Genomic DNA, 54,652 nt, shown 5'->3' with positions numbered 1-54,652 from the left:
CGCCTCGACCTGGCCCGCCCAGCGGGTCGGGTGCTTGGTCTCGATGGCCAGCTCGACCCGGCGGCCCGCGTCGGCGACGAGTTCGAGGAGCCGCTCCAGGGTGAGGACGGAGGTGGCGTCGGTGTCGGGCTCCTCCTCGTCGGTGGCCTTGCCCTTCCAGGAGCCGAAGTCGAGGGCCGCGAGGTCGGCCAGTTCGAGGGAGGAGACGGCACCGCGTCCGTTGGAGGTGCGGTTGACGCGGCGGTCGTGGACGCAGACCAGGTGGCCGTCGGCCGTGAGCCGTACGTCGCACTCCAGCGCGTCGGCGCCGTCCTCGATCGCTTTGCGGTAGGCGGACAGCGTGTGTTCCGGAGCATCCTCGGAGGCTCCGCGGTGGGCGACGACGGCGAGCGGGTGGCGCTCGGGGCGAAGGTCCCGGGCCGGGTGCGCATAGGTCACCGCGTTATGGTGCCACCGCCTGGCACAATCGCGCATGCGCGCTCTTCGTCCGGTCTGCCCTGAAATAAAGGGCGATCGGTGTGCGCACAGGCTCCGCTTACGGTGGTCTGACGTGCCATGGGAAAAGCTGGTATCAGGCACGCTTCATGGCACGGGCGCGTTGCGCGGCACCGGTATGCGGGCGTAGCCCTGGCCATGACCCCGCGTCGCGCATGACACTGATGTGCACCTGACGATGCACGTGATGAGGAGAGAGCTGTGAGCACCGAGAACGAGGGCGCCGCCGTTCCGCCTGCGCCCGGCCCGGGTATGGCGTCGCAGGCGCCGGCAGCAGAGCCGGAGCGCCCCGTTCCAGCCGTACCGAGCGCTCCGCCCGCGCAGGGCGAGGTGTCGGACGCGGCTCCCGCCGCTCCGGCGTCGGCCCCCGCTCCGGCTCCGGCTCCGGTCGAGGCACCGGCCGCCGCTCCCGCCGAGACGGCGCAGTTTCCGTCCGTCGGCGCGGGGGAGGCGCCCGCGGCCGCTCCCGGGACCCCCGCGGCTCCCGCCGTCCCCGAAGCGCCCGCCGCGCCTCCGCAGCAGGCCGCCGCGTACGCGCAGGCCGGTATGCCGGGTGCCGCGCCGGGGCAGCCGGGGGCGCAGGGCGGCTGGTACGGCGCCGGGCCCGGTCCGCAGCCGTACGGTGGCGGGCCGATGGGGCCCGTCGGTCCGACCGGCGTGGGCGGCTCATGGGGGGCGCCCACGCCGTACCCCCCGGCCCGCAAGCGCGCGGGGGGGCTCGTCGCGGCCGTCGTGGCCGCGGCGCTCGTCGCGGGTGGCATCGGCGGCGGCATCGGCTACTGGGCGGCCGACAGCAACAGCGACGGGTCGACGACCGTCTCCTCCACCGGTGACCCGAAGGTGGAGAGCCGCACGCCCGGTTCCGTGGCGGACATCGCGAGCAAGGCGCTGCCGAGCGTCGTCACCATCGAGGCGCAGAGCGGTGGCGGCGAGGGCGGTACGGGCACCGGCTTCGTCTACGACAAGCAGGGCCACATCCTGACCAACAACCACGTCGTCGCGTCGGCGGCCCAGGGCGGCGGCAAGCTCACGGCCACGTTCTCCAACGGCAAGCAGTACGACGCCGAGGTGGTCGGCCGCGCGCAGGGTTACGACGTGGCCGTCATCAAGCTGAAGGACCCGTCGGGCGCCACCCTCAACCCCATCCCGCTGGGCGACTCCGACAAGACGGCCGTCGGTGACGCGACCATCGCGATCGGCGCGCCCTTCGGCCTGTCCGGCACGGTCACCACGGGCATCGTGAGCGCCAAGAAGCGTCCGGTGGCCTCCAGCGACGGCGGCGGCAGCGGCAACGCCTCGTACATGAGCGCCCTGCAGACCGACGCTTCGATCAACCCGGGCAACTCCGGCGGCCCGCTGCTCAACGCGCAGGGCGCGGTCATCGGCATCAACTCCGCCATCCAGTCCGCCAACAACGGCGGTGGCTTCGGCGGCCAGGGCGGCCAGGCGGGCAGCATCGGCCTCGGCTTCGCGATCCCCATCAAGCAGGCCAAGAACGTCGCCGACCAGCTGATCAAGACCGGCAAGCCGATCTACCCCGTCATCTCCGCCACGCTGAACACACGGGAGAGCGGCAACGGCGCCAAGATCGCCTCCAGCGGCGACAGCAGCACGCCCGCCGTCGCCCCCGGAGGCCCGGCCGACAAGGCCGGGCTGAAGGCCGGCGACGTCATCACCAAGCTGGACGACACCGCGATCGACAGCGGCGCCACCCTGATCAGCGAGATCTGGACGCACCGTCCCGGCGACAAGGTCACGGTCACCTACACCCGCGACGGCAAGCAGGCGACCACGGAGATCACCCTGGGCCAGCGCGAGGGCGACCGCAGCTGAAACCCGGCTCCCCATATGGCAAATGGGCAGACGGCAGGCTGTCCCTGCATCGCTCCGGGTGGGCGGTGCAGGGACAGCCTGCCGAGCGGCCTAGGGGACGGTCTTGAACCGTAGTGGCGGCAACGTCACCGTGGGGTCGAATCCCACAGTCTCCGCCAGTGCTGCGTTGATGCAGGTCAAAAGGGGTGTCCCGGGATGGGGCACCCCTTTCGCGTGGGGGCGCGCCTCACCTCGTACCGCCTGCTTCCCAGGTCTGACCGGCGCGTGCGGACCAAGGTTCCGGGTGGTCGTGTGTCCGCTCGCAGCCTCTAGCACACCGTTCTCGGCTCACCAGGTACTGCCGAGGGCGGGTCCATGATCTACCTACGCTGGCGGTTCTTGAGTTTCCTGGTCGGACTGGCCCAACCCCTGGCCGCTGTCCTCGCCTTCGGCTTTCTCGTCGGCAGCAGCGGCGACGTCAGTGGCCTGCTCCTCACGTCCCTTCAGCAGCCCCTTGAGCTTGTCCAACACGCTCATTGCGGTCTCCTTGTAGCGATCGGGTGAACTTCGCCCCTCCCCAGAAAAGCGGTCCGGCACGCGACTTTCCTGCCCAGATACCCCAAACGGGGGACGTCTCCCGAAGGCTTCCAAGGCTATTCCGGCCGTGGCATGTTCGCATCGGGCCCGATGCGAATGCGCGAGAACAGACTCTGCCCGACGGCTCGGGCGACTGACCTGTACGTGGACGCGTCAACAACACCGGCCACCTGTCCCGGAGGAATGGGGGGCGGCTCGTCGTACCAGCAACGCAAAAGCTCCCCTCTGGCCGTATCGGGACGGTCGGAGAGGAGCTGTGCGAGTCGGTGTTCAGGAGGCGGCGTTGAGGGCCTGGTCGATGAGTTCGTTGGCTTTCTGCTGGATGCCTCGGATGATCTTTGCGTAGAAGCGGTACAGGACGGCGATGCTGTGGCCCGCTCGTCGGGCCACTTCGGCTGGTTCGACTCCGGCTTTGAGCCAGAGGGAGATTCCGGCGTGGCGGAGGGCGTACGGCACGTCGGCCAGGGGGGTCTTCAACTCCTCTGGGGTGAGGACCTTTTCGCGGGCGGTCTGCCACAGTTCGCAGTATTCGGTGGAGCGGACCCAACCGCCGCGTGCGGCGCGGAAGATTCGGCCGTCGGGGGCGACGCCGTACGTCTTGATGTGCGTGCGGACCATCATTGGGCCCTCGGGAACTCCCGGTGGGCGAGCAGGCTGTTCAGAGTTTCTGTACTTGTTCAAGGCGGTCCGCTGGCGCGGCCCGCGCGCTGGCGGCCCGTGGCCGCCGCCCGCTCCTGTCTCCGCCCCGCTCAGCGGCGCCCCCCGGCCGCTCAGCGCGCCACCTTCCGACGCGACGAACCGCCCAGCGAGCCCCACCGTCAGGACCACGCCCCCAACCGTCCGGTGCTGCCGGAGCCCCGCGGTGGCGCGACCTTGTTGGCGGAGGTTCGAACATCCATAGCGTGGTACCTGTCCGCGACGGCTGAGGGAGGCACACGTGGCGGGTGATCGTCAGAGCGCGGGCGCGTCGTGGCTGGCTGGTGGGGGTGACCGTCTCTTGGGGTGGCCGGCCAGGGGCGCCGTCGGGGAAGAGGGCGCTTACCAGCCAGGGCACCGCCTCTGTACCGTTCAGCGTACGAGCATGACGCGGACCGGACGGAGTCACGATGCCTTGCCTTCGAACCCAAAAGAACCGTCGGCACGTGCCCGCAGCGGCGGAGCAGGGGGTGCGCTGATGCTGGAGGAAGCCGAGGAAATCGGCCGCCGTGTACGCCGTGCCCGCCTTCGTCTGGGTATGCCGCAAGCCGACCTCGCCGCCGCCCTGGGCAAGTCGCAGGGGTGGGTTTCGAAGATGGAGCGGGGCCAGATTGAGCTTGACCGCGTGGGACTGCTGAACCAGGTCGCATCCGAACTGCACTTGCACCCGAACGACCTGATAAGGCGCCCGTACACGAGCTCACCGTCCGAGAACCAGTGGCAGGTCGCGGCGTCGTCGATCCTGCGGGAGCTCCGCCGGTACGACCTGGCGCCGGTGTTCGAGGGAACCCCGCGTTCCTCGGGTGAGCTGTGGCAGGACATGAAGCGGCTGCACCGGTTGCGGGACGCGGCGGCAAACGTCGCCATCCTGCGGTGCCTGCCGGATCTGTTGCGCGAGGCTCGTGCGCTCGCCGAGGTCTCCACCGGCCACGAGCGGGAGGAAGCGTTCGCCGTCTACGCCGTGTGCTGCAAGTTCGCCCACACGGCCGCTCACGCCATGGGGCACCCGGAACTCGTCGCTATGGCGTGCGAACGCGCTTCGTGGTCAGCCCAGTTGTCCGGAGACCCGCTCATGCCCGCCGTCGCGGACTGGATGCGGGTGTGGGACATGTGGGCGACCGCGGACTGGGACGACGCCTTGGCTCTGTCGGACAAGGCGCTACGCAGCGTCCAGAGCGAGTACGACCGAGGCGACGCCTTGGCTCTCCGGGTGTGGGGCTCGCTGCAATTGCGGGCTGCCGTGTCGGCTTCCAGGGCGCAGAAGGTGCAGGAGACCGAGGACCGCATCCAGCATGCCCGCGCAGCCGGCGACCGTGTGGCCGAGCGCCGGAGCATGCCCGTCTACGACCGGCACTCGCTGACGTTCTCCGCCGGGAACGTGGAGATCCATTCCATCAGCGTCGCACTTGAGCTGGGCGACCAGACGAAGGCCCTGACCATAAACCGGCGTGCCGACGTCGTCGCCCTGGCAGCCTTGCCCAACTCCCGCAAGGGCCACCACCACATGGACGTCGCACGCGCGTGGCTGTGGGACGGCAACCGCGACAAGGCGCTGGCCGAGCTGGAGAAGGCCGAGCGCATCGCACCCCAGCTCATCCGCAACCACCCGATTGCCCGCGCCACACTCCGGAAGATCGTCTATGCCGAGCGGGCCGGCACTCGCGAGCGGCTGCGAAGGATGTCCGACCGCTTCCACCTGGACGGATAGAGGTCGTATTCCTCCGGCTCATATTCGGACCCCGGGGAGTCCCTACCTTCCCGGGGCATGAGCGGACGACGCACCGAGCAAGACACGGCCAGGCGTCGCGCGTTACATGACGCGACCCCCGGCTGGAAGCCTCAACTCGGCGATCTTGCCTATGACATCAAGCGCTGGAAGCGCGGTGTTGTCGTGGGCATCCCTGACGGAATCGCCTGCCTGACGTACCACCTGCGGCCCCCGGAGGGCGGCGACGAATGGTCGGCCGCCGCCGACGGTTCCACTCTCCGCCCTGTCTGCACGATCACCCACGTCACCCCAGCGGGCGAGGTCTCGTACGACGCCCGAGCGAGGCAGGGCGCTGTTCCGATCCTCCTGCACCACGAGGACGGCACCACCGAGGAATCGACCTTCGTCGTCACGCTGGATGAACTTGCCACCCATGTGGCCCAGTTGGCGCGGCTGGTGCGGGACCGAGAGGGGGCGAGCACCCCGTGAGACACCGGAAACTCCCCGCGGTCATGGACCCCCTGGGCGCGGCCCTGGCCTGGATCTGGGCACTCGGCACCGTCGGCACGCTCGCCGTCCTCGGCTTGGAAGTGGCGAACGACCAGGGCCACCACGCCGTGACGTCCATCGAGGCACCGGACCAGGCACCGACCTTCTGAGCCTCACCTCAGCCGGCCTCCGGACGTCGAAGGCCCGGAGGTCGGCGCGTCGAACACACATCACCAGTGAAACGGAGACTTCCGTGGAACACAGCACGCCCAACCCCTTGTCCGAGTTCAGCGACAAGACCGTTGCCGTCACGGGCGGCGGCGGGCTGATCGGCAGCCGCATCGCGGTGCAACTGCGCGAGGCCGGAGCCCGCGTGATCGTCGTCGGAAAACTCGACGCCTACCCGCCCGAGGTCTACTCGGACCTGTTCGGCATCGACACTCGCCACCCCGACACCGTGGTCGGCGACGTATCCGACCGGGCTCTGATGCGGCACGTCATCGGCCAGTCGGATTACGTCATCCACGCCGCCGCGATGGCGGACGTCGCCGCCTGCACCCGAGACCCCCGCGCGGCCCTCAAAGCAAACGTCCATGGCACACAGGTGGTGCTGGAGGAAGCCGCACGCGCGGACCGGATCAAGCGATTGTGCTTCACCTCGTCCGCGAGCGTCTACGGCAACGGCCGGATGTTGCAGCAAGGGGAGCCCGTCCAGTTCAACGAGGACGACGCCCCGGCGCCGCTGTCGGTCTATGGCAACACGAAGCTGTGGGGTGAGCACCAGGTGAAGATCACGCTCGGGCCCCTGGAAGTGCCGTACGTGGTCGTCCGGTACTTCAGCGTCTACGGCGAGCCGCAGACCGTGAAGGAGAACTCCCACTCGTGGGTGGTCGCATGGCTCGCCATGCGCGCCAGCCTCGGTCTGCCGCTGGAACTCAACGGCGGGGGCGCCAGGTCCGCGACTTCGTCCACGTCGAGGACATCGCCGAAGGCACGATCCGGGCCCTGATCGCCCCGGATGCCGCCGGACAGGTGCTGAACATCGGCACCGGGCGGCCGACGAGCATCCGCAGCATCGCCGACCGCGTCCTGACGCACTACCCCGACGCCACGGTGATCGAGCGTCCCTTGCCCGCGGGCGACCCCATGGGCGGCTACGCGGACGGGTACCGCATGCGGCGTGCCCTCTGCTGGAAGCCGGGCATCACGGTCGAGGAGGGCGTGGACCGCTACGTGAAGTGGATCAACGAGACGCCGGAAGCCACGCCGGGGTGGATGCGGAAGCTTGCCGCCGCATCCAGTCTCCGGGCGGTCTGAGCCCGGCTAGATGATCGGCGGGCGGCCCAGCCTGGTCATGCGCCACACCGTGGCCCACTTGATCGGCTGGCGCCGCCCGCACGGCGTTCGGAGCCCTTCCGCGAAGCCGCCCGCCCACGCCCTGAGTCCACCCAGGGAACGGCTCCGGGCGAGCGTGAGCAGGGCCCACACCCCGAGGTAGACCGGGGCGAGGACGGCGGGCAGATGGCGCCTGGCGAGCCACACACGGTTGCGCGCGACCATCCGGTGGTAGACCGCGTGGCGGGTCGGCAGGGTGCGCGGGTGCTGGAGCACGAGCGCCGGTTCGTAGAGCACCTTCCATCCGGCGTCCAGGGCCCGCCAGGCGAGGTCCGTCTCCTCGTGGGCGTAGAAGAACTCCTCCGGCCACCCGCCGATCTCCTCCAGCATCGGCACCGACAGGGCGTGCCCACCGCCGAGGAACGTGGTTACCAGCCCGCCCCGCAACGGGTCCGAGGCCCGAAGCCGCGGGACGTGCCGACGCTGGGTGTGTCCTGTCTCGTCGGCGATCCGGAAGCTGACGATGCCGAGACGACTGTCCTGCTCGTAGAGCGCTTGGAGGTGGCCGAAGACGTCGGGGCTGATCAGTAGGCCGTCGTCGTCCAGGTCCACGACCAGGTCCACGTCCCCGGCGTCTTGCAGGACCCGCAGGGCCACGTTCCGCCCGCCGGAGACGCCCAGGTTTTCCGGCAGCTCCACCCCGGTCACGCCGTCCGGCAGTGGGGGCAGCGGAGAGCCGTTGCCGATGACCACGACCTGGGTGGGCGCGGCGTCCTGCTTGGCAACCGAGTCCAGGAGCGCGCGCAGCTCTTCGGGCCGGTTCCCCATCGTCAAGATGGCGACCCCTACGCGTGGGTGACGCACGGCTGAACGCTCCCTCCTCCGCCCGGTGGTTCCGCGATGCTAGCGGCTTCCAGAACCACAGCCGGGCGGGGGACACGTTGATCAGCCAGGAGCCGAAGGGCACAGCAGCCGTCATCACCAACGGGAGGGGTGACTACCTGCTGCACCTGCGGGACAACATCCCCGGGATCTGTGATCCGGGTGCCTGGTCCCTCTTGGGCGGCGGCCGTGACAGCGACGAGGAGAGCCCGGCGGACGCCGTCGCTCGGGAGCTGGAGGAAGAAGCCGGTCTCGTCGTGCCGGACCTCCGCCCGTATGCCGTGGTCCCCGTGCGTGAGCCGGACGGTGTCGACGGGCGGATCACGGTGTTCGTCGGGCACTGGGATGGTGACGCGGGAGAGCTCGCCCTCACGGAAGGCGTGATGCTGCATTGGTTCCCCGCCGCGATGCTGTCCCGGCTGGTCATGGCGCCGTGGGCCCGAGCCGTGATCGAACAGCACGTGCGGGAGACAGCGGGGGCGTAACGCGGCTGCACGGCCCGCTTTCCGGAGTCCGCGGACCAGGCGCGGACCAGACCTCCGTTCGAGAGCGGCAGACGGTAGGCTGTAGCCCGCTCCGCCGCAGGTAGGGCGGGGCAGGGGAGAGTTGCCCGAGCGGCCTAAGGGAACGGTCTTGAAAACCGTAGTGGCGGCAACGTCACCGTGGGTTCGAATCCCACAGTCTCCGCCAGTGCTGCGTTAGTGCAGGTCAGAAGAGGTGTCCCGGGATGGGGCACCTCTTTCGCGTTGGGGGCGTGTCTCACCTCGTACCGCCTGTTTCCCAGGTCGAACCGGCGCGTGCGGACCAGGCGCGGACCAAGGTCCGGGCGGTCATGTGCCCTGAGCCGTCACATCTGACGGTGGCCGAACTGCCCACGTGACCGGGCCGCCCACCCTCAGCCGAACACCACGCTCTCCTGATAGGGCTGAGCCCAGCAAAGGTGCTCCTGGTTCGCATGGCTGGATGTGGCCCTACGCGACCGCCCCTGACACACCATACGGTTATCGCTCGTACGCCGACCGTATTCGCTGCATGTGGGAGGGGTTCTTCGTGGCCACCAGCATTCGTTACGGCGCGCTCGATATCGCCGTCACCTCGCATTTCGGCACACTGTGGACGGACGCAGGAAGCGGGGCAAAGGAGAACTTCTCCGCGCACGCCCCCCAGATGGAGTACGCCGACTGGATGGGTGGCTGGACGGTTCTGGCACACGTCGCGCGGCCTGATCACAGCAGCCTGACCGGCAAGTTTGCCGTCGTCGTCGCTCGCGGTGTCAACCCCGCCGACGAGCTGCTGAAGCCCCCCGTCCGTTTCGAGCGGATCTGGACGGACCGGGGCAGCGGCGCCAAGGCGAACGGGGCCGTGTGGCGTCCGATCCCGCCGGACGGCTATGTGGCCCTGGGCGATGTGTGGACCGGGTACTGGGACGCGCCCAAGCTCGGCAGCTTCGTGTGCGTGCGCAAGGGTGCCGTGGGCGGACGCAGCTACGTCCGGGAGGGCGAGATCGGTGCGCGGATCTGGCACGACAGGGGCAGCGGCGCCAAGGACGGCAACTGCGGCGTGTGGTCGGTCGTTCCCCCCGCCTACCCGCTGGACAGCACCGAGCGCCTGCTGCTGGACGTCGGTGGCTTCGTCGCGCGGGGCGACTCCTGGGACAGGCCCAACCGCACCGTGTACGTCCTCGACCTGCCGGCGGTGGTACTCAAGCAGAACCCCGCTCCCGCCCCTCGGCAGACCTCCCACGCCTTCCCCGACCCCAGGGAAACCCCGAAGGTCATGGACCGGCAGGTGACAGTGCCGTGCACGGTGGTGTCCGACCCGGGCAAGACACCCGGCTGGCAGACGGCGAACTCGCCCTTCTACACCATGGAACGGCGCACCAGCTACTTCGCGCAGATGCACAACGACAACTCCAACGGCGGTCAACCTCAGGAACCGACCCAGTCGGTGACCACCGGCGTCACCGAGTCCAAGAGCAAGGAGTTCTCGTCCAAGACCGGCGTCACCGTCACCGCGAAGGTCGGCATCGAGGTCAAGGGGCTCTCGGCCGGTGTGGAGACGAGCGTGACCCGGGAACTCGGTTACAGCACACGCACCGAGGTGAGCGTCATGCAGCAGCAGAACTTCACCTGGACCCTGCGCACGGCCCCGAGGACCTCGGCCGTGGCCTGGTCGCCCCGGCACGAGATCCGGGCCGTGCGCCGCGACGGAGACGTCGTCGGTCAAGCCGCACTGGTCTTTGACGTCGAATCGCGCACCTACACCCAGTACCCACCGGTCGCCGCTGCCGAAAAGGGCGCGGTCAGCGACACCACCGCAACGGATGTCGAACCCTTCGGCACGGTCGAATCGAACCTCCCCGAGGACCTGACCTCGATCATCCTTCCCTGACCGCCACCGACAAGCGGCCGACACCGGTCCGGGAACCGGTCCACGCCTCCTGGGTCTTCAGCCCGACAGGCATCCGATCGCATGAACCCCGACCAGGCCCTGCCCTGCCGCAACCACCGCCCCCGGCCCTCCGCTACTTACGAGGCCGGGGGCCGTGCATGCCCCGGCTCTTCTGGCGACTTGGGTTTCATCAGCGCCGCGTTCTGGTGAAGCGCTCGCTGAAGTCTTGAGCGAGCCACTGAAGCGCCGAGCCGGAACCGACACTTGCCGTTCTGTCACCCGATCGAAGGACGGCCTGGAACGCCCGGAGCAACGAGGCAGGGGGACGGCTTGTCGTACCAGCAACGCAAGAGCTCCCCTCTGACCGTGTCGGGACGGTCGGAGAGGAGCTGCGAGTCGGTGTTCAGGAAGCGTCGTTGAGAGCTTGGTCGATGAGTTCGTTGGCTTTCTGCTGGATGCCTCGGATGATCTTTGCGTAGAAGCGGTACAGGACAGCGATGCTGTGGCCCGCCCGTCGTGCCACCTCGGCCGGTTCGACTCGGGCTTTGAGCCAGAGAGAGATTCCGGCGTGGCGGAGGGCGTACGGCACCTCTGCCAGGGGGGTCTTCAACTCCTCTGGGGTGAGGGTCATTTCGCGGGCGGTCTGCCACAGTTCGCAGTATTCGGTGGAGCGGACCCGGCCGCCGCGTGTGGCGCGGAAGATTCGGCCGTCGGGGGCGACGCCGTATGTCCTGATGTGCGTGCGGACCATCCTTACGAATACCGGTGGGATGGGCACTGATCGGGTGGCCCGCCGGGCGCGGCGCTTCAGGCCGCGTTTCTCGTAGGACTTGCCGTCGTCCGTCCAGCCTGAGCCGACCTCGGGGCGGCTCTCGTCAAGAAGGAGTTCTCCCCAGGCTTTTTCGTCGTCCTCGGGCGGCAGGATGAAGTCCGACTCTTTGACCGCCACTGCCTCGCCGGGGCGCGTGGCGGCGTAGTACAGGCAGCCGAAGAAGGTTTCGAGGTGTTCGCCGCGCGGCCCTTGATCCTTCACCGCCTGTATCAGCGATCTCGCGAGCCGCGGGTCCGGGACGTACCGGAAATCGATCTCGTCGTCTGTCGGCGGCGGAGACCAGCTGATGCGCTTCATCGGGTGGACCATGAAGATCTCGCGTTCGACGGCGTAGCCGAGAACACTGCTCAGGACCATGCGCTTGCGCTTCTCGGTGTTCTCGGCGGCCCTTTCGCCGTTGAGCTTCAGGGCCAGCGCCCGGAGAGCCGCACGCAGATGATCAGGCTTGGCTGCCTCAGTGATCACCAGCGAGTGCTTGGATAGCCAGCTCAGAGCCGCTACGACGTCGGCGGGCGGTTCCTCGACCTCCAGGCGGCTCACCCACTTGCCTTGGTCGTCCTTGCACAGCCTGAACGTCCAGGCGTAGAGGGCCTGTCGCATGACTTTGGGGCCGGGGGCGCCACGGGTGGTGTCGACCAGGACGGGCGTCACGATGGCCAGGGCCTCGGCGATGCTGGCCCGGTGTTTGGCTGAGGTGTCCGGCCACTTCATGAGGACGTACGCCTTGGCGTGCTCGAACCAGGTCGGGGTGTTGCGTGCGAGCAGTTCCCCGGCGGGGAGACCGGTCTCTGTATCGAACTGCTCGCGTTTGCGGAGGGCCGACAGCAGTTCCGATCGTCGGCCGTCCGCCTGTTCCCAGAGCCGGAAGCTCTTGGAGTGCTCCCGGCCGCCGACCACCCACCGGACCATGTGCGGTTTGGGGCGGCCTTTTCTGGTCCGGATGTCCCAGAACTTCACGTCGTAGGTCAGCACGCCATCGACTCCTCGCAGGCGGCGAACCAGGTGTCGAGGTCGGCCCGGCGGACGCGGAGCTGTCCGTTGGGGAGCTTGAGGATCTTGGGTGCCTTGCCGCGTGCGCGCATGCGGTAGAAGGCGGCGCGGCTCATGCGGATCTCTTCGAGGACCTCGGGGAGGGTCAGGGCGGGGGTTCGGGTGGTGCTCACTGCCAGGGCTCCCCTTCGGTGGTGGCGCGTCGTTCTTGATCGATGTGGTGGCGGACTTGGGCAGCGAGGAGGTGTTCGCCGGAGCTGTAACCGGAGCCGAGATAGCGCCAGTCGGAAACGACGAGAATCGTTTCTTCGCTCCCAGTGGGAGCGTCGTGCTCGGTGGGTCGGTGCCAGGTGCGGCGGACGTCGCGGAGGGCGCCGAGGGTGGTGGAGTAGCGGCGGGATTTGGTGGAGAAGTGGCCGCGGAAGCCGAGCATGTGGGCCCACTTGCGGAGGCGGAGTTCGGCGAGCTCCGCCAGGCCGCCGAGGTCCCAGCACGTTTCGATCATGCGGCGGGCGTGACGGCTGACCTTGAGGGTGTCGAGGGGTTCGGCCTGTCCGGTGCCGTGGCACTTGCCGCAGGGGCGACAGGCGCCCTTCTCGGTGACGGTGGTCCCGGTGCCCGCGCAGGGGTAGCAGTGCAGCGGCCGGTCAACGGTCCCGGCGGACTCGGCGCCCTTGGTGGCGTACTTGGCGACGTAGCCGGCCACGGCCTCATCGCTCAACGGGGCGTCGCCGGAGGCTTCGGCGATCTCGCGGACGTCGATCTGTTCGCCCCATCGCAGCAGCTTCGGCCCGGTCGTCGTGGAGTCCACGGAGAGCGTGACGTGCCCGGCGGCAGAGGTGATTGCGTCGGTGAGTACCTCGATCGTGGCGGCGGCGGGCGGGGGCTGGGTGCTGCCGTCGGGGCCGTCGAAGCGTATGACTGCGTGGAAGTGGACGAGGCCGCGGCGCTGGTACTCGGCGACCTTGGCGTAGGAGAGCCGCAGGTGGTCCTTCAACTCCTTGAGCGGCAGGCCGAGGGCGCGGGCGACGTAGCGGCGGAGGTAGGTGGTGAAGCGGGCCCACAGTTCGCCTGCGTGGGCGTTCCACAGGACGGCGCCCGCGTAGTCGTACCGGTCGGGGTCCAGCGGTGTGCCGAGGACGGGGGCGCCGTCGGGGTGGGTCCGGCCGCAGCGGCAGCCCAGGGTTTTGCCGGTCTTGGTGGTGCGGTTGCTGTGGACCGGGCCGAAGCTGGGTGCGGTGAGGGTGGCGAAGACGCGGGGGTGGGCGCGAACAGTCTCGGGGATGTTCTTGCCGCCGGTCAGCCCGGCTTTGATCAGCTGGTAGGTGTCTCCGGCGTAGGTGCGGGAGCAGGAAGGGCAGCGGGAGACGCGGCGGTTGCCGCAGGTCGTCAGCAGGCGCCCGGTCGGCTCGTCGGCGGTCGAGTAGGACCGCAGGATCTCCTGCGTGGTGGCGTCGACGGTGGCGGTCGAGCCCATGAGCTGTACGGGTCGGGTGCACCCGCGGACCTGCCGGACCTGTTCCTGCACGCGGTCGAAGTCGGGGAGGTTGACCAGCTCGATCAGGTCGCGGACGGCGGGGCTGGCGACGTGGCGGAGGTCGAGGAGGCGGGTCATGCCGTCGGGCCTTTCTTGCTGGTGCTGAGGCCGCCGCCCCGGCAGCAACCGCACGGCAGGGCGGCCGGGTTGCTGCCGGAGGGCATGGCGGATCGAGGCGGGACGGACAGGGGTCGCCGGAGTCGGCGGGAAAGGTCAGGCAGTGAGCTGGGCGTGCGCCGCAGTGGCCAGCGGGAGGCCGACGCCGAGCCGGGCCTTCAGCTGGGGCACGGTGATGGGCGCCCCGTGCTCTGCACGGTGGGACTCCGCGATGGTGCGGGCCGCCATCAGTAGTGGCTCAGGTACCGCAAGGGCGGGTCCGGCCGCGGGGGTCAGGGGCGCCGGCCGGGGTGGCGGGACCGGGGCGGGCGCCTGTACCGGAGTCGGGGAAGGCTCAGGCTCCGCGACGGGCGCCGGGGTGTCGAGGACCGGTTCGGTCACCGCGGCTTCAGCCGCGGGGGCGGCCTCGACGGCGGGTTCGGGGTCGGGTGTGGTGACGGTGTGGAAGTGGCGCAGGAGTTGCGGGCCGACCTGGCCCCAGCCGAGGAGGAGGAGCGGGGCGACGGCGTCGACGGCGGCGCGGCCGTAGTGCCCGGCGGCGATGGGTTCGGCGATGTTGAGTGCCAGGGTCAGCAGGCCGGACAGGTGCATCAGGCGGGTTGCCGCCTTCAGCTCTGCCGCCGGGACGCCGCGCAGGGACAGGTAGCGCAGGCCCACCAGGAGGCCGACCACGGACAGGTCGACCATGGGAGCGATCAGTGGGGCCACCGGGGCCGGGACACCGAGGCGCAGGGCCAGGGCCCAGACGTTGCCGAAGGAGAAGACGAACGCCAGCCCGGCGATGACGACCATGACCACGGTCACCGTGCGCTGAGTGATCCGGTTCTCCACCATGAGGATTCACCTCCTTTCACGAAAGGGTTGAGTGCCGGGCAGGTCAGGCCACTTCCGCCTCCACGCCTTCGAACTCCGCCTCCAGGCCGTGCGGGCCGGTGAAGGCGGCGAGGAGTTCGGCAGGGTCCTGGGTGAGGTGGGCGGTTGCTTCCGCGACCCAGGCAGCGTCGGCCGGGTCCACGAACGGGGTGCGGATGCGGGTGTACCCGGGGCGCCCCTGGATGGCCATGGACGCCACACCCCGGTAGACCGGGCTTTGCAGCGAGACGGGGTTGGCGTCGGGCCAGTTGCGGATGTCGTCACCGAGCGCGGCAACCGAGGCTTCCGCGGTCCGCTGAGCGAACGACAGCCCGACCGGGCACACGTCCCGGATGAATGTGGGGATCGCGTCACCGGTGCTCTTCTGCGTGGCGAGGATGACCAGGATGCCGACGGAACGGCCCTTCTTCACCAGGTCTTCTACGAGCCGCTGATTCTCCGCGGCGAGCGCGGCGAGCCTCTTCGTCTCCGGATCGTTGCCCTTGTAGTCGCGGAAGTAGGTATGTGCTTCGTCGATGACCAGGACAGTCAGTGGCCACGACGCCGACGGGCCGACGTGCCACATGTTCGTGACGCCGAGGACGCTGCGGACCGAGGCGGAGCGGTCCCGACGCAGCTTCACCAGCCGTTTGAAGAGCGCGTTCGCTTCGGCCAGGTCGTCACCGACGAAGGCGAAGAGACGGCCGATGACGTCCGCGTAATCGCCCTCATGGGCAGCGGACACCTTGCCGTCCGCCACCGCGAACTGCACCGCCGGAGACGGCGCCATGTCGCAGATGAACTTGTTGATCAGGCTGGTCTTCCCATAGCCGGGGAGTCCGGCCACGGTCATGCCGGGAACACCGTCGAGACCGACGTTCATCGGCTCCGCGTACTCGTCCAGGCCCAGGTCCCAGGTGGCGAGGTCCGCAGGTTCCTCCCCGGTCGGAACGTGGTCGGTGGGGGCGCTCAGGGGGTCCACGCGCACCCCGCGGATCACGACCCGGCCGGGGCCGTCGGGGAGGACGGAGACCCTGGTGCACCGCCACGCGTCCGCCAGGTACGGGGCCGCGCGCTGGAACTCCTCCAGCCCGACCTTCGGCAGGCAGACGGCCCGCACGATGACCCCGTAGTGATCGGCAGTGACCGTGATCCGGGGCGTTCGCACCCGCGGCTTCGGGGTCTTGCCTTCCTTCGTGGTCAGCTCGTCCATGAACGTCGGCGTCCGGTCGGTCACCGTCAGACCGGCCAGCCGGGCCAGGCGCCGCCAGCGACGGCGGATCATGAACGCCTGCCGCATGCTCGCCCGCAACATCCGGTCGGCCCGCACGTACCGCACGATCCCGAACACCCAGCTCAGAACAACCGCGGTGAGGATCAGGGCGAAGGCCACCCCGGCGACAACCGGGGCGACCTCCACAACATCCGTCAGACTCACTGAGCACCACCACCGCCGTACAAGAAGCGGATCAGCGCAAGTTGCAGGTCCACGAAGTCCCGGCCGCTGAGCCTCGGGTAGCCCTGCGACTCAAGAAGCGCGCTGATGTCGAGGGCCAGGCCGACCGTGAACCGGGCGTCACTCACGCCCTTGGGGGACACCGGGTAGACCCTCTCTCCGGCGGGGATCACTGCACCAGCTCCAGAGCCGACGCCCGGTAGGCGACACCGTCGGAGAGCGAACCGTTGAAGATCCGTGCCCACGGAGTGGCGAACAGGTCCACCGGCCGCAGCGGGCTTCCGGGGGCCAGGCCCTGGGGCAGACCGGACTGCGGAACCGTGATCTTCATGATCTCGGCGCGGCCGTCCTCCATCAGCATCGCCGTCACCGTGTACAGGCTCTCGCCCGAGTCGCGGTCCGTCGCGATCTCGCCCGTGGCCGGGTCCTTGATCTTCGGCGCGGGCATGGTGCCGGCCATCATCACCGCGGACGGCAGCAGGCCCACGCGGATACGCGTCATAGCCATGAGTTGGTTTCCCTTCGCTAGGTCGCCGGTGATCACCGGCAAGATCAAGTAGACCTAGCTGGGCTAGCCATGTCAAGTGAGCTAGCTATCAGTGTCTTCGTCTGGGGTGGGCTGGAAGGGCTGTGATAAGTGAGCTAACCCGGGCTACCCTTGGGGCATGACGCCGCCGACTCATGACCAGCGCCCGCCGTACCAGCAGGCCGCCGAGGCCATCCGGCAGGAGATCGAGTCAGGCAGGCTCAAGCCGGGCGATCAACTCCCCTCGCACCGCGAGTTGCAGGAGCGATTTGGTATTGCCAACATGACGGCCCGCAGCGCGCTAAGAGTCCTCCGCGACGAAGCGTTGATCTACACCGTCCAGGGTCGCGGAAGCTTCGTGACGGACCGGGCAGCGTCGGATCAGGAGTCCGCGCCGGTCCGTAGGGCAGATGTGGGCCCGGCCAGCGAAGAAGCCTCCGGGCCCTTCACTGAAACCCTCCGCGCCATCCGTGACGAACTCCGTCTCATGAGCGTGGAAATGGCCGCCGTCAAGCAGGAAGTCGCTCACCTGAAGGCTCAATTGGAAGACTCAGAGCGGCGTAGCGCGTTCTGACATCCTCCATTTCTTCGCGCACTTCTGCCGCAGTCTTACTCAGGCGTTCGACCATTGCGGATATCTCTGCCAACAGCGCGCGGTCTACCTCGTTCACTGTGTGCCTCCCCGTGCATGTACTTCATCCGGCGCCATCCCGGCGAAGGTTCTGCGCGAATCGCCCACCAGTAGTGGATCGTTCGCGCGTGTCGGATGCGAAAAGGCCGCCTATGTTTGAGGCGGCAGGCCCGATCGAGGCCAAAGAGCAGGGGAGGAGGCGGGGTTCCTTTGAACGTGTTCCTCTGTGCGCAAGCCGGACCGACCCAGATCGACAAAGACCATTCGCGGCCTTCGGATCTGTAGGTGCAAAGTCTGCGGGCAACCCGCCAATTGTGCGCCACCAGCCAAGGGGCGTGCGGCTGCGGTCAGCTTCCAAGAAGCCTGGACACTCAGCGCGAAAAACAGCTCTATGCAGCCGTCACACCCCCCTTGGTGATCAACGTTCAAAGATCATCGCATGCATAAGCCACTGGTTAGAAACCGACCCAGTGTGATCTGCAACGGATCACCGCCATCACATGGTCGAAGCCCCGCCGAGGTAGCTCAGCGGCGGTCGCGGAGCCCCGGGGAGCCCGCCGGGTGGGCTCGGGCGGAGGGACCCAGTTGATGGGTCTACGCAGGGCGCTTCTCGACGTCGGGCAGTGATGAACTGGCAGGCTGTTCAGAGTTTCTGTACTTGTTCAAGGCGGTCCGCTGACGCGGCCCGCGCGCGCTGGCGGCCCGTGGCCGCCGCCCGCTCCTGTCTCCGCCCCGCTCAGCGGCGACCCCCGGCCGCTCAGCGCGCAATGCCGCTTCGCCCACCGCAGAGAACAACGCCGACCCCCGACCAACCGGCCAGGCCGCCACCTTCCAACGCGACGAACCGCCTGGCGGGCCCCACCACCAGGACCCCGCCCCCAGCCGTCCGGGTGCTGCCGGAGCCCCGCGGTGGCGCGACCTCGTCGGCGGGGGCTCGAACATCAATAGCGTGGTACCTGTCCGCGACGGCTGAGGGAGGCACACGTGGCGGGTGATCGTCAGAGTGCGGGCGCGTCGTGGCTGACTGGTGGGGGCGGCCGACCATGCGGCGAGGCATGATCGGCCAGTAACTCCAGTGCAGGTGAGCCCTGTTCAGGTAGAGGAGATCGTCTTGAGGGCGAGAGACCTGAGCGGTGCGAGGCGGGTCCGGGCCGGGCCGTTGTAGATGGCGTTCGTGCAGATCACCAGGTAGCGGCCGGTCGACGGGGCGAGGTAGAGGCTCGTCCCGGTGAACCCGTGGTGATACGCGACGGTGCCACCGTGAGCGAGGATCCACGACAGCCCCCGGTCGAGGCCTGATTCGATCGCGGCTTGCGGGACGAGACTGGAGGCGAGCCAGTCGCCCAGCGGGTGGGTCTCGTCGGCGGAGAGAAGGGCTTGGGCGTAGGTGGCGAGGTCAGCGGGGGTGGAGAACACCCCGGCGTGTCCGGCCACGCCGCCCATGAGTGCAGCGTTGTCGTCGTGCGCGGTGCCCCAGGTTCGTGGGGCACCGGGGAGTCGTTGTTCGGTGGGTGCGACGTTGGGCGTGCGGGTGACCGGGCCGTAGGACGTGCTGTGCATGCCGAGTTCGCCCCACATGTCAGCCGCGAGTTCATCGAGGGGCCGACGGTGGATGTGGGCGAGGGCGAGGCCGAGAAGGATGTAGCCGCGGTTGATGTAGCGGTGGGTGCCCGGGGTGTCCTCCAGCGGTTCGCGGCACAGGAGTTCGTGCAGCGGCAGGTCCGCACCCCGGTAGTGGTCCAGGCGGGTCGAGGCCCGGAGACCGGAAGTGTGCGCGATCAGCTGCCGCACGGTCGCCTCCCCGCTGAGGGCCTCACCGTTCATCGCGGGAAGGCTGTCGCGAACGGGGGCGTCCAGGTCGATCAGACCGTCCCGGACGGAGCGGCCGATGAGCGGCCAAGTGGCGACGACCTTCGTCAGGGACGCGATGTCGTAGAGGGTGTGCGTGGTCGCCCCCGACTGCGGTCCGCACTCGGGGGCGACCACGCCGGCCGCCATGACGTGCTGGTGGCCGTCGACGGTCCCGGCGACGACGACACCACCAGGACTCGCGCCGTCGGCGACGACCTCACGCAGCGTTTCGTGGAGGCGGGCGGTGTCATCGGTGCTGAACGGTACGGGCATCTAGTCCTCCGGTTCGACGGTGATCCCGGCGCCCAGCCTGGCCAGGTTGGCGAGCAGATGGCCGTAGCCGCGCCGGAAATGGTGCAGGCCCCGGATCGTAGAGGTGCCGTCGGCCACCAGGGCGGCGATCAGCAACGCCGTCACCGCCCGGATGTCCGCAGCCTGCACGTCCGCAGCGTGGAGCCGCTCGGGGCCGTGCAGGCGGATCATTGACCCGGTGGCGGTGATGTCCGCGCCGAAGGCCCGCAGCGGGGCGACGTGGGTGTCGCGACGCGGGTATACGCGTTCACTGATCAGCGAGGCCCCGGTGGCCTGCGTGAGCATGGCCGCCAGCTGTGGGGCTGTGTCGGTGGGCAGGCCCGGGTGGGGGCCGGTAGCTGCCTCCACCCCTGACAGCGTCCCGGCGAGCCGCACATGGACGGTTTGGCCGTCGGCAGTGAGGGCGATGCCCGCGCGGGCGAACGCGGCGATCAGTCCCCCGGGAAGGTGGGCGAGCGTGATGCCTTCCAGGTCGACGCTTCCGCCAGTCGCGGCAGCTGCCATGGCGACGGTGGCTGCCGCGATCCGGTCGCCTGCCACTGCGAAGGTGCCGCCGTCGATCCAGTCGCTCCCCGATACGTGCAGCCCTTCGACGTCCCAGCGGATCGCCACCCCCCGCCCGGCGAGGAACCGGCAGGTCTCGGTTACTTCGGGCTCGGTGCTCGGGCTGGTGACCAGCGAGGTTCCCGGCGTACGCGCAGCCAGCAGCAGCGCGGTCACCGTGGCTCCCAGACTTGGCCCGTAGGGGGTGTTCACGTCCACGGTGAATGCGCGCAGACCACGACGCCTGGACAGGGCCCGGAGGCCCGTCGCAGTGGGGATGATCTCTGCCCCGGCTGCCTGCATTGCCGCTAGATGCCGGTCGATCAGCCGGGGGCAGAACGCGTCACCACCGGGGTACGGGAAGACGACCTCCCCGGCCCGAGCGAGGACGGCGGCAGCCAGTACTACGGTCGTGCGGATCTGCCGACCGAGCTCTTGGTGGATCACCGGGCTCAACGTGTCGGCCGGGGTGACTGCGAACAGGTCGCCGTCGAATGTCGCACCGGTGCCGGTGTGTTGGAGGATGCGGGCACAGACGCCGGTGTCCACGATGTCCGGCGCCCGCTCCAGGACCAGTGGGACGTTGGCAAGGAGCGTTGCCGCATACAGGTGCAGGGCGATGTTCTTGCTGCCCTGAACTGGATACCGACCAGCCAGGATCCGGCTACCGGTGACCCGCACGAGCCCGTCAGGGGCGGTGGCCATACCGGTCACCTGGCCCGTGATCCAGCGGGCAGAAAGCCGCCGATGTGATCGCGGGGGTAGAGCACGGTACCGGGGCCGATCAGGGTGCCCGGTGACAGCATCGTCCCGGCAGGCAATGCGACCTCGTCCCCGATGACCGCGCCGAATTTGGTCTGGCCGCTGCCGATCCGGTGGCCGTCCAGGTTGACGGTGATTTCCTCGATCGCCGGTTCGGCGACCGGTCCGCGGTCGCACCGCAGGCCGGTGGTCGAGCAGAAGGCTCCGAAGTTGACCCGGCGACCGATCACAGAGTCGCCGATGAAGCAGGGGTGCTTGGCGAAGATGTGCCCGGCCAGCAGGCTACGGGTGATGTCCGCGCCGAAGCCGATCCGGCAGCCAGGGCCGACTACGGCGTAGTCCCGCACCAGTGCACCAGCCCCGATGACAGTGCCGGAGCAGATCACAACGGGGCCGGTCACTTGTGCCCCAGCTTCGATGCGTGCCCCCGCCTGCACGATGACCTCGCCCCGGCACAGCGCTCCGTCCTCGATCGTGCCGCCCCGGTCCGCGTCCAGGCCGCAGGCGACCGGGTCGTCCAGGTCCGCGACCATGGTCGGCTTGATGTCGAACACGGTCCGGCAGCGGGCCAGCAGCCCCGCGACGTAGGGGCCAAGGGCGTCGGGGTCGAGGTAGTAGCCCGTGCTGAGCCGTACGTCATCCGCCATCGCTGCGGAATCAGGAAGGTGCTGCTGCATTGGGACGCCTCCCATAGCGTCGAAGGGGCCGAGGTGAGGAGAAGCCCGCGCGCCGCACAGGCAACATAGGGCCTGTTGCGGGCAGGCGTTGAAGGCCCCGGCGACCGGCAGCAGGGCGCTGACGGTCGCCGGAGGCGGTCTAGGCGGGGGTGTCGGCGGCCGGACCGGCATCCGGGGCGGCCACCGCGAACCCCGAGTGCCTGGAATCGGCGTTCACGTCGTGATCGACGATCACGCCAGGAGCGAGAACCCGGCGACCGTGGCGGCCAGCCAGGCGACCACGCCCGGGACTTCGTAGTCGATGCGCGACCGGTGGCGGCCCATCACCGCGGCACCACCGAACGGGCTCGTTCGCGAGCGGACAGCGCCCGTTCGACCTGGATGGCTACCGCGTACAGCTGACCCGGGTCGAGCACCAACTCCGTACGGATGGCGTCGCCGCCACGGAGGCGCACCTCCACCGGGAGCCGGGCTTCCTCCAAGTCGTGGTCGTAACGGGCGTCCTGCTGCATCAGGACCACGCGATCGATCATGGCTGTATTGCCGGATCCACAGGTGCCCTGGAGCGTCTGGTCAGCAGCCATGCTGTGCGTCACCTCGTCCAGAGGGACGCCGGTTCTGCCTGTTCCCGTGCCGTGCATCGTGGGATCACCGTCTCTTCTGTTCACCAGGGCCGCCGAGACAGGGGGGAAGCGCCGACGGCCGGGCCGCGGGTACGGGGTGTCATGCCGAGGCTTGGACGATCAGTCGGCGATGCCAGTTAAGGACGGAGCGACGAGCGCGGTAACCCCATGCAGGGGGCACCCACGATGGGTACATTCCGTGGGGGGTACCGCCAACTCAGGGGGTAGGCATGGAACTTCCGGCGTCACCGGCAGCACTCCCACCAGGCTTGCTGAATGATCGGCGCGTCACCGAAGCGCTGGCCCGCCGTGATGTCGGCGCCGTGTTCGCCCTGGCCCACGAGGAAGCGGGCATCAGCTTCAACCGCATCAGCGAGGCGTGCGGCATCCGTGCAGAGCGAGTGAGCCAGATAGCGCGGGGGAAAGGGGAAGTCACGTCCTTGCGGGGCCTGGAGAAGGTCACTGACGGCCTTCGGATTCCGGGCCGGGACTTAGGCTTGGCCGAGAGGCCATGGGAGAGCACAGGCTCACGAACTCCCCGCCAACATCAAGAAGATGGAGAAGACCCCATGAAGCGCCGCGACGTGTTGCGCGGCGCGCTCGCTGCCGGTCTGGCAGGTCCCGGGCTCGCCGCTTTGACCACCACCCGCCACGACATCGACACCGCCCTCGCCGCCGACCACACGACATCCGATCTCGGCTTCTGGGAAAGCACCGCCGAGCGGTACGGATACGGGTACCACGGCCAGGCCCCGACCGACGTGCTGTCGAACCTCGCTGAGGACTTCGGCGAGCTGAAGATGCTTCTTGACCGGCCGCAGACGGTCAAGGGCCGTGCCACGCTGTGCTACGTGACCGGCCAGATGGCGGGCATGGTCGCGATCGTCTTGCACGATCTTGGTCAGCACCGCGAGGCCCATCGGTGGTTCCGCACTGCGGGCCGGGCCGCGGAGCAGTCCGGGGACAACCTCCTGCATGCGTGGGTCCTGGGGCGCGAGGCGATGGTGCCACTGAACTACGGAGCCCCGCAGGCCGCCGCGCAGCTCGCCGAACAGGCCCGGCACCTGGCCGGAGACAAGCCCAGTGCCGCGGCTGCACTGGCGGCGGCCGTCGCCTCCAGGGCTTACGCCATCGGCGGTCACACGGAGAAGGCCCTTCACGCGGTGTCCGATGTCGAGTCCCTTGCGGAGCGGCTCACGCCCCAGCAGCATGCCGACACCTGGTTCGGCTACCCGATGCAGAAGCATCACGTCCACATGAGCCAGGCCCTGACCCTGCTCGGGGAGACCGACCGGGCGTACGAGACCCAGGCGCGGGCGCTGGAGCTGTCACGCGCGCCGTCACACATGACCCGGGCACTGATCGCCATCGACCAGGCAGCCTGCCGGGCCCGCGACGGTGACCGAGCCGAAGCGGCGCACATCGCCGCCAAGGCGTACGGGGTCCTACCCGTCTCGTACCGGACCGGACTCACCCGCACGAGGGCGCTCGCCCTGTATCGGACGCTCCCCGGAGATACCCCTGGCTTGGACCAGCTTGCAGACGCGCTGGGCACCGCCAGCTGACTCGACCACGGCGTGATCCCGGAGCTCACGGACCAGGCGCGGACCAGACCCCCGTTCGAAAACGGCAGACGGTAGGCTGTACCCGCTCCGCAGCAGGTGGGCGGGGCGGGGAGAGTTGCCCGAGCGGCCTAAGGGAACGGTCTTGAAAACCGTCGTGGCAGCGATGTCACCGTGGGTTCAAATCCCACACTCTCCGCCGAGGCCGGCGCAGGTGCTGGTCGGAAGGGGTGCCTCGCTCTGCGAGGCACCCCTTCCGTGTTCGCCCTGTCTCACGTCGGCCCGCCGGTATGCCGCCCCTGACCAGCGCGTGCGGGCCGTACACGGGCCGGCATGGGCATCGCTCGGCGCCGTTCAGCGCCTGGTCGATGAGGTTCGTGTGCCCGTGCAGCTACCGGATCCTCACGGTGGACGAGACCGACGACGTCCTTGAACCCGGCTGAGAGCTATCGGGCAACGGCGTGTGTACGCGGCGAGCCGGTCATTCGAACGTCACTTCCAGAGCTGGTACTTGCCGCCGTTGACCGGGTTCGTGTACACCTTGCCGCCGTCGCTGCTGTCAAGCGCCCTGCCTGTCGCAACGTTGATGATCTTCCAGCCCTTGTCGGTGTGCAGCTGCCGCCACTTTTGCCAATTACCCTTGTTGCACGGGTTCATGTAGACCTTGCCCGCGTCGCTGCTGTCGAGGCACAGCTGGTCCTTCCCGGCCACGTGCCATGCAAGCTGGTAGACCCCTTGCCCGGAAGAGTCTTCACTGATGGCGCGCTCGGTCCAGGTCCGATTGCAGTTCTTACTGGTGAAAACGTCATGGCTTCCGTCGTGGTCCAGGCACAAACCGGTGGCCACGTTTTTCCAGGGCACGCTTTCACCATCACGGGCGGAAGCCTCACCTGAAACCGCGACCACCGCCAGCGGGGCTACAAGTGCCGCTGCTGCCAGATGGGCCAGCGTCCTCTTTTTGGTGTTCTTCATGTCGTTCCACTTTCTGTAGAAACCGCGTTGGACGGAACGTCCTTGAAGGGGCAGCCCGGGTTGGCCGGTGAAAAGCCGATCTCGCCGGCCCTTTGCGTGACCCGTCAACGCACCTGAGCTTTAGGTGGGCTGACAGATTGCGGCTGTATCCGGTGGGATCCCGGGTGCCGATTTTTGCGGGAGGAGTGGTGCCGAAAAATCTGACCACCCGGGGCATGTATGCGTCAACGTTGCCTCCGTTTCCTCTTTTCCGGAGAACGGGGAAACCTTCTCTGACCTGCGGTTATGTTGCTTGTTGCAGTGCTTCGGCAGGCTTGCCGTTTGCCACCCGCTGTGTCATCTCACCTGAGCCGAAGTCACGCTTCAGCCGGTCCGGCTGGAGCTTTCCCGGGGTGTCGTCTTCCGATGCCTCGTGACCGACCGAAGAAGACGACACCGTCGTGCCCCTTCCCTATCGTGGCGGCCGAGACGAACCTAGGTTTCGTTGGACTGCTGGGCGAAACCGGGTGCGGCACCCGCAGGCGGGGCGTTGATCCCGCTGGCGGGTGCTGCTGCTTTCGACTATCAGCCGCAGGGGTTCTTCCCGGACGAACCGGTGATCGTCCGGTGCCAGCGGTTTTCGCGGCTGAGAGCGCAGATGCGTTTCCCGACCGTTTCCGGGTCTAGTTCCCACAGGCGGATGGCGCGATCGGTGTTCGCGGTGGCGAGAAGATGCCCTGCGGGCGCGTAGGCGAGCCCGGACACATAGTCGCCGGTTCCGGTGAGTGTGGCGACAGGCTGGTGGTTTTGTGTGTTCCACAGACGGATGGTGCGGTCGTAGCCGGCCGTGGCCAGTGTGCGCCCGTCGGGCGCGTAGGCGAGCCGGGTTGTGGTCTCGGTGTGACCGGTGAGCCTGGTGATGCGCTGGTGGGTCTCGGTGCTCCACAGGGTGATGTCACAGCTGGTCGCCGCCAGTGTGCGGCCATCCGGGCTGAAGGCGAGGGAGTACGTCAGGCACATCGGGCCCTCGCGGGTGAGTGTGGCGATCACTCTGCGGGAGCCGAGGTCCCACAGACGGACGGTCGTGTCGTGGTTTCCCGTGGCGAGGGTGCGGCCGTCCGGTGAGAAGGCCACGGAGCCCACTGCGTCGGGCTCACCGTCGAGAACGGCGACCGTCCGGTGGGAGCGTGTGTCCCACAGGCGTGTGCTGTGGTCGCTGCCGGCGGTCGCCAGGGTGAGGCCGTCGGGGCTGAAGGCCGCTCCTCGGATGCTCCCGGTGTGGCCCCTGAGAGTGGCGGTTTCCCTGTGCGTGCGGGTGTCCCACAGCCGGGCGGTGCCGTCGTCGCCCGTGGTGGCGAGCGTGCGGCTGTCAGGAGAGAACACCACGCCGGTGATGGAGTTCGTGTGGCCGGTGAGGGTGGTGACGAGACTGCGGTGGGCGAGGTCCCAGATGAGCACGGAGCCGCGGGAGTCACCGGCGGCCAGGGTGCGCCCGTCCGGGGAGATGGCCACGGCCGTGGCGGACTCGCCGCTGCCGGTGAGCGTTCGCGACTTCTCCAAGGTGGAGGCGTTCCACAGCTGGAGCGTGGACGTGACGCCGCGTTGCCCGGTCTCCGTGGCGGTGGCCAGGGTCTGTCCGTCCGGGCTGAAGGCCACGACCGACAGGAGACCGGACCCGGTCAAGGTGCCGGCGGCCTCGTGTGTGGCGGTGTTCCACAGACGCGCGGTGTCGTCGTTGAAGGCGGCGGTGGCAAGGGTGCGGCCGTCGGGCGAGAACGCCACGGACCAGACCATGTTGGTGTAACCGCCGAACGTGGCTGTCGAACGGTAGGACTCCATGTCCCACAACCGGGCGGTACGGTCCGAGCTGCCGGTCGCGAGGGTCCGGCCGTCAGGGGAAAAAGCCACGGACACCACGGCGTTGGTGTGGCCTGTCAAAGTGGCCCTCGCCTGACGGGACTCCGTGTCCCAGAGGCGGACCTTCTGGTCGTTGTACGCGGCTGCCAGTGTGCGGCCGTCGGGCGAGAACGTGACGCGCCGGACCGAACTGGTGCCGTCGGCCAGGAGCGCGGTCTGACGATGCGTGGCGACGTCCCACAGACGTACGGTGCCGTCGTCGCTCCCTGTCGCCAGGGTGCGGCCGTCGCGGCTGAACGCCACACCGTTGACGCCGCTGGAGTGGCCGGTGAACGTGGCGACGAGCCGGCGCGTGGCCACGTCCCACAGCTTCGCCGTGCCGTCCCGGCTCGCCGTCGCGATCGCGCGGCCGTCGGGCGAGAAGACCACGTCCCTGACTCTGTCGGTGTGCCCGGCGAAGGTGGCGACAAGTCCCCCCGAGGCCGTGTCCCAGAGCTTGGCCGTATGGTCGTCGCTCGCCGTGGCCACCATGCGGCTGTCGGGGCTGAATCCGACCGCCCATATGTCGTCCGCGTGGCCGGTGAGCTGGCTGCCGGGATACTGGGCGTAGGTGCTGAGCAGGCTGCTGCGGGCCTCGGTGGTGGGTGAACGGCGGTAGGCGCTCAGCGCGAGGAGCATGGCGGCCTCCGGCTGCTCACGCATCATTCCGTGGGCGCGGGCGGCGAGTTCCCGGGATTCCGCGATGCGGCGCTGGTCGTCCGCCACACGGCTTTGCTGGAAGGCCATGGCGCCGGCCACGAGCGAGAGGGCGAGCAGGGCCGCCAGGCCGGACGTCAGGGTGCGCAGGCGTCGCAGACGCCGCTGTTCCAGCCGCCTCTGTGACGTTTCGAGATCGGTGCTCGCCTGAAGGAACGTGCGTGCCGTCGAGGTGAGGACCGCCATGGTCCGAGGGCACTCGGCGGCTTCGAGAGCGGCGGCGAGGCGCGGGCCCCGGTAGAGCAGGCTGGGGTCGTGTCCTTCCTTCTCCCAGGTGGCGGCCGCGTCGGCGAGGGTCTGGCGGGTGCGCAGGACGGACCGGTCCTCGTCGATCCACTGGCGGAGCCGGGGCCAGGCGTCCAGCAGGACCTCGTGGGCCACCTGGATGTGTTCGGCGTCGACGGTGAGCAGGCGCGCCCGGGTGAACGTTTCGACGACGGCGTCCGCGTCCTTCGCGTCCTTCTGATGGTTCGCGCAGGCCTCCAGGACTTCCGACCGCCGACCGGGTCTGCTCGTGTGTCTGCCCTCTCCGAGCTGGACGAGGTGCAGCAGGACATGCCGGGCGATGTCCTGCTGGTGCGAGGGAAGCGACGCGTAGGCGCGTTCCGCGGTGGTGGCCACGGCGCCGGAGATTCCCCCGGTCAGCCGGTAGCCGTCGACAGTCAGGGTGGCGTTCTCGCGGTGCTGCCAGGTGCTCAGCAGGGCGTGGGACAGCAGGGGCAGTGCGCCACCGGGGGCCGCGTGGGCCGGTGCCGTACGCCCGTGCACGAGACCGATGTCGCGCAACAGGATCTCGACCAGCCCCGGTTCCAGCTCCAGCCCGGCCTCGCGCGCCGGTCCGGTGACGGCGTCACGCAGTTGCCCGTCGCCCATCGGGCCCATCGTCATGTGGCCTCGTTGCATGGCCGCGGCCAGCCCCGGAAAGCCCAGGCAGCGCTCGTAGAAGTCGGCGCGGACCCCGATGACGACGAGCGCCGAGGGGATTCCCGAGTCCGGCTTCCGCTGCTTCGTCAGGGCGAGCAGTGCCTCTACGAATGCCTCTTGCTCTGTCTCGTCGGAGCACAGCATGAAGGTTTCTTCGAACTGGTCGACCACGAGGACCAGGGCGGCCTCGTCGCCGATCGGGCCGCGCGCGTTTTCGCCGTCCACGGCACTCGGACCGACGGGCACCGGATCGGCACGCACGGCAGCGCTGACGGCGACGGCGAGAGCGTCCCCTCCTTCCCGTTCGGCCTTCTCCAGCAGCTGACGGGACGCTCCGGTCGCCGCGGCGATACGGTCCAGGAGTTCCTCGACGGGACGCGGGCCCGGAGTGAGCAGAGCGACGGGCCATGCCCGGGAGCCGGTGACGGGCAGCACTCCACGCGCGAGGGCGGGCAGCAGGCCTGCCCTCAGCAGCGATGACTTGCCCGCCCCCGACGGCGCCATGACCAGGAGAGGCCCTGGCGTGTGCAGTTGCTCGGTCAGCTGCGACACCAGATCCGCAACGGCCTTCTCCCGCCCGAAGAACCACCGTGCGTCCCGGGCCCCGAACGGGGACAGCCCCGGGTACGGGCATGTGCCGTCGTCCCGCGCCTTGCCCCCGGTATCGCGTCCCGCTGACGACAGGGCCTCTTCCAGCTGTCCGCCCGCCGTCAGTACCTGGTCACAGACGCGGGCCAGATCAGGCGTCAACGGCTTCTCGCCGTTTTCGACCTTGCTCAGATAGCCCTTGCTGTAAAAAGCCTGGCGAGCCAGCTCGGCCAGTGCGATCCCCTGCTCGCGCCGCAGCCGGCGCAGCAGTTCCCCGGGGCGCTCCGGAGCCGGGAGCGGCACGTCCGCAGGTCCGTTGCCGAGATCACGGCCCATGCCGTCCACTTCTGTTCCCCTCCTCGGCACACGAACTTTCCCGCGTGCCAACCGGCCCCTTGGGTAATTCCCCACGCATCCGCACAAGCGTGCCTATTTCTATGCGAGAGAATAGCTGTTAGCGATCATGACATCGCTCCCCGTGGGGCGCGCCGGTACAGCGGCGCCTCACGCGTCAGCAGCCCCATCGGGGTAGACGCATCCACCTGAATTGGCCGGTGCATCAGGGGGATACCAAGGGAAGACATGGAGTCGTGGCGTGGCCGTCAGGCCGGGTGAGAAGGGGTGCCCCTGGTTCAGAGGTGCCCTTTTTCCGCTGGGTGCGCCATCCGGGTCACCCCGAGGCGCAGGACGCCTGCATGAGGACGACGCCGTTGTCGTCGCTCCAGCTCTTGCTGACCATGTGGGAGTCGGACCGGCCGTGGTCGGAGGAGCAGTGCATCTCCATGGTGTGGGAGTGTCCCTGCGAGTGGGTCGTCAGCGATTGGGCCACTCCGCCCGAGGAGTTGCCCGAGAGCTGGATGGACTGGTGCGATTCCACGGTCGGACCGGGTTTCGGCCGGTCCCCGCCGTCCTGGGCGGCGACGGAGGCCGCCCCGGCGCCGAGGCCCGCGAGGGCCAGTACGGTGACGATTCCACGGCGCTTCATCCCGACCTCCGAATGTGGCGATGTCCTGGCGGCCGGGGCCCCGACCGAAATGCGGAAGCTCTACATCCATACGGTATATGGGACGTTCATGCACCTACAGGGCGCAATGGGTGCATATTCGGGGGGAGCGCGTAGGGGCTCAGCTGGGGCGGTAGTCGAGGACGAGGGCGCCGGAGCCGAACGTGGTGGTGCCCGCCAGCTCCCACTTCGACATCGGGGTGCCCTCGGGGAAGAGGCGCTTGCCCTCCCCGACGACGACCGGGTGCACCCAGAGCTTGAGCTCGTCCAGCAGGCCCTCGGCGATGAGCGAGCGGACGAGGGCGCCGCTGCCGTAGACGAGGACGTCCTTGGCGTACCGCTCCTTGAGTGCCGGGATCTCCTTGCCCAGATCACCCTTGAGGGGGGTGCTGTTGTTCCACTCGGCCGTCTCCAGGGTCGTGCTGACGACGTGCTTGGGCATCGAGTTCATCCGCTCGGCGAAGCCCTGCTCGTCCGTCATCCCCGGCCAGGCCTGTGCGAACCCCTCGTACGTCTCCCGCCCGAGCAGGAGCGCGTCGGACGCGAAGAGCCGCCTGTGCGCGTACTCCGCGTGCTCTTCGTCGAAGTACGGCTGGGTCCAGCTCGGGCTCTCCATGACGCCGTCCAGCGACACATAGACCAGCGCGACGATCTTTCCCATGACAACCTCCTGGACGTGTGCCCGCGTTCCCCCGCGGTCTTCCTCAACGTAGGGCACGGCACTGACAACGGAGGGGTGCCCCGGCTGCCGGGGCACCCCTCGCGGGCTCAGGCGGTCTGTCGTCCGCGCAGGGTCAGCCAGCCGAGCACCAGCAGGACCACCCACACGGCCATCACGTACAGCGCGATCCTCGTGTCGGAACTCCACGCGATGATGACGGTCACCAGGGCGAAGAAGGCGAGGGCGAGCCAGTTCGTGAAGGGGGCTCCCGGCATGCGGTACGGGGAGGGCTCGGCACCGCCCGTGGCCACCGCGCGGCGGTAGCGCATATGGGTGACGAGGATGATGCTCCAGACGAGAATGGCACCGCCCGTGGAGACGGACGTGATGTAGGCGAAGGCGTGCTTGGGGTCGAGGGCGTTGATGAGGACGCCGAGGCCCATCGTCACCGCTGACACGCACAGGGCGAGCGCGGGAACGCCGCGGCCCGTCAGCCGGGAAAGCGCCCTGGGGGCATGGCCGTTGACGGAGGCCGTACGGAGCATGCGGGCCGTCGAATAGAGGCCGCCCGCATTGCAGGAGGACAGGGCGGAGGTGAGCACGATGAAATTGACGATGCCCGCGGCCGCCGGGATGCCGATTTTGGCGAAGGCCGCGACGAACGGGCTGACGCCCGGGTGGAATTCGCGCCAGCTCACGACGGACAGGATCACCAGCAGGGTGCCGATGTAGAAGAGACCGAAGCGCAGCGGCAGGCTGTTGATGGCCCGGGGAATGTTCTTCTTCGGGTTCTCGGCCTCGCCGGCGGTGACGCCGATGAGCTCGACGCCGAGATAGGCGAAGAGCACGATCTGGAGGGTCATGAGGGAGTCGTGCACGCCGTTCGGGGCGATTCCGCCGTCCTGCCAGAGGTGGGTCACCGAGGCGGTCTTCCCCACGTCGCCGAAGCCGATGACGAGTACGCCGAGGCCGACCAGGATCATGCCGACGATGGCCACGACCTTGATCAGGGCGAACCAGAATTCCAGCTCGCCGAACGCCTTCACCGAGACCATGTTGACGAAGAGCAGGACGACGAGCGAGACGAGTGCCGTCTGCCATTGCTCGACGTGCGGGAACCAGTACTTCACATACTGTCCGGCGGCGGTGATCTCCGCCATGCCGGTCGTGACCCACATGATCCAGTACGTCCACGCGGTGGCGTAGCCCCAGAACGGCCCGAGGAACTCCCGGGCGTATTCGGCGAAACTGCCGGAAACGGGGCGGTGGGTGAGGAGTTCACCGAGGGCGCGCATCACGAGGAAGAGCACGATCCCCGCGACGGCATACCAGATGACGAGGCTGGGACCGGCCTGGGATATCGCGGTCCCCGCGCCGAGGAACAGACCGGTGCCGATGGTGCCGCCGATGGCGATCATCTGGATCTGGCGGGAACCGAGGCCCCGTTTGTAGCCCTCCGGCGAAGCGCCCTGTTCCTGTCCCGCCGCTGCCGCGTCGGCGGTCGTCGTCGGCGGTGTGCCGGATTTCGGTGGCTGCATGTGACCCGAGCCCTTCTCTTATGATCTTGGGCTCGCGAGACTAGGTACGGATTTCAACGACGACAAGCCTTTTGGTCGCCGTCGCACAGTCATGGCAGGTGGGCCGGGGCCGGTCCGTCAGGGCGGCGGGATCGGGCCGGGGTGCGGCGCGTCGGCGGGGTCCGGGCGCCAGAATTCTCCGTCCGGGAGATCCTGGCAAGCGCCCAGGAAGTACTCCTGGTCGTCCCGGAAGTCGACTGCTGTGCCGAGGAGTTCGCGGAACGCGGGCCAGATTTCCCGGGGGACGGGATAGACGCCGCCCGCCATCCAGAGGTCGCCTTCGTCGAGCGCGAAGAGATGCCTGACCCGGAGGTACTGCTCCCGGTCCAGGGGGACGGACGACGCCAGCCATTCGTCGTCGCCGAATCCGTCGAGAGTCCAGGCGAGATTGCGGCCGTCGGCGAAGGGATAGGCGGTGGTGCTCATCGCTCCAGCCTAAGCCGGAGGTGTGCGTCACCAGGTCATGCCCGCGGTGAGGTCCAGGACGACCGCGGCCGATGCCGCCGGTTCGCGCAGGGAGGGAAAGTGGTCGGAATTCCGCAGCCGTACGAGACGGCAGCCGGGGATGCGCGCGGCCATTTCCTCGTTGCAGCGGATCACTTCGGGCTGGTCCCGTTCGCCCAGGGCCAGGACGGCAGGGGCACGGATTCCGCCGAGGCGGTCGAAAGCGGGCTCGTCCGGCACGAGGAAGGGGTAGGTGGCGAACCACCCGGGGATCGCGGACCGCAGCTGGGCGGCCGCCTCGGGATCGCCGTCCGTACCGGCCGCCCCCCAGAGGCGCAGGCCCAGGGCCACCAGGCCGTCCATGTCGCCCGCCTTCGCCAGCACCTCGATCTCCGACATGACCTGCGGCGGGGTGAGGCCCTCGTAGCCGGTGACGCCCGGACACAGCAGGGCGAGCGCCGCGACCCGCTCGGGGGCGGCCAGGGCGAGGTTCAGCGCCGCCCTGCCGCCCATGCTGGAGCCGGCCAGGGCCGCCCGGCCGACGGCGAAATGGCCGAGGACCACGACGAGGTCCCCGACCAGGGAGAAACGGGCGGTGGGCTTCGGGGAGCGTCCGTAGCCCCGTACGTCGTAGCGGATCACCCGGTGCCGCTCGGCGAGGGACGGCAGGAGCGGATCCCAGATCCTGGAATCACCGACTCCGGGGTGCAGCAGGACCAGGGGCGGGCCGTCGCCGCCCGAGTCGTCCGCCCATACCTCGCCGCCGTCGACCGGCACCATGAGTTCCATGGGGGCGAGTCTGCTCGTGGCGGCGCCGAGATCACCAGATGGCGGCGGGGGCGTTCAGTGGCGCGGCCGCTTGAACCACTCGACGCCGTCCTTCTTCAGGCAGTTGACCAGCAGTGCGATGCCGGAGGCGAGCCCGGCCACGAAAGTGATCTGCCCCATGGCGAGGTTGAGGAGGCCGTTGCCGATGATGATCGCGGCGATGACGACGGCCGCGATGCGGACGCCGTTGCCGCCCTTGCCGAACCGCGAGGCGACGACCAGCGCGGCGATGCCGACGACCAGGGTGAGCCCGCCCGACACGTACATCACGCCGGGGGTGAGGTCCTTGTTCCTGCCGTCGCCGCCGACGACCGAGGCGGCGGCCAGGAGCAGGGGACCGAGGACGGTGTAGAGGCCGCCGAGGATGAAGAGGATTATGCGCGAGGCCTTGATCCCGCGGGGCATCTGCGGAGCCGGGGCGTAGGGCGCGTAGCCGTCGCCCGGGTACCCGTACGGCTGCGCCGCCCCGTACGGCTGCGTCCCGTACGACTGCGTCCCGTAGGGCTGGCCCCCGTAAGGCTGTGCGGGGTGGGGCTGCTGGGCGTACGGCGAGTTCGGTTCCGGGGTGTTCACGTTGTCCTCTGTGGTGCTTCGGTCGTAGGGCGGGCCGGTTTTCCGGGGGTCCCGTTGCCGGAATCCCACCGTCAGTTGGGCTGAGACCCGCCCGGGTGCAGGGTGCCAGGGGGGTGGGCTCGGGCGCATTGCCGGATTCCGGAAGTGTCCGGGCACGGTCCCCTGCCGGGGCCTGCCCGTGGGTTCCGCTGTGGTGGTTGAACGTTTATGCCTTGGTTTCGGCGCCCGCATGTGCCGGGTTCCGGGAATTTGGCCAAAATTCGGCCGGAACGGTTCTGCTTATGGGGCGCATGGGTTCCGGGGTGCTTCGAGGGGGTCCGGGGGGTGGCTGGGTGGGAGATCAGGGCAGTGATGGGGGTTTATTCGGGAGCGGTCATGCTTGCGAGGGAATAGCAAGCGACGGGTGGTTCGCCGGGGATTCGGTGGGCAATTCTGAAGTCAGCGACGACGTCGGAAACACCGCTGGGCGGTCGGCCAACCGCCCAGCACTAAGCAGCAGTTCCGTTCTGCGTTCTGGAGGAATTGACATGGCAAGCACCCGCACTGCTCGCGTCCTCGCCGTTGTTGCCGCTCTGCCGATGGCCGCTCTGCTCTTCGCCGGCGTCGCCTCGGCCGACGACGGCAACCAGCTGGCGAACCGTGGATCCAACGTGGCTGCCGCCGCGATCGTGGGCAGCGGTGTAGGGCACACCAACAACGGGAACTCCACGACGGGCCAGCAGCAGGCCACCGGTACTGGTGCCTCGAACCAGAACAACACCGCCAGTGTGAACAACTCCCACGACACCGCGATCCGTCAGGACAACGTGGTGGTGCACTTCGTCTACGTGAAGTGAACCCGGCCTGGGGAGACACACACGTGACCGGGTGAGAGTGGACAGGGTCTGGTGATGGTCGCGCGGCGGCACTGCGGTGCCGTCGCGCGACCTTTCCGTTTAGGGGCTCGGCTTCCGGGCTCCGCCCTTGACAGTCCCAGCAGATCTGACGGACAGTCAGAAAAACTGGGGAAGGGGGCCCGGTGCGCGACCCGGTCGACATCCACCCGCTGCTCAAGGAGTACGAGGGGCGGCCCGCCGCCGTCTCCGCGCAGGCCAGGGACCCGGTCAACGCGCCCATGATCAGGCACTGGTGCGAGGTCATGGGCGACACCAACCCCGCGTACACCGGCCCCGACCCGATCGCTCCGCCCGCCATGCTCCAGGTCTGGACCATGGCAGGCCTCTCCGGGCGCCCCGGTCGTGCCACCGCCTACGGCGAACTGCTCGCGCTGCTCGATTCGGCGGGGTGCACGGCGGTGGTCGCCACCGACTGCGAGCAGGAGTATCCGCGTCCGCTCCGGCCGGGTGATCTGATCGTCTTCGATGCCGTCATCGAGTCGGTGTCGCCCCGCAAGACCACACGGCTCGGCGCGGGGTACTTCGTCACCACGCGGACCGACCTGAGGGTGGACGGCGAACTGGTCGGCACCCACCGCTTCCGGATCTTCAAGTACGCGCCGGCGAACAGGGAAAGCGCGACCGGAGAACGCGTGAACAGGGAAAGCACGAATGGAGAACGCGCGAACGGGGCGCGCGCCCCCCGTCCCCGTCCCGTCGTCAACCGGGACAACGCCGGGTTCTGGGACGGCGTGGCCGCCCGCAAGCTGCTCATCCAGCGCTGCGCGTCCTGCGACACGTTCCGTTTCCCCTGGCTGCCCGGGTGCGGGGCCTGTGGTTCGCCGCGGTGGACGGCCGTCGAGGCGTCCGGCGCCGGGACGGTCTTCTCGTACGTGGTCGTGCACCACCCGCCGTTCCCCGCGTTCGACCCCCCGTACGCGGTGGGGCTGATCGAACTCGCCGAAGGGGTCAGGATGATCAGCAATGTGATCGGCGTGCCGTACAGCCGGGTGCGGATCGGGATGCCGGTCGAGCTGGAGTTCGTGCAGGTGGACGACGGGCAGTTGCTCCCCGTGTTCCGCGTATTCCGCGTGCCCGCGCCCGGGGCGGCGCGATGAGGGCGGGGGACGAACTGCCTCCGCTCACTGTGCCCGTCACCCGTACGCTCGTTGTCGCGGGCGCCATCGCTTCCCGTGACTACCAGGACGTGCATCACGACGCAGAGGCGGCCCGCGCCAAGGGCTCTCCCGATATCTTCATGAACATCCTCACCACCAATGGTCTGGTGGGTCGCTTTGTCACGGACCACTTCGGGCCGGAAGCGATCCTCCGGAGGGTTTCGATACGTCTCGGGGTGCCCAACTATCCAGGCGATGCTCTGGTGTTGACCGGAAGGATCGTCTCCGTGAACGATCGCACCGCCGAAGTCTCCGTCGTCGGTACCAACCGCCTGGGCCCCCACGTCACCGGTACGGTCACGGTGACCCTCCCGTCCCCGGTTCCCTCGTGAGCGCGCGCGGGCCCGATGTCCTCGGCGGCCGGGCGGCCGTGGTGGGGATCGGCGCGACGGAGTTCTCCAAGGACTCCGGCCGCAGCGAACTGGCCCTCGCGGCCGAGGCCGTGCGGGCGGCCCTCGCGGACGCCGGGCTGACCCCCGCGGACGTCGACGGCCTCGTCACCTTCACCATGGACACCAGCCCCGAGATCACCGTCGCCCAGGCGACCGGTGTCGGGGAGCTGTCCTTCTTCTCCCGCGTCCACTACGGGGGCGGTGCCGCCTGTGCCACCGTGCAGCAGGCCGCGCTCGCCATAGCGGCCGGCCTCGCCGAAGTCGTCGTCTGCTACCGCGCGTTCAACGAGCGCTCGGGACGCCGCTTCGGTGCCGGGGTACAGCGGCGCGAGCCCTCCGCCGAGGGCGTGGCGCTCGGCTGGGCGCTCCCTTTCGGGCTGCTCACGCCCGCGTCCTGGGTGGCGATGGGCGCCCGGCGCTACCTGCATACGTACGGCCTGGAGCCGGAGGTCTTCGGGCACGTCGCCGTCACCGGCCGCCGGTACGCGGCGAGCAATCCGGCCGCGTACTTCCACGGCAGACCCATCACTCTCACCGACCACGCGGCGTCCCGCTGGATCGCCGAGCCGCTGCGGCTGCTCGACTGCTGTCAGGAGACCGACGGCGGCCAGGCACTCGTGGTGACCTCCGTCGAACGGGCCCGTACGCTTCCGCAGCCGCCCGCCGTGATCGTCGCCGCCGCCCAGGGTGCGGGCCGGGCGCAGGAGCAGATGACCAGTTTCTACCGGGACGACCTGACCGGTCTGCCCGAGATGGGCATCGTCGCCCGGCAGCTGTGGCGCACCAGCGGGCTGGCCCCGAGGGACATCGACGTGGCGATCCTCTACGACCACTTCACCCCTTATGTACTGATGCAGCTGGAGGAATTCGGCTTCTGCGGGCCCGGTGAGGGCGGCGCGTTCGTCGCCGAGGACGTGCTGCCGCTGAACACCCACGGCGGGCAGCTCGGCGAGGCGTATCTGCACGGGATGAACGGCATGGCCGAGGCCGTCCGCCAAGTGCGCGGGACGTCCGTGAACCAGGTGTCGGGTGCCGGACGGGTGCTCGTCAGCGCCGGTACCGGAGTTCCCACCTCCGGGCTGCTTCTCGGGGCAGACGGATGACCCGACGGCGTGTCAGAAGAAGGCCGTACCCCGGGGCCCCGTTGACTCTAGTCATGGCCCGACGCAAGCAGATCATCGGATATTTCATCGCCCTGATGGTGGCAGTCACCCAGCTGACCACGGGCAGCGCGCCCGCCTCCGCCGGTGACCGGGGCGATCCACGCTCGGAAGGGGCCAAGATCTTCCGGGGCTGGGGCATCGACACCTGCCAGGCGCCCTCGCTGTCGGCCCTGCGTGCGTGGAAGGAATCGGACTACCGCGCCGTCGGCGTCTACTACGCGGGCCGGGCCCGCGCCTGCCCCCGCCAGACCTATCTCAGCGCGGGCTGGCTGAGGGACGCCCGAGGCCTGGGCTGGCGCATCCTGCCGATCTTCGTCGGCTCGCAGTCGCCCTGCGTGAAGTCGGACTCCAAGCGGGGCTTCGAGATCGGCGACTACCCCTACGACCAGGGCCAGGACGAGGGCCAGGAGGCCGCGAACCGGGCCGCCCAGCTCGGCATCGCGCCGCGCAGTCCGCTCTACCTCGACATGGAGGCCTACGACGACGGTGACGACGACTGCGCGGGCATGACCCTGTCCTTCATCCGGGGCTGGAGCGCGACCGTGCGCGACCTCGGCTACATGCCGGGCTTCTACAGCAGCGCGGACTCCGGCGTGCGGCACATGGACCGGGCCCGGCGGAACGGTACGTCCGGCCTGCCGGACGTGATGTGGTTCGCCCGGTGGCGGGTGGACCCGTCGACGGACGGGGAGCCGGCGCTGGGGCGCAATGCGTGGACGCCTCATCGGCGGATCCATCAGTACAAGGGGAATGTGACCGAGACGCATGGCGGTCAGAGGCTGACCGTGGACCGGAATCTGGTGGATGCGCCGGTGGCGATCATCGACTAGGTCCTCGCCGGACGGGTGCCCTGGGGCTCGCTGCGCCTGCGGCGGGCCTTTTCCCCTACCCGCCCCTTCCCGAACCGGGGGAGACCCCCAGACCCCCGACCGCGCTCCGCGGGGTGTCCTCAATCGCCGGACGGGCTGAATTTTGCGGACCGTGGCAGCGAACCTGCGGGAACGGCCCGCAGACTCAACGCCACGGCCAGCAAATCCAGCCCGTCCGGCGATTGAGGACGCGGCCGCAGGCCGCCCCCGCCGCAGGCGGTGAACCGGACCCGCGGCCGGAGGTCCGTCGGCCGCCCGTCCGGTGGGGACCTCGTCTCCCCCTCCAGGAGGTGGGGGCGGGTGCGTGAATACGACCTGAGGCGGAGCGCGCTTCGGCACCTCCGGCCGATCCGCCGGGGACAGGTGCGCTCATAGCTTTGAGACATGACAGCTTCCGCGACGCCTGTGTGCACCAGCGCCTCCACCGCCGTGTACCCGTCGTTCTCCTCGTACGTGCGGGCCCGCGGCCCGGTACTGCAGCGCACCGCGCGCTCGCTCACCTCGAACCCGTGCGATGCCGAGGACCTGCTGCAGACGGCGCTGACCAAGACGTACCTGGCCTGGGAGCGCATCGAGGACCACCGGGCGCTGGACGGCTACGTACGGCGCGCGCTGGTGAACACCCGGACCTCGCAGTGGCGCAAGCGCAAGGTCGAGGAGTTCCCCTACGAGGAGCTGCCCGAGCGGGAGTCGGCGGCCGCGTCGGACCCCGCGGAGCAGCAGGCGCTGCGCGACGCGATGTGGCGCGCGGTGCGGCGGCTGCCCGACCGGCAGCGGGCCATGGTCGTCCTCAGGTATTACGAGGACCTCACCGAGGTGCAGACCGCCGAGTTGCTCGGCGTGTCCGTCGGCACGGTGAAGAGCGCGGTGTCCCGCGCGCTGGGCAAGCTCCGCGAGGACCCGGAGCTGGCGTACGCGTCGTAGGCGTACGGCGGGGCGCGCGACAGGGCGTGCGCGGAGTGTGGCCGGAGTCTTAGCGTCCGGGTAGTGACTTACCGAGAGATACCGCAGCAGAATCAGCGGACGATCACCCGCCCCGCTCTGGTCCTTCGGGAGGCCCTCGGTGCTCAGCACGATGCAGGACGTACCGCTCACCGTCACCCGCATCCTCACGCACGGCGCGCTCGTGCACGGGGACGCCCTGGTGACCACGTGGACCGGGGACGGTGAGCCGCTGCGGCGTACGTTCCGGGAGGTCGGGACACGGTCCGTACAGCTGGCGAACGCCCTGCGGGACGAACTCGGGGTGGTCGGCGACCAGCGCGTCGCCACGCTGATGTGGAACAACAGCGACCACGTGGAGGCGTACCTCGCCGTCCCCGCCATGGGCGCCGTGCTGCACACCCTCAACCTGCGGCTGCCCGCCGAGCAGCTCGCCTGGATCGTCGGGCACGCCGCGGACCGCGTGATCATCGTCAACGGCTCGGTGCTGCCGCTCCTCGCGCCGCTGCTGCCGCGGCTCGACTCCGTCGAGCACGTCGTCGTCTCGGGGCCGGGCGACCTGTCCCTGCTGGCGGGCTGCCGTCCCCGGGTGCACGACTACGAGGAGCTGATCGCCGGGCGTCCGGAGAGCTTCGACTGGCCGGAGCTGGACGAGCGGCAGGCCGCGGCGCTCTGCTACACCTCCGGGACCACCGGCGACCCCAAGGGCGTGCTCTACAGCCACCGTTCGATCTATCTGCACGCCATGGAGGTCAACGCCGCGGCGTCCTTCGGGCTGACGCCCGCCGAGATCTGTCTGCCGGTCGTCCCGATGTTCCACGTGAACGCGTGGGGGCTGCCGTACGCCGCGTTCATGGCGGGCACGTCGCTGCTGATGCCCGACCGGTTCCTGCAGCCCGCTCCGCTGGCCGACATGATCGAGGCGGAGCGCCCGACGGTGTCCGCGGGCGTGCCGACGATCTGGGCGGGGCTGCTCGCCGAACTCGACGCCCGGCCGCGCGACATGTCGTCGCTCCGTACGGTCATCAGCGGCGGTTCCGCGTGTCCGCCCTCGCTGATGGAGGGGTTCGAGGAGCGGCACGGCGTGCGGCTCGTCCAGGCGTGGGGCATGACGGAGACGTCGCCGCTCGGTGCGGTCGCCTACCCGCCCGTCGGGGTGACCGGCGAGGCCGCCTGGCCGTACCGGGTGTCGCAGGGCCGGCTGCCCGCGTCCGTCGAGTTCCGGCTGGCCGGGCCCGGCGGTGACTTCCTGCCCTGGGACGGGAAGTCCGCGGGCGAGCTGGAGGTGCGCGGCCCGTGGATCGCGGGCTCCTACTACGGCGGTGCCGGTGCGGGACCGGTGCGCCCCGAGGACAAGTTCAGCTCCGACGGCTGGCTGCGCACGGGCGACGTCGGCACGATGACGTCCGACGGCTTCCTGACCCTCACCGACCGGGCCAAGGACGTCATCAAGTCGGGCGGCGAGTGGATCTCCTCCGTGGAGCTGGAGAACCACCTGATGGCCCACCCCGAGGTCGCCGAGGCGGCCGTCGTCGCCGTCCCGGACGACAAGTGGGGCGAACGTCCGCTGGCCGCGATCGTCCTGCGGGACGGTGCGGAGGTCGAGTACGAGGTGCTGCGCGCCTTCCTGGGCGAGCGGGTTGCCCGCTGGCAGCTGCCGGAGCGGTGGACGCGGGTGGACTCCGTCCCGAAGACGTCTGTGGGCAAGTTCGACAAGAAGGTGTTGCGGCGGTTGTATGCGGAGGGGTCTTTGCAGGTGTCTGTGCTGGGGTAGTTGTCCGGCTGCCCGGCCGTCTGCCGCCTGCGGCGGGGGCGGCCTGCGGCCGCGTCCTCAATCGCCGGACGGGCTGGTTTTGCCGGCGTAGCCCGCAGCCTGCGGGCCGCAGGGCAAAGAGCCACGGTCCGTGCAATCCAGCCCGTCCGGCGTTTGAGGACACCGCGCGGAGCGCGGTCGGGGGTCTGGGGGTCTCCCTCAGTTCGGGAAGGGGCGGGGTGGGGAACAAGCCCGCCGCAGGCGCCGGCGCCCCGGAGCCGCGTCCTCAGACGAACGGAGTGATCCGCTCCTCGACGCCGAGCAGCACCTTCCCGTAGACCTCCAGGCCCACCGCCGGTACGGACGCCGCGTGCCGGCCGGCCACGCTCGCGTCGCGCCAGATCCGCTGCAGCGTGCTGGTGTCCGCGAAGGCTCCGGCGCCGTGCACATTGAGCAGGGTGCCGACGGCGGACAGGAGGTTCTCGATGGCGTGTCCGGAGTCGGCGCGCACCCGCGCCCTGGTCAGCAGGTCGAGGTCGGCGCCCCGCGCCGCGGCCCTGTCGAGGTCGTCGGCGGCCCGCTGCGCGTGCAGATGGGCGGTGTCGATCTTCATGGCGGCCTCGGCGACCTGCAACTGGACGCCGACCGACTCCGCCTGGGTCTCGTAGTAGGTGTACGAGACCGGCTTGGTCGCGGCCTTCTCGGTGACGATCTTCAATGCGGCGCGTCCCAGCCCGAGTTGGGGGCCCACGAGGCCCACGGCCAGAAGTGGGGCGAACGCGGTGCGGAACAGTCCGCTCGGGCCGTGGTCGGCGGGGATGTCGCCCTCGATGGCGCTCGGCACGGACATCACCCGGTGCTCGGGCACGAAGACGTCCTCGGCGATCAGGCAGTTGCTGGCGGTGCCGCGCAGCCCGGCGACGAACCAGGTGTCCTCCAGTGTCAGCTCGGTCCGCGGCACCAGGGCCATCGCCTGGTCGACGACCTCGCCGTGCTCGTCGGTGACGGGCATCCCCAGGACGGCCCAGGAGGAGTGCGAGGAACCCGAGTTGTAGTACCAGCGGCCGGACATCCGCCAGCCGCCCTCGACCTTGCGGCTGGTGGAGGTCGGGCCGAAGACGCCGGTGACCCGGGCGTCGGGGTCGGCGCCGAAGACCTCCTCCTGCGCCGGCTCGGGGAAGAGCGCGGCCAGCCAGTTGCACATATTGACCACGGCGGTCACCCAGCCCGTCGAGCCGTCGCCCTCGGCCAGCGCGGCCGTCACGTCGAGGAAGGTGCGCACGTCGCTCTCGTGGCCGCCGAAGCGCCGCGGCACGGTCAGTTTGAACAGCCCGGCCTCCGTCAGCGCGTCGATCACTTCGTCGGTCACCCGCCGGTCCGCCTCGATTCTGGCGGCGTGCTCGCGCAGCAGCGGTTGCAGCGCCACTGCCCGCGCCACGAGTTCGGCACCGGACGGGACGGACGAAGTGGCGGGCGTGGGGCGGGGGTGCGTGGTGGTCATGTGTGCCTCCTGGCTGAGGTTCATCGCGTTCATCGCGTTCATCGCGTTCATCGCGTTCATCGCGTTCATCGCGCGAACGCGGAGTGGGTGCCGAAGGTGCGGTGGCCGTAGACGAGCGGGGCGGCCGTGGCCGTACGGGTGTGGGCGACGTCGCCGAGGAGCAGCAGATGGTCGCCGCCCTCGACCGCCGAGCGGAGCTCGCACACGAGCCAGCCCGGCGCGCCGGTCAGTCGCGGCAGCCCGTGGTCGTGGCTCCAGGGCGCCCCGGACGCGGCGAAGCGGTCGGGCACTCGGCTGGCGAAGACCCTGGCCAGCTCGTCCTGGTCGCTGCCGAGGACGTTCACCCCGAACCGCCCGGTCGCGAGGATGCGCGCGAGTACCTGGGAGGAACGGTCCAGTGCCACGGAAACCATCGCGGGGCGCAGCGAGAGGGAGGCGAAGGCGCTGACCGTGACCCCGTACGGGATCCCGTCCTCGGCGGCCGTCACGACCGTCACCGGGGCGCAGACCCCGGCCATCGCGTCGCGGAAGTCCTGCTCGATCATCACGCTCCCCTCTAATCACCATGATGATTACGGTGATCATGCATGCGGTTTACGAAAGGCGTCAAGAGGTGCGATGCTATTCGTCATAATCAATACAGGTGGGCCGTGAAGGTCATCCGTGAAGGTCATCGAGGAGGCACTGTGGGGACCGCAGACCGCCGCACGGGCGAGCACGACGCGCACCACACACGCGACGGCGACGAACCGCCCGCCCTGCGCCGCGGTGACTGGGAGCGCTCCTCCTCGACCTCCCGCGCCGAGATGGCGGCCGACCGCATCGCGTCCCGCATCGCCCGCACCGAGCCGGGGGCCCGGCTCGGCACCAAGGACGAACTGCGCACCGAATGCGGTGTGTCCGTCGGCACGTTCAACGAGACGCTGCGTCTGCTCCAGGCCCGCGGTCTGGTCACCGTGCGGCCGGGTCCCGGCGGGGGGCTGTTCGCCGCGGAGCCGCCGCCCACCAGGCGGCTGGGTGCCTGGGCCGACGCCTTGGGCGATCAGCACGCCGAGGAGGCCCTGCGCGTCCGTGACGCCCTCGACCGGTTGCTCGTCGAGGACGCCCTCTGGCACGCCTCGCCCGCCGATCTCGCCGCGCTGCGCGGCGACTTGGCCGTCCTGGCCCAGGCGGCCGACTCCGTCGACGCGCCCGCCTTCGCCCAGGCCGAGCGGCAGTTGCGCACGCGCCTGGCCGCGCTCAGCCCGAGCGCGCTGCTGCGTCAGCTGTACGACGGCCTGCTGGCCGTCATCGAACCCCTCCTGCGCACCGCCGACGCCGACACCCTGCACGCCCTGTACGACCGCCACGCCTCCCTCGTCGACGCCCTCGATTCACGCGACCGCGACCGGGCCCTGCGGACGGCCGGGAACCCGGCCGGCTGACGCGGCGGAGCGGTTGGGCCGGGATCGTTGACCAACCTCGACCGGCTACCGAGACGGTACGAACAGTCGATCAGTGGGGGCAGCGCGTTGGAACTTGTGCCGGACGGCGATTCGCTGGGCGGCATACGCCCGCTGCTGGAGCAGGACGAGGCCATCCTGGGCTACGAGCCGCAGGACGGGTTCGCGGACCGCTGCTGGATTCTGCACACGGCCTACGAGGGCGCGGCTCGGGTCCGCTGGAGAGATGTCCTGACGGGAGTCGGCAAGCGTCTGGGTGACTGGCAGCACACGCCGTCCTGGAAGGTCTTCCACGGACTGTCCGGGGACTTCGGGCATCCGTCCTTGGGCGAGATCGACCGGGAATGCCTGGACCGGCTGGTCGAGGTCCTGGCGCGGCACAGCCCTGACGGCCTGGGCACGGAGTGCTACTGGGCCCAGGCGGCGATCGAGGACCTCAGCCGTCCTGTCCTCGCGCGCCGGGGCCGCCTCGGCGAGGCACTGGCCCACCACGATGCCTGCGGGCCGCCCAACTGGGTCGTCTCGGAGCAGTTCCCCGCCCATTGGTGGCCTCGGGACGGTTCCTGGTTTGTCCTCACCAACTGGGATCTCAGCGCCACCGAGGTCTTCGGGGACGAGGCTCTGATCGCCGACCTGCTCGCCGACGGCGGGCTGGAGGCCGTGCGCCATCCGAGCATCGCCGAGGTCGAGGACAACTGCGCGGAATGGCGTGAGCGGCCGGAGAACGATCACGTTCCCCCCGGTTGCTGACGGTTGTTGACGGTTGCGGTCGGGCGGGGGAGAAGGGGCAAGATCGTCGGGTGGCTCACATCGGACTGGTGGCCGTCGTCGTGCGTGACTACGACGAGGCCCTCGCTTTTTACGTGGACGTCCTGGGGTTCCGGCTCCTTGAGGACACCCGCCTCGACGACGGGAAGCGCTGGGTCGTCGTCGGCCCACCCGGTGCGCGGGAGACGGCGGTTCTCCTGGCGCGGGCCGTGGGCGGTGAGCAGGAGGCCCGTATCGGTGATCAGACCGGCGGGCGCGTCGGCTGGTTCCTGAACACCGACGCGTTCGAGCGCGACTACGAGCGCATGCGGGCGGCCGGGGTCGTGTTCGAGGAGACGCCGCGGCGCGAGCCCTACGGCATGGTCGCCGTCTTCAAGGACCTGTACGGGAACCGCTGGGATCTGCTCCAGCTCGATCGCGGCTAGCTTCGCTCGGAGCCGCCCGGGAAGATCGGTTTGGCGCTGCCGGTGACCATGCCTGGCGGGAGATGGCGTGATCAGATCGCCCGTGCCTGGACGATCAGTGTCCCGACGTTTTCGGGCTCGGGGGCCTCCAGTGTCAGGGTTTCGACGTCGAGGAAGCCGTAATGCATGAGGATGCCCTTCCACATGTCCTCTGAGTAGGACCAGCGTCGGACCGGGAGTACTTTGCCGGTGAATCCGTTGCCGTGCATTCCTTGTGCTCCGTAGCAGCCCTCGACGGCCGGGGCCTGGGAGAACACCAACACTCCATGAAGGTTGAGACGTTGTCGGATGGCGGGCAGGAGTCTCTTGGGCGCGGCGAACCAGAAGGCTCCCCAGATCGAGTAGATGGCGTCGTACGTCTCGTCCGTGGTCGTGAGGTGGTCCACGGCTTCCCGGAGGATGAACCGGGCCCCAGGGACATCGCCCCAGCGCTCGGTGGCGTTCTTGATCTGGGCGGGGGAGAGGTCGATGCCAGTGGCGTCGATTCCCTTGCGGGCCAGATATGCGACGTTGTCACCACACCCGCAACCCAGCTCCAGAGTCTTTCCCGGCTGGCAGAGCAGTTCTTCGGCGGGTCCATGATGGTCGTACTGCGTCCAGCCGAAGCCTTTCTCGACGGACTCGTCCACTGAACCGATCTTTCTCACGGCGCCCGCCGCGTACCGGTCCCAGTAATTCCCAAGGCTCATGCCCCGACGTTCCTCGCTGACGTATAGGCGAGCATCCGTACCGTCGAGCTCCGACGGCCTCACGCTACTCGCCGGGTCGCGTGATCAGGACAGATCCCGAAGCATTCCCTCGAACGAGGAATCGACGGCACCTCGAAGGGCGCCGCCGACCCGGTGCGGTGGGTATCAGTGGCAGCTCGTGCCCTGCGTGCAGGGCGAGCAGTTCGAGGCGTCCCGTTCCCACAACGGCCAGTCCACCTCGAACCCGTGCTGCTCGACCACAGCTGCCGTCCTCATGACCGTGCCGTCAGCCTTGCGTTCGATCTCGGGGATGTGGTGGAGGAACTTGCCGTCGTTGTACTGACCGCAGAACTCGGCATAGTTCGCCGTGTCGAGAATCAGTGCGTGCACGGCTGTGTCCACCAGCTCGCCGCAGCCGAGTTCCAGCCCTTTGCCGAGAGTTTCCATGGCCGTGATCAGGTAGGCGACGGCCTGGCCGAGGAGGCGCCCGGCCATCACGGTGTCCATGAGATGGTCGCGGGTCAGGAGCTTGATCTCCCGGTCCCAGACCGCTTCGCCCAGCAGTTCCTTCGGATCGCGTACTACTACTGCCGTACCCATGTGGGCCACCTCCGGCTAGAACGGATCTTGCGGAGCCCCGCCTGTCCACCGGATGCGGTGGTGTCGGAGCCGGCGGCGAACAGGCGGGGGATACGAACGCAGGGTGCGGCTCGACTCAACTCCTACGCCAGCGACCGGGACAGTTATGTCATCCAGGGCTGGAAGGTCTACGCGCAGGATCTCCTGACGAAGCTGGAAGTTCCCGTCGACGAGACCGTCGTCGAGGTGCCGCCCGAGTTGTTCGAACACCTCGGTAGGGACGGGCTGCCGTCCGGGCAGATCAAGACCTCCGAGGCCCCGATCATGCTCGTCACCGAACAGGGAACATGCATCATCCAGGGGCCCCGCTTGCACGACGCCGAGGCCCTGAGTCAGATGAGGATTCCCGACTACGAGACCTGTATCGAGGTCCCCAAGTCCTCGATCACGGCCCTACTGGAGGAGAGCAGTGGACCTGATCAGCAGCGCCCGGCGTGACGAGCTGTTCGACAGCTTCGAGCGGGATGCCTTCCACCTGGAGCTGCGGGACGAGTACGGATCACCCACCGAGGAGACGGGGTACACCCGCTGGCAGCGCGGGGAGCCTGACGATCACGCCTGGCTCGACCAGTGGATGGCACTGATGAAGCGCGTCACCGGCGAGGGGAAGACAGTACGGCGAATCCGGGTGGTCACTCAGCCGCACTCCGCGTATGTCGGGTGGGAGCACTCCCTGACGCGGTTGAACCTGGAGGCCGGCGAGGACATCAGGTGGCTGCCCAGGCATCGGATGCCGGAGGACGTCGCACTCCCCGTGGCGGGTAACGACTGGTGGTTGTTCGACGACCGGCTCCTCGCGATCGGCCACTTCGGCGAGGACGGCCGGGTACTGGGTTCGGAGCTCGTCGACGACCCGCAGGTCGTGACGGAGTGTGCCCGGGTACGGGATCGGCTGTGGTCCGTGGCGATTCCCCACATCGCGTACCAGTCCTGATCGCCGGTGTCCCAGCAGGCACAAGAAGCACGGGAGGTTCTGGGCGCCCGGCTGCGTGGGTTCCGCAAGGATGCGGGCTTCGCCAGCGGCCGGGCCTTCGCCGCTGCCACCGGCTGGCAGGAGTCCAAGGTCTCCCGCATCGAGAACGGTAAGCAGAATGCCAGCGAGGACGACATCCGGGTCTGGTGCCGGCACACCCGTACCGAGGAGCAGATCGACGAACTGATCGCCACAGTCCGGCACCTCGGGGAGCTGTGGCTGGACTGGCGCCGCCAGCTCCAAGCCGGTGCCGCGCCGAGACAACGCAGAGCGCTCCCGGTATATGCCAGGACCAAGGTATTCCGGATCTTCCATCCGACCGTTGTCTGGGGAACGCTGCAAACAGCCGAATACGCGGCCGCGGTCTTCAGGCAGGTGATCGATTACTACGGGATTCCCGACGACGTCGAGGCCGCCGTGGCCAGACGACTGGAGCGACAGCAGTACCTCTACCGGGGCAAGCGTGTATTCAATGTTCTGCTTGCCGAGCAGGCTCTGTATACCGGGCTCGGCGGACCGGGCGTGATGCGCGGTCAACTCGACCGCCTGTTGGTGGTGATGAAATTGCCGAGGCTCAGCCTGGGCCTGATCCCCCGGGACGCCCCCATGCGTATCTGGCCCGGAAACCCGTTCTCGATGTTCGATGACAAGTTGGTTCTCGTCGAGACGTACTCCGCCGAGTTCTCCGTCACCCAACAGCGCGAAATCGCTCTGTATGCCAAGGCGTTCGACCTGTTGAGGCAGTCGGCCGTCTATGGTGAGGCGGCCCGGCGGCTCATCGAGGCGGCACTGGTTCATCTGGATCAGGATCTGCACGAACCATCTGGCGGATCTACCTTGCTCGGGGGGTGCGGGGACGAAGGATGAATGTGCCGATGCCCGCGCGGACGGTTTCCGCGAACGAGCGCATGCGGGACCTCACCTCCCCCAGTTGTCCAAACGGAGTGCCGCCCGAGGTGAGGGGTCGGCGGCGTTTGTCGGGTGTGGGGCCGGGTCAACAGGCCGTCTGGTAGGCCGCGTCGCCGGCGAGGCCGCTCGCCGAGAAGCACTGGTCGCGGCCGAGGGTGGTGTGGAAGCTGCCGCTCGTGTTGGCGCCGTCCCGCGCGGACAGGTAGACGGTGGAGGAGCCGGTCATGTGGTTGTACGTGGTGGTGCACTCCCCGGCGTTGAGGTCCTTGCTGTTGAAGAGCCGGCCGTAGTTGTCGCGCACGTCCTCGTAGAGGACGAAGGCACCGTGGTTGCAGAGGGTGATCTTGCCGGGGTACGGGATCGCCGGCTGGGCCGCCTGGGCCGGGGCGGCCATGCCGACCGCGCCGAGGGAGACGATGCCCGTGATGGCGGTCGCGGCGGCTGTGGCGACGGTGCGGGAGGCGAACTTGTGGAGCATGGGGGCCTTTCGTGAACCGGTGCGTGCGCTGAACACGCGTGATCACCGTCTCCGCTCGTGGTGAATGAACGGCGGCAGGGGGGTTGACCAGCGGTTGTCGTGGAGCGGCGCGCCGGGCGGTTCTCAGCCGGTGGCGTCCTGGCCGATCGCCCGGATGATGTCGGCGAGCCACACCAGGTGGTAGCCCAGGGCCCCGTCCTGGTGGGCGAGCAGATCTTCAAGGTGCTGCCATGACTCCGAAAGCTGCCCGATCGTGAGCGTCTTCGGCTCGTTGAGGACGTCGTAGAGCTCATCGCCCGGGACGGACCAGAAGTACTCCTCCCCGAGCTCCACGGTGTGGCCGGCTGACGTTTCCACATGCCGGAGCGCCGTATCGAAGGCGTGCCGGAGCTGGTCGAGCGGGATCCGCAGAGGTTCACTGGCCATGGCGCCATTTTGGCGCAGCGCCGCCGGGCGACGACTCACCGGACAGGCCCTGGCCAGGGGGCGCCGGTTCGGACTTGCGGTTTCCGTTGCGTCAACTTCTACGGTCGTATGTGGGGCCGGAAAGACCGGCCCGGTGATGGGAGGCACAGCCGAATGGCCTGGTCGATCGCGGATGTGGCCCGGATGTCCGGGGTGACGTCCCGGACGCTGCGGCACTACGACGAGATCGGTCTGCTGCCGCCCGCGTGGATCGGGAGCAACGGGCACCGCTACTACGAGGAGGCCGGTCTGCTGCGGTTGCAGCAGATCCTGCTGATGCGGGAGTTGGGGCTGGGGCTGCGCGAGATCCAGGCGGTGCTGGACAGCCAGGTCGATCAGGTGACCGCGCTGCGCGAGCACCAACGGCGGCTGCTCGGTGAGCGGGACCGGCTGGAGACGCTGCTCCGTACGGTCGGGCGGACCATCGCCGAACTGGAGGAAGGCAAGGACGACAACGCCATGGTGAAGATCAACAGGCCGGAGAACCTGTTCGAGGGGTTCACGCCCTCCCCGGCCGAGGACGCCGAGGTGCGCGAGCGGTGGCCGGAGCACTGGGAGGAGTCCCGTCGGGCCGCCGAGAAGATGACCGCCGCGGACATGGAGCGGTGGCAGCGCGAGACGACGGCGCAGATGATCCGCTTCGCGGAGTTCATGGTGGCCGGTACGCCGGTCGCCGATCCCGCGGTGCAGGCCGAGGTGGACGCTCACTATCAGAGCATCTGCCGCTTCTGGACCCCGAACGCGGCCGCGTACAAGGGGCTGGCCCGGACCTACGCCGACGAACCGCGGTTCCGGGCGAACTTCGACAAGATCGCTGATGGGCTGGCCGACTACCAGCGCGATGCGATGGTCGTCTACGCGGACGCCCGGCTGGGCTGAGCCGGCTGACGGCTCACACCGCCGGGGGGCTGCAGACCCCCGGCGACACCTGAGCGCTCCGCTGGGAGTGCGGTCGTTCGACTGCGGGCCGTCGGTGGCCGTACCGCACCGGACTTCCACAAGACCCGCTTCAGCTCCGTTCGGAGCGTTCCGGGAACATCAGCTTGGCGCTGACGCTGACCAGGCCCAGCACGCTCAGCCCGAGAACGAGCCGCAGCAGCTTCATATCGCCGTCCCACTCGTGGGGAGCCCCGAAGACGACCCAGGCTCCCAGGGCGATGCCGAGGAGGAGAACGGCTATGGCGGCGATGCGGCGTCCGGTGGAATTCATGCCTTCATGATCAATGATCTGTACGGGAACCGCTGGGACCCGCTCCCGTTCGATCGCGGCCGGCTTCGCTCGGGGTCGCCCGGGAACATCGGGCGAAGGCGGCTCGCGATGGCGGCGGTAGCGCTACGGGCCTGCGATCAGCCAGGTGATCAGCGCGGCGTCAAGCTCCGCGTTGTACCGGTAGACCACTGAAATGTCGCGGCCACCGGTATCTTCCGGGAGCAGGCCGACCACCCGTAGATCGCTGTCGAGCATGGGGCGGCCCTGTCGGGGGTCGGCCTCCAGGGAGGTGCGGGCGCTGTCGACGGCTACGCGCTCGTGCGGGGTCAGGTCGATGCGTGCTTTCTCGGCGGCGTCGGAGTAGAACGCGTGAGTCACCGGCCGGCTGCCCTGTCGGCGAGCTTGCGTCGCAGTTCGGCGGCGATGTCCTCGTTGGACCGGCTCACCTCGGCCGACCCCACGGGATCGAGCCGCAGCAGGACCCGGTGGCGGAAGTGCTGCGTGAGCCGACGGACCGTTGTCAGATCGTCCAGGTCGGTCGCATCCAGTTCCTCCACGAACTGTTCCAGGTCGCCGGGGTGGCCGTGGGCTCTGAGGGCGGCCCGCAGTTCGCGCAGCGTGCGCATGGGCGGAGGGTCGGGCACAGGACGGTGTTCGGTGGGCTGTGTGGTCACGGTGACCTCCTAGTCGACGGAACCGACGCTACTCGCGAGCGCCGGAGTCACGCAGCGGGTTCGGCGGTGGCGGCGGGTCGTGCCGGGAACGGTTTCCGTGGACGGGTTACGTCATCGCGTTCTCCGTTTCCTGATTTCGGAGCGTAGAGCGGCCGCGTGACGGCGGGTGCTCTCGGCGAACGCTTCGCGCACCCAGCCCTCGTGGCGGTCGTCGCCTCGGCAGGCGCGGCAGCGGCCTCCTGGCAGGGCGTGGCGGCTTGGGGTGCGGCAGCCCTCACATTCCATGAGGGCGGCCGGTGTTGACGCCGACGCGCGGTCTCGTTCCGGTGGCATTTTGTTGGTGAGGCGTCTGCGGGCCATCGCTCCCGGGCAGTGGACTTCCGGCGGGAGGCCCGCGGTGAGGGCGTGGATGAGTTCCCGTTCGGTGGCGCCCCGGGCGAACCATTCGTTTGCGAGCGGTTCGAGTTGGGCGCATTCCCTTGCGGAGAGGGTCATGCGGGGGTCGGTGCGGCCGATGCTGGCGAGGATCTTGTACGCGCCGGGCGGGGGCGGGGGTTCTTCCTCCACGGGCGCGGGGGCCGGGTCCTCGCGGGGTACGTCGCCGCGCAGGAAGCGCTTCCACCAGGAGTCGTTGCGTGCGGTGCGTGAGAAGTACGTACGGAAGACCCACTGTGTGCCGCCGTCCCCTACGGGTTCGCGTCTGCGGAGCAAGTGCCCGGCTTTTGCGAGGGCGTTGAGGGCGGTGCGTACGGCCTGTTGCCCGTAGGCGGCGAGTTCCTTGGCGAGGGTTTTGACGTCGATGGCCGCGCCGTCGGGGAGGCGGTCGATGTATGTCGCGATGGCCGCTTCGCGGGCGGGGAGGTGGGCGAAGTCGTCCTTGCGGCGCGGCTTCTGGTCGGGTGCGGAGCGTTTTCCGTAACCCGGACGGGCCATGGAGGGAGCGGCGGTGCGCTCGTCGGCGCTAGGGTTGGCGACAGCCACGGGGATCCTTGCGGTGATCTTGGTGGTCAGACCCCCGTTCGGTGCTGTGAACACCGGCGGGGGTTGTTTCTTGCCGCGCACGCTACACACTCTGCGCACACCGTCGCCACTCGGCTACCTAAAGTCATATAAGTTGCGGCGGGCGGGAGTTGAGGCCATGGGAGGGTGGGTGGGTTCAACCCCACCACCCATTCATCGCATAAGGCGCTCGGGTCTCGACACCCGTCCCCCGAATTGCGAATGCCATATTCGTGTCATGGCTGACAACACCGATTTCGAACCCGGCGACGGCCCCAGCAGTGGCATTTCCGTGACCCTCACCGCCGGAACGCTGCAGGCGATCCGCGAGCGGGTCGGCAAGCGGGGTGTGTCCGCATATCTGGAGCAGGCCGCGCAGCGTCAGATCGAGCGCGACAACCTGGATGAGCTGATCGCCGACTTCGACAAGGTCAACGGTCCGGCTGATCCGGAGGCTGTGGCTGCCAAGCGGGCCAAGCTCACCGGTGCCGCCGCGTCGGAGGCCGGGGCGGCCGCGTGAGCGGCGCCCTGTTCCTGGGCGGCGAGGGTCTTGCCAAGGCCGTACAGCGCGACCGCGAGGTCCACGAGTGGATCGCCGCGGCCCGCGCCGCGGACCTCCCGGTCGTCACCTCCGCCGCGACTCTGCTGCGCGACGCGGGACTGCACGGTCACAAGTACGCCATCGACGCCATGCTGTGCGCGACCGCCCTGGCGCACCTGGGCCGGGTCACGATCCTGACCTCTGGCACGGAAGACATCCAGGCCCTCACCGCGGGGCATCCTCGCGTCGTCGTCGAGAAGATCTGAGGCCACCTCCATGATCAGGCGCCCGCCGTATGCGCCGAGATCGCGTCCGCCGGCGGCGGCAGGCATTCGCGTGCGGGGGTGGGAAGACGGGTTCGGCGGGGGCTTCGACGACGAGTGTGGGGACGGTGTTGCGGGCCGGTTCGTCCGTGCGGACGCGTGGAAGGGGAGTTGGCCGCCGCTCAGCTACGCGACGGCCTTCTCGGACGACAAGTGCTCGGCGCGGGCGAGCAGTTCGCGCGCCGCGTCGGCCTGCCCGGCCTCTCGCGCGGCACGCGCGCCGCGGGTCAGGCGGGCGGCCGCGTCCCCGGCGGCGGGCGACAGCTCGGCGGCGCGCCGCAGGATCTGCGCGGCGGATGCGCAACCGCCGCGCGCCCAGGCCCGGTCGGCGCTCCCGGCGAGCAGCGCGGCGACCTCTTCGTCGGGCCCGTCGCAGGCGTACGCCAGGTGCCAGGCGCGCAGTTCGTCGGCGTCCTCCCCGGCTTCGGCGAGGGCGCGGGCCAGGGCCCGGTGCGCGGCCTGCCGTTCGGTGAACGGCGCCTCCTCGTAGACCGCGGTCCGTACGAGCGGGTGGCGGACGCGGACGCGGTCGCCCTGCGGGTCGAGGAGCCCGGAGCGCAGCGCCTCCGCCCAGGCGGCCTCGCCCACGCCGAGCTCCGTGGCCGCCTCCCGGAGGACCCAGCGCTCGCCGCGCTCCTCGGCGGCCGCGAGCAGCAGCAGGGTGCGGGTGTCCGGGCCGAGCGCCCCGATACGGGAGTTGAATGCGCGCCGCAGCCGCGGGCCGAGCGGGGCAGGGCCGACGTCCAGGGCGGTCGGCAGCTCCTGCAGGGCCGGCGGATTGCCGCCGGCGGTACGGACCGTACGGGCCAGGACGGACGCGTCGGCGTCGTCGAGGCCGCCGATCTCCAGCGCGGGCAACTGGTCCCAGGGGCCGCCCGCCGGGTCGGCGTGCGTGGCCATCAGCAGGGCGATCGGCTCGGTGCGCAGGCGGCGCACGATGAAGCGGAGGCACTCGACGGTCGGGGCGTCCAGCCACTGGACGTCGTCCACGACCAGCAGAACCGGCTGCTCGCCCGCGAGTTCGGACAGCAGGGTGAGGACCGCGGCCCCGATGAGGAAGCGGTCGGCGACGTCCCCGCCGTGCCCGAGCGCGCCGCGCAGCGCGGCCGCCTGCGGCGGGGGCAGGGTGCCGATGCGGTCCACCACCGGCCACAGCAGCTCGTGCAGTGCGGCGAACGCGAGGCCCGACTCCATGCGGGTGCCTCGGCAGGCGAGCACCGTGAAGTCGTCGGCGGAGGTGGTCGCGTACTCCAGCAGGGCCGTCTTGCCCATGCCGGGGTCGCCCCGGAGCACCAGTCCCGCCCCCGCGGACTCTCTCGCTCCCTGGAGGGTGCGGTCGAGTTCCTTCTTTTCCTGGTGCCGTCCGTGCAGCGTCATTTGTTGGAGATCTTATAAGGGGGGCTTTGGGGGGCGGCCGCGGGCCGGTCCGCGCCTGCGGCGGGCTTTTTCCCCAGCCCCGCCCCTTCCCGAAACTGGGTGAGCCCCCCCAGACCCCCCAAGCGGCTGCGCCGCTTGTCCTCAAACGCCGGACGGGCTGGATGTGCGGACCGTGGCCCGCACATCCAGC

59 protein-coding genes, 2 tRNA genes and 1 pseudogene (1 of these 62 cut by a window edge) are annotated in these 54,652 nt (G+C 69.3%); 28 read left to right on the top strand and 34 right to left on the bottom strand.

Going from position 1 to position 54,652, the window contains the following annotated elements; genetic code table 11:
* Nucleotides 1–438: the 5' portion of a glycerophosphodiester phosphodiesterase gene (locus tag ACWD4A_RS05990; protein WP_451190000.1), read on the bottom strand. Its footprint begins 387 nt before the window's first position; only the first 438 of its 825 coding nucleotides appear in the window; its start codon is at nt 436–438; its stop codon lies off the left edge, out of view.
* Between the two features lie 258 nt (nt 439–696).
* Here ACWD4A_RS05990 and ACWD4A_RS05985 point away from each other — a divergent pair, with 258 nt between their 5' ends.
* On the top strand, nt 697–2,328 hold the full coding sequence (locus ACWD4A_RS05985) for a S1C family serine protease (protein WP_451189998.1): 1,632 nt from the start codon (nt 697–699) through the stop codon (nt 2,326–2,328).
* 363 nt (nt 2,329–2,691) lie between these two features.
* Here ACWD4A_RS05985 and ACWD4A_RS05980 read toward each other — a convergent pair whose 3' ends face one another.
* Together ACWD4A_RS05980 and ACWD4A_RS05975 are read right to left on the bottom strand one after the other, a co-directional pair.
* Nucleotides 2,692–2,844, bottom strand: coding sequence for a hypothetical protein (locus tag ACWD4A_RS05980; protein ID WP_451189996.1), 153 nt, complete (start codon nt 2,842–2,844; stop codon nt 2,692–2,694).
* Between the two features lie 330 nt (nt 2,845–3,174).
* Nucleotides 3,175–3,525, bottom strand: coding sequence for a hypothetical protein (locus ACWD4A_RS05975; protein WP_451189995.1), 351 nt, complete (start codon nt 3,523–3,525; stop codon nt 3,175–3,177).
* A 553-nt stretch (nt 3,526–4,078) separates the two neighbouring features.
* Between ACWD4A_RS05975 and ACWD4A_RS05970 the strand changes: the two genes are divergently transcribed.
* The 5 genes and pseudogenes from ACWD4A_RS05970 to ACWD4A_RS05950 all read left to right on the top strand — a co-directional run bounded on the left by ACWD4A_RS05970 (nt 4,079) and on the right by ACWD4A_RS05950 (nt 7,114).
* The gene (locus tag ACWD4A_RS05970) at nt 4,079–5,308 is read left to right on the top strand and encodes a helix-turn-helix domain-containing protein (protein ID WP_451189993.1); all 1,230 of its coding nucleotides are present in this window, start codon (nt 4,079–4,081) and stop codon (nt 5,306–5,308) included.
* Nucleotides 5,309–5,365: 57 nt separating this feature from the next.
* Entirely contained in the window at nt 5,366–5,797 is a 432-nt protein-coding gene (locus ACWD4A_RS05965) for a hypothetical protein (RefSeq protein WP_451189991.1), read from the top strand.
* Nucleotides 5,794–5,967, top strand: a complete 174-nt coding sequence (locus ACWD4A_RS05960; RefSeq protein ID WP_451189989.1) for a hypothetical protein — start codon at nt 5,794–5,796, stop codon at nt 5,965–5,967. Before ACWD4A_RS05965 ends, ACWD4A_RS05960 begins: the two co-directional genes overlap by 4 nt.
* Before the next feature lie 83 nt (nt 5,968–6,050).
* Nucleotides 6,051–6,784, top strand: a pseudogene (locus tag ACWD4A_RS05955) (NAD-dependent epimerase/dehydratase family protein); the annotation flags it as partial.
* A 45-nt stretch (nt 6,785–6,829) separates the two neighbouring features.
* On the top strand, nt 6,830–7,114 hold the full coding sequence (locus tag ACWD4A_RS05950) for a hypothetical protein (protein ID WP_451190143.1): 285 nt from the start codon (nt 6,830–6,832) through the stop codon (nt 7,112–7,114).
* A gap of 6 nt (nt 7,115–7,120) precedes the next feature.
* Here the strand turns inward: ACWD4A_RS05950 and ACWD4A_RS05945 are convergent, their stop codons facing one another.
* A complete protein-coding gene (locus tag ACWD4A_RS05945; protein WP_451189987.1) occupies nt 7,121–7,996 on the bottom strand; it encodes a glycosyltransferase family 2 protein in 876 nt (291 codons plus the stop codon).
* Here ACWD4A_RS05945 and ACWD4A_RS05940 point away from each other — a divergent pair.
* The 3 genes from ACWD4A_RS05940 (at nt 7,984) to ACWD4A_RS05930 (ending at nt 10,405) form a co-directional block, all read left to right on the top strand.
* Entirely contained in the window at nt 7,984–8,499 is a 516-nt protein-coding gene (locus tag ACWD4A_RS05940) for an NUDIX domain-containing protein (protein ID WP_451189985.1), read from the top strand. The genes ACWD4A_RS05945 and ACWD4A_RS05940 overlap by 13 nt on opposite strands.
* A gap of 115 nt (nt 8,500–8,614) precedes the next feature.
* Nucleotides 8,615–8,704: transfer RNA gene (locus tag ACWD4A_RS05935), tRNA-Ser, on the top strand.
* A 360-nt stretch (nt 8,705–9,064) separates the two neighbouring features.
* Complete coding sequence (locus ACWD4A_RS05930; protein ID WP_451189983.1) at nt 9,065–10,405, top strand: Vps62-related protein; 1,341 nt, start codon at nt 9,065–9,067, stop codon at nt 10,403–10,405.
* A gap of 403 nt (nt 10,406–10,808) precedes the next feature.
* On the opposite strand, the gene ACWD4A_RS05925 is transcribed toward ACWD4A_RS05930, so the two are convergent.
* The 7 genes from ACWD4A_RS05925 to ACWD4A_RS05895 all read right to left on the bottom strand — a co-directional run bounded on the left by ACWD4A_RS05925 (nt 10,809) and on the right by ACWD4A_RS05895 (nt 16,697).
* The gene (locus ACWD4A_RS05925; RefSeq protein WP_451189981.1) at nt 10,809–12,209 is read right to left on the bottom strand and encodes a site-specific integrase; all 1,401 of its coding nucleotides are present in this window, start codon (nt 12,207–12,209) and stop codon (nt 10,809–10,811) included.
* On the bottom strand, nt 12,203–12,400 hold the full coding sequence (locus tag ACWD4A_RS05920; RefSeq protein ID WP_451189979.1) for a helix-turn-helix transcriptional regulator: 198 nt from the start codon (nt 12,398–12,400) through the stop codon (nt 12,203–12,205). The genes ACWD4A_RS05925 and ACWD4A_RS05920 overlap by 7 nt, the downstream gene beginning before the upstream one ends.
* On the bottom strand, nt 12,397–13,842 hold the full coding sequence (locus ACWD4A_RS05915) for a replication initiator (protein WP_451189976.1): 1,446 nt from the start codon (nt 13,840–13,842) through the stop codon (nt 12,397–12,399). Before ACWD4A_RS05915 ends, ACWD4A_RS05920 begins: the two co-directional genes overlap by 4 nt.
* A gap of 135 nt (nt 13,843–13,977) precedes the next feature.
* Nucleotides 13,978–14,715: a DUF2637 domain-containing protein gene (locus ACWD4A_RS05910; RefSeq protein ID WP_451189975.1), complete on the bottom strand. Its 738-nt coding sequence runs from the start codon at nt 14,713–14,715 to the stop codon at nt 13,978–13,980.
* Between the two features lie 43 nt (nt 14,716–14,758).
* Nucleotides 14,759–16,171 carry an FtsK/SpoIIIE domain-containing protein gene (locus tag ACWD4A_RS05905; RefSeq protein WP_451189974.1) on the bottom strand — a complete coding sequence of 471 codons (1,413 nt, stop codon included), beginning with the start codon at nt 16,169–16,171 and terminating at the stop codon, nt 14,759–14,761.
* Nucleotides 16,168–16,362 (bottom strand): hypothetical protein, encoded by a 195-nt coding sequence (locus ACWD4A_RS05900; protein WP_451189972.1) that lies wholly within the window; start codon nt 16,360–16,362, stop codon nt 16,168–16,170. Before ACWD4A_RS05900 ends, ACWD4A_RS05905 begins: the two co-directional genes overlap by 4 nt.
* Nucleotides 16,359–16,697, bottom strand: coding sequence for an SCO3933 family regulatory protein (locus tag ACWD4A_RS05895; protein ID WP_451189970.1), 339 nt, complete (start codon nt 16,695–16,697; stop codon nt 16,359–16,361). Before ACWD4A_RS05895 ends, ACWD4A_RS05900 begins: the two co-directional genes overlap by 4 nt.
* Nucleotides 16,698–16,854: 157 nt before the next feature.
* Between ACWD4A_RS05895 and ACWD4A_RS05890 the strand changes: the two genes are divergently transcribed.
* Complete coding sequence (locus ACWD4A_RS05890; RefSeq protein ID WP_451189968.1) at nt 16,855–17,289, top strand: GntR family transcriptional regulator; 435 nt, start codon at nt 16,855–16,857, stop codon at nt 17,287–17,289.
* 1,149 nt (nt 17,290–18,438) lie between these two features.
* On the opposite strand, the gene ACWD4A_RS05885 is transcribed toward ACWD4A_RS05890, so the two are convergent.
* The 4 genes from ACWD4A_RS05885 to ACWD4A_RS05870 form a co-directional block, all read right to left on the bottom strand.
* Nucleotides 18,439–19,470: a serine hydrolase domain-containing protein gene (locus tag ACWD4A_RS05885; protein ID WP_451189966.1), complete on the bottom strand. Its 1,032-nt coding sequence runs from the start codon at nt 19,468–19,470 to the stop codon at nt 18,439–18,441.
* Entirely contained in the window at nt 19,471–20,757 is a 1,287-nt protein-coding gene (locus ACWD4A_RS05880) for a UDP-N-acetylglucosamine 1-carboxyvinyltransferase (protein ID WP_451189963.1), read from the bottom strand.
* A 5-nt stretch (nt 20,758–20,762) separates the two neighbouring features.
* Nucleotides 20,763–21,491, bottom strand: a complete 729-nt coding sequence (locus tag ACWD4A_RS05875; protein WP_451189962.1) for a hypothetical protein — start codon at nt 21,489–21,491, stop codon at nt 20,763–20,765.
* A gap of 323 nt (nt 21,492–21,814) precedes the next feature.
* Entirely contained in the window at nt 21,815–22,075 is a 261-nt protein-coding gene (locus ACWD4A_RS05870) for a hypothetical protein (protein WP_451189960.1), read from the bottom strand.
* A gap of 269 nt (nt 22,076–22,344) precedes the next feature.
* Here ACWD4A_RS05870 and ACWD4A_RS05865 point away from each other — a divergent pair, with 269 nt between their 5' ends.
* Both ACWD4A_RS05865 and ACWD4A_RS05860 read left to right on the top strand, forming a co-directional pair.
* Nucleotides 22,345–23,679 carry a hypothetical protein gene (locus tag ACWD4A_RS05865; protein ID WP_451189958.1) on the top strand — a complete coding sequence of 445 codons (1,335 nt, stop codon included), beginning with the start codon at nt 22,345–22,347 and terminating at the stop codon, nt 23,677–23,679.
* 109 nt (nt 23,680–23,788) lie between these two features.
* A tRNA-Ser gene (locus ACWD4A_RS05860) sits at nt 23,789–23,875 on the top strand.
* Between the two features lie 293 nt (nt 23,876–24,168).
* Here ACWD4A_RS05860 and ACWD4A_RS05855 read toward each other — a convergent pair.
* From ACWD4A_RS05855 to ACWD4A_RS05820, 8 genes are all read right to left on the bottom strand, one after another.
* Nucleotides 24,169–24,648, bottom strand: a complete 480-nt coding sequence (locus ACWD4A_RS05855) for an RICIN domain-containing protein (RefSeq protein ID WP_451189957.1) — start codon at nt 24,646–24,648, stop codon at nt 24,169–24,171.
* Nucleotides 24,649–25,212: 564 nt separating this feature from the next.
* Complete coding sequence (locus tag ACWD4A_RS05850) at nt 25,213–29,088, bottom strand: nSTAND1 domain-containing NTPase (RefSeq protein ID WP_451189955.1); 3,876 nt, start codon at nt 29,086–29,088, stop codon at nt 25,213–25,215.
* A 334-nt stretch (nt 29,089–29,422) separates the two neighbouring features.
* Nucleotides 29,423–29,737, bottom strand: a complete 315-nt coding sequence (locus ACWD4A_RS05845; protein ID WP_451189954.1) for a hypothetical protein — start codon at nt 29,735–29,737, stop codon at nt 29,423–29,425.
* Nucleotides 29,738–29,876: 139 nt separating this feature from the next.
* Entirely contained in the window at nt 29,877–30,416 is a 540-nt protein-coding gene (locus ACWD4A_RS05840; RefSeq protein ID WP_451189952.1) for a dihydrofolate reductase family protein, read from the bottom strand.
* Between the two features lie 107 nt (nt 30,417–30,523).
* Nucleotides 30,524–31,954, bottom strand: a complete 1,431-nt coding sequence (locus ACWD4A_RS05835) for an amino acid permease (RefSeq protein ID WP_451189950.1) — start codon at nt 31,952–31,954, stop codon at nt 30,524–30,526.
* A gap of 117 nt (nt 31,955–32,071) precedes the next feature.
* Complete coding sequence (locus tag ACWD4A_RS05830; RefSeq protein ID WP_451189948.1) at nt 32,072–32,419, bottom strand: hypothetical protein; 348 nt, start codon at nt 32,417–32,419, stop codon at nt 32,072–32,074.
* A gap of 27 nt (nt 32,420–32,446) precedes the next feature.
* Nucleotides 32,447–33,226 (bottom strand): alpha/beta fold hydrolase, encoded by a 780-nt coding sequence (locus ACWD4A_RS05825; RefSeq protein WP_451189946.1) that lies wholly within the window; start codon nt 33,224–33,226, stop codon nt 32,447–32,449.
* A gap of 54 nt (nt 33,227–33,280) precedes the next feature.
* Nucleotides 33,281–33,838 (bottom strand): hypothetical protein, encoded by a 558-nt coding sequence (locus ACWD4A_RS05820; RefSeq protein ID WP_451189944.1) that lies wholly within the window; start codon nt 33,836–33,838, stop codon nt 33,281–33,283.
* Nucleotides 33,839–34,365: 527 nt separating this feature from the next.
* On the opposite strand from ACWD4A_RS05820, the gene ACWD4A_RS05815 reads away from it, so the two are divergent.
* From ACWD4A_RS05815 to ACWD4A_RS05785, 7 genes are all read left to right on the top strand, one after another.
* The gene (locus ACWD4A_RS05815) at nt 34,366–34,674 is read left to right on the top strand and encodes a hypothetical protein (protein ID WP_451189943.1); all 309 of its coding nucleotides are present in this window, start codon (nt 34,366–34,368) and stop codon (nt 34,672–34,674) included.
* Between the two features lie 182 nt (nt 34,675–34,856).
* Nucleotides 34,857–35,831 carry a bifunctional MaoC family dehydratase N-terminal/OB-fold nucleic acid binding domain-containing protein gene (locus tag ACWD4A_RS05810; protein WP_451189941.1) on the top strand — a complete coding sequence of 325 codons (975 nt, stop codon included), beginning with the start codon at nt 34,857–34,859 and terminating at the stop codon, nt 35,829–35,831.
* A complete protein-coding gene (locus ACWD4A_RS05805) occupies nt 35,828–36,223 on the top strand; it encodes a MaoC family dehydratase (protein WP_451189939.1) in 396 nt (131 codons plus the stop codon). Before ACWD4A_RS05810 ends, ACWD4A_RS05805 begins: the two co-directional genes overlap by 4 nt.
* Nucleotides 36,220–37,386: a lipid-transfer protein gene (locus tag ACWD4A_RS05800; RefSeq protein ID WP_451189938.1), complete on the top strand. Its 1,167-nt coding sequence runs from the start codon at nt 36,220–36,222 to the stop codon at nt 37,384–37,386. The genes ACWD4A_RS05805 and ACWD4A_RS05800 overlap by 4 nt, the downstream gene beginning before the upstream one ends.
* A gap of 53 nt (nt 37,387–37,439) precedes the next feature.
* Nucleotides 37,440–38,276 (top strand): DUF1906 domain-containing protein, encoded by an 837-nt coding sequence (locus tag ACWD4A_RS05795; RefSeq protein WP_451189936.1) that lies wholly within the window; start codon nt 37,440–37,442, stop codon nt 38,274–38,276.
* Nucleotides 38,277–38,699: 423 nt separating this feature from the next.
* Entirely contained in the window at nt 38,700–39,239 is a 540-nt protein-coding gene (locus ACWD4A_RS05790; protein ID WP_451189934.1) for a SigE family RNA polymerase sigma factor, read from the top strand.
* A gap of 139 nt (nt 39,240–39,378) precedes the next feature.
* Nucleotides 39,379–41,031 (top strand): long-chain fatty acid--CoA ligase, encoded by a 1,653-nt coding sequence (locus ACWD4A_RS05785; RefSeq protein ID WP_451189932.1) that lies wholly within the window; start codon nt 39,379–39,381, stop codon nt 41,029–41,031.
* 265 nt (nt 41,032–41,296) lie between these two features.
* On the opposite strand, the gene ACWD4A_RS05780 is transcribed toward ACWD4A_RS05785, so the two are convergent.
* On the bottom strand, nt 41,297–42,580 hold the full coding sequence (locus tag ACWD4A_RS05780) for an acyl-CoA dehydrogenase family protein (RefSeq protein WP_451189931.1): 1,284 nt from the start codon (nt 42,578–42,580) through the stop codon (nt 41,297–41,299).
* The gene (locus ACWD4A_RS05775) at nt 42,577–43,056 is read right to left on the bottom strand and encodes a flavin reductase family protein (RefSeq protein ID WP_451189930.1); all 480 of its coding nucleotides are present in this window, start codon (nt 43,054–43,056) and stop codon (nt 42,577–42,579) included. Before ACWD4A_RS05775 ends, ACWD4A_RS05780 begins: the two co-directional genes overlap by 4 nt.
* 141 nt (nt 43,057–43,197) lie before the next feature.
* Here ACWD4A_RS05775 and ACWD4A_RS05770 point away from each other — a divergent pair, with 141 nt between their 5' ends.
* The 3 genes from ACWD4A_RS05770 (at nt 43,198) to ACWD4A_RS05760 (ending at nt 45,146) form a co-directional block, all read left to right on the top strand.
* Entirely contained in the window at nt 43,198–43,935 is a 738-nt protein-coding gene (locus ACWD4A_RS05770) for a FadR/GntR family transcriptional regulator (protein WP_451189928.1), read from the top strand.
* Between the two features lie 87 nt (nt 43,936–44,022).
* Complete coding sequence (locus ACWD4A_RS05765) at nt 44,023–44,703, top strand: hypothetical protein (RefSeq protein ID WP_451189925.1); 681 nt, start codon at nt 44,023–44,025, stop codon at nt 44,701–44,703.
* 50 nt (nt 44,704–44,753) lie between these two features.
* Nucleotides 44,754–45,146, top strand: a complete 393-nt coding sequence (locus ACWD4A_RS05760) for a VOC family protein (protein ID WP_451189923.1) — start codon at nt 44,754–44,756, stop codon at nt 45,144–45,146.
* 71 nt (nt 45,147–45,217) lie between these two features.
* On the opposite strand, the gene ACWD4A_RS05755 is transcribed toward ACWD4A_RS05760, so the two are convergent.
* Together ACWD4A_RS05755 and ACWD4A_RS05750 are read right to left on the bottom strand one after the other, a co-directional pair.
* Nucleotides 45,218–45,874 (bottom strand): class I SAM-dependent methyltransferase, encoded by a 657-nt coding sequence (locus ACWD4A_RS05755; protein ID WP_451189921.1) that lies wholly within the window; start codon nt 45,872–45,874, stop codon nt 45,218–45,220.
* Nucleotides 45,875–46,039: 165 nt separating this feature from the next.
* On the bottom strand, nt 46,040–46,474 hold the full coding sequence (locus ACWD4A_RS05750; protein ID WP_451189919.1) for a glycine-rich domain-containing protein: 435 nt from the start codon (nt 46,472–46,474) through the stop codon (nt 46,040–46,042).
* 60 nt (nt 46,475–46,534) lie between these two features.
* On the opposite strand from ACWD4A_RS05750, the gene ACWD4A_RS05745 reads away from it, so the two are divergent.
* Genes ACWD4A_RS05745 through ACWD4A_RS05735 form a run of 3 tightly spaced genes read left to right on the top strand, consistent with a single transcriptional unit; the run spans nt 46,535 to nt 48,353 of the window.
* Nucleotides 46,535–46,951, top strand: coding sequence for a hypothetical protein (locus ACWD4A_RS05745; protein ID WP_451189916.1), 417 nt, complete (start codon nt 46,535–46,537; stop codon nt 46,949–46,951).
* Entirely contained in the window at nt 46,923–47,447 is a 525-nt protein-coding gene (locus tag ACWD4A_RS05740; protein WP_451189914.1) for a DUF6879 family protein, read from the top strand. Before ACWD4A_RS05745 ends, ACWD4A_RS05740 begins: the two co-directional genes overlap by 29 nt.
* A 6-nt stretch (nt 47,448–47,453) precedes the next feature.
* The gene (locus ACWD4A_RS05735) at nt 47,454–48,353 is read left to right on the top strand and encodes a helix-turn-helix domain-containing protein (RefSeq protein ID WP_451189912.1); all 900 of its coding nucleotides are present in this window, start codon (nt 47,454–47,456) and stop codon (nt 48,351–48,353) included.
* A gap of 127 nt (nt 48,354–48,480) precedes the next feature.
* On the opposite strand, the gene ACWD4A_RS05730 is transcribed toward ACWD4A_RS05735, so the two are convergent.
* Nucleotides 48,481–48,873: a hypothetical protein gene (locus tag ACWD4A_RS05730; RefSeq protein WP_451189910.1), complete on the bottom strand. Its 393-nt coding sequence runs from the start codon at nt 48,871–48,873 to the stop codon at nt 48,481–48,483.
* 123 nt (nt 48,874–48,996) lie between these two features.
* Nucleotides 48,997–49,299: a hypothetical protein gene (locus ACWD4A_RS05725; RefSeq protein ID WP_451189908.1), complete on the bottom strand. Its 303-nt coding sequence runs from the start codon at nt 49,297–49,299 to the stop codon at nt 48,997–48,999.
* A gap of 153 nt (nt 49,300–49,452) precedes the next feature.
* Here ACWD4A_RS05725 and ACWD4A_RS05720 point away from each other — a divergent pair, with 153 nt between their 5' ends.
* On the top strand, nt 49,453–50,217 hold the full coding sequence (locus ACWD4A_RS05720) for a MerR family transcriptional regulator (RefSeq protein ID WP_451189907.1): 765 nt from the start codon (nt 49,453–49,455) through the stop codon (nt 50,215–50,217).
* 130 nt (nt 50,218–50,347) lie between these two features.
* On the opposite strand, the gene ACWD4A_RS05715 is transcribed toward ACWD4A_RS05720, so the two are convergent.
* The 4 genes from ACWD4A_RS05715 to ACWD4A_RS05700 all read right to left on the bottom strand — a co-directional run bounded on the left by ACWD4A_RS05715 (nt 50,348) and on the right by ACWD4A_RS05700 (nt 52,203).
* Nucleotides 50,348–50,548, bottom strand: coding sequence for a hypothetical protein (locus ACWD4A_RS05715; RefSeq protein WP_451189905.1), 201 nt, complete (start codon nt 50,546–50,548; stop codon nt 50,348–50,350).
* 123 nt (nt 50,549–50,671) lie between these two features.
* Nucleotides 50,672–50,926, bottom strand: a complete 255-nt coding sequence (locus ACWD4A_RS05710; protein ID WP_451189902.1) for a hypothetical protein — start codon at nt 50,924–50,926, stop codon at nt 50,672–50,674.
* Entirely contained in the window at nt 50,923–51,222 is a 300-nt protein-coding gene (locus ACWD4A_RS05705; protein WP_451189901.1) for a hypothetical protein, read from the bottom strand. The genes ACWD4A_RS05710 and ACWD4A_RS05705 overlap by 4 nt, the downstream gene beginning before the upstream one ends.
* Before the next feature lie 111 nt (nt 51,223–51,333).
* On the bottom strand, nt 51,334–52,203 hold the full coding sequence (locus ACWD4A_RS05700; protein WP_451189899.1) for a hypothetical protein: 870 nt from the start codon (nt 52,201–52,203) through the stop codon (nt 51,334–51,336).
* A 256-nt stretch (nt 52,204–52,459) separates the two neighbouring features.
* Here ACWD4A_RS05700 and ACWD4A_RS05695 point away from each other — a divergent pair, with 256 nt between their 5' ends.
* Nucleotides 52,460–52,741, top strand: coding sequence for a hypothetical protein (locus ACWD4A_RS05695; protein WP_451189897.1), 282 nt, complete (start codon nt 52,460–52,462; stop codon nt 52,739–52,741).
* Nucleotides 52,738–53,028: a DNA-binding protein gene (locus tag ACWD4A_RS05690; RefSeq protein ID WP_451189895.1), complete on the top strand. Its 291-nt coding sequence runs from the start codon at nt 52,738–52,740 to the stop codon at nt 53,026–53,028. Before ACWD4A_RS05695 ends, ACWD4A_RS05690 begins: the two co-directional genes overlap by 4 nt.
* Nucleotides 53,029–53,211: 183 nt before the next feature.
* On the opposite strand, the gene ACWD4A_RS05685 is transcribed toward ACWD4A_RS05690, so the two are convergent.
* Nucleotides 53,212–54,462 carry an AAA family ATPase gene (locus tag ACWD4A_RS05685; RefSeq protein WP_451189893.1) on the bottom strand — a complete coding sequence of 417 codons (1,251 nt, stop codon included), beginning with the start codon at nt 54,460–54,462 and terminating at the stop codon, nt 53,212–53,214.
* Between the last annotated feature and the right edge of the window lie 190 nt (nt 54,463–54,652).

The organism is Streptomyces sp. NPDC002537 (assembly GCF_053594975.1).
This window is presented reverse-complemented; position numbering and strand designations above follow the sequence as displayed.

What these genes read in the sequence shown, in the direction of transcription:
- ACWD4A_RS05980 (WP_451189996.1), bottom strand. Translation starts at nt 2,844, where the DNA reads ATGAGCGTGTTGGACAAGCTCAAGGGGCTGCTGAAGGGACGTGAGGAG.
- ACWD4A_RS05975 (WP_451189995.1), bottom strand. Translation starts at nt 3,525, where the DNA reads ATGATGGTCCGCACGCACATCAAGACGTACGGCGTCGCCCCCGACGGC.
- ACWD4A_RS05970 (WP_451189993.1), top strand. Translation starts at nt 4,079, where the DNA reads ATGCTGGAGGAAGCCGAGGAAATCGGCCGCCGTGTACGCCGTGCCCGC.
- ACWD4A_RS05965 (WP_451189991.1), top strand. Translation starts at nt 5,366, where the DNA reads ATGAGCGGACGACGCACCGAGCAAGACACGGCCAGGCGTCGCGCGTTA.
- ACWD4A_RS05915 (WP_451189976.1), bottom strand. Translation starts at nt 13,842, where the DNA reads ATGACCCGCCTCCTCGACCTCCGCCACGTCGCCAGCCCCGCCGTCCGC.
- ACWD4A_RS05910 (WP_451189975.1), bottom strand. Translation starts at nt 14,715, where the DNA reads ATGGTGGAGAACCGGATCACTCAGCGCACGGTGACCGTGGTCATGGTC.
- ACWD4A_RS05895 (WP_451189970.1), bottom strand. Translation starts at nt 16,697, where the DNA reads ATGGCTATGACGCGTATCCGCGTGGGCCTGCTGCCGTCCGCGGTGATG.
- ACWD4A_RS05890 (WP_451189968.1), top strand. Translation starts at nt 16,855, where the DNA reads ATGACGCCGCCGACTCATGACCAGCGCCCGCCGTACCAGCAGGCCGCC.
- ACWD4A_RS05885 (WP_451189966.1), bottom strand. Translation starts at nt 19,470, where the DNA reads ATGCCCGTACCGTTCAGCACCGATGACACCGCCCGCCTCCACGAAACG.
- ACWD4A_RS05880 (WP_451189963.1), bottom strand. Translation starts at nt 20,757, where the DNA reads ATGGCCACCGCCCCTGACGGGCTCGTGCGGGTCACCGGTAGCCGGATC.
- ACWD4A_RS05875 (WP_451189962.1), bottom strand. Translation starts at nt 21,491, where the DNA reads ATGCAGCAGCACCTTCCTGATTCCGCAGCGATGGCGGATGACGTACGG.
- ACWD4A_RS05870 (WP_451189960.1), bottom strand. Translation starts at nt 22,075, where the DNA reads ATGGCTGCTGACCAGACGCTCCAGGGCACCTGTGGATCCGGCAATACA.
- ACWD4A_RS05865 (WP_451189958.1), top strand. Translation starts at nt 22,345, where the DNA reads ATGGAACTTCCGGCGTCACCGGCAGCACTCCCACCAGGCTTGCTGAAT.
- ACWD4A_RS05855 (WP_451189957.1), bottom strand. Translation starts at nt 24,648, where the DNA reads ATGAAGAACACCAAAAAGAGGACGCTGGCCCATCTGGCAGCAGCGGCA.
- ACWD4A_RS05850 (WP_451189955.1), bottom strand. Translation starts at nt 29,088, where the DNA reads ATGGGCCGTGATCTCGGCAACGGACCTGCGGACGTGCCGCTCCCGGCT.
- ACWD4A_RS05845 (WP_451189954.1), bottom strand. Translation starts at nt 29,737, where the DNA reads ATGAAGCGCCGTGGAATCGTCACCGTACTGGCCCTCGCGGGCCTCGGC.
- ACWD4A_RS05840 (WP_451189952.1), bottom strand. Translation starts at nt 30,416, where the DNA reads ATGGGAAAGATCGTCGCGCTGGTCTATGTGTCGCTGGACGGCGTCATG.
- ACWD4A_RS05835 (WP_451189950.1), bottom strand. Translation starts at nt 31,954, where the DNA reads ATGCAGCCACCGAAATCCGGCACACCGCCGACGACGACCGCCGACGCG.
- ACWD4A_RS05830 (WP_451189948.1), bottom strand. Translation starts at nt 32,419, where the DNA reads ATGAGCACCACCGCCTATCCCTTCGCCGACGGCCGCAATCTCGCCTGG.
- ACWD4A_RS05825 (WP_451189946.1), bottom strand. Translation starts at nt 33,226, where the DNA reads ATGGAACTCATGGTGCCGGTCGACGGCGGCGAGGTATGGGCGGACGAC.
- ACWD4A_RS05815 (WP_451189943.1), top strand. Translation starts at nt 34,366, where the DNA reads ATGGCAAGCACCCGCACTGCTCGCGTCCTCGCCGTTGTTGCCGCTCTG.
- ACWD4A_RS05805 (WP_451189939.1), top strand. Translation starts at nt 35,828, where the DNA reads ATGAGGGCGGGGGACGAACTGCCTCCGCTCACTGTGCCCGTCACCCGT.
- ACWD4A_RS05795 (WP_451189936.1), top strand. Translation starts at nt 37,440, where the DNA reads ATGGCCCGACGCAAGCAGATCATCGGATATTTCATCGCCCTGATGGTG.
- ACWD4A_RS05790 (WP_451189934.1), top strand. Translation starts at nt 38,700, where the DNA reads ATGACAGCTTCCGCGACGCCTGTGTGCACCAGCGCCTCCACCGCCGTG.
- ACWD4A_RS05780 (WP_451189931.1), bottom strand. Translation starts at nt 42,580, where the DNA reads ATGAACGCGATGAACGCGATGAACGCGATGAACGCGATGAACGCGATG.
- ACWD4A_RS05775 (WP_451189930.1), bottom strand. Translation starts at nt 43,056, where the DNA reads ATGATCGAGCAGGACTTCCGCGACGCGATGGCCGGGGTCTGCGCCCCG.
- ACWD4A_RS05755 (WP_451189921.1), bottom strand. Translation starts at nt 45,874, where the DNA reads ATGAGCCTTGGGAATTACTGGGACCGGTACGCGGCGGGCGCCGTGAGA.
- ACWD4A_RS05750 (WP_451189919.1), bottom strand. Translation starts at nt 46,474, where the DNA reads ATGGGTACGGCAGTAGTAGTACGCGATCCGAAGGAACTGCTGGGCGAA.
- ACWD4A_RS05730 (WP_451189910.1), bottom strand. Translation starts at nt 48,873, where the DNA reads ATGCTCCACAAGTTCGCCTCCCGCACCGTCGCCACAGCCGCCGCGACC.
- ACWD4A_RS05725 (WP_451189908.1), bottom strand. Translation starts at nt 49,299, where the DNA reads ATGGCCAGTGAACCTCTGCGGATCCCGCTCGACCAGCTCCGGCACGCC.
- ACWD4A_RS05720 (WP_451189907.1), top strand. Translation starts at nt 49,453, where the DNA reads ATGGCCTGGTCGATCGCGGATGTGGCCCGGATGTCCGGGGTGACGTCC.
- ACWD4A_RS05715 (WP_451189905.1), bottom strand. Translation starts at nt 50,548, where the DNA reads ATGAATTCCACCGGACGCCGCATCGCCGCCATAGCCGTTCTCCTCCTC.
- ACWD4A_RS05695 (WP_451189897.1), top strand. Translation starts at nt 52,460, where the DNA reads ATGGCTGACAACACCGATTTCGAACCCGGCGACGGCCCCAGCAGTGGC.
- ACWD4A_RS05685 (WP_451189893.1), bottom strand. Translation starts at nt 54,462, where the DNA reads ATGACGCTGCACGGACGGCACCAGGAAAAGAAGGAACTCGACCGCACC.